The organism is Actinoplanes sp. NPDC004185, from assembly GCF_053603475.1.
Genome location: NZ_JBSGFR010000047.1, coordinates 1 through 55,368, shown reverse-complemented (window position 1 = coordinate 55,368; position 55,368 = coordinate 1). Strand labels below are relative to the sequence as shown.

The 55,368-nt window shown below is 69.1% G+C and carries 52 protein-coding genes, 1 tRNA gene and 3 pseudogenes (1 of these 56 only partly in view); 29 read left to right on the top strand and 27 right to left on the bottom strand.

All coding sequences use genetic code 11. From position 1 onward, the window contains the following. A protein-coding gene (locus tag ACWEOZ_RS35550) for an FTR1 family iron permease (protein WP_451915055.1) crosses the window boundary here: on the top strand, nucleotides 1-598 show its 3' portion. It extends 134 nt beyond the left edge of the window; 598 of the gene's 732 nt are visible here — the last part of the coding sequence; its start codon lies off the left edge, out of view; it ends in the stop codon at nucleotides 596-598. Here ACWEOZ_RS35550 and ACWEOZ_RS35545 read toward each other — a convergent pair. Beyond that, a complete protein-coding gene (locus ACWEOZ_RS35545) occupies nucleotides 515-1,189 on the bottom strand; it encodes a phosphatase PAP2 family protein (protein WP_451915041.1) in 675 nt (224 codons plus the stop codon). The genes ACWEOZ_RS35550 and ACWEOZ_RS35545 overlap by 84 nt on opposite strands. 70 nt (nucleotides 1,190-1,259) lie before the next feature. Here ACWEOZ_RS35545 and ACWEOZ_RS35540 point away from each other — a divergent pair, with 70 nt between their 5' ends. Both ACWEOZ_RS35540 and ACWEOZ_RS35535 read left to right on the top strand, forming a co-directional pair. Then, on the top strand, nucleotides 1,260-1,619 hold the full coding sequence (locus tag ACWEOZ_RS35540) for a BlaI/MecI/CopY family transcriptional regulator (RefSeq protein ID WP_451915040.1): 360 nt from the start codon (nucleotides 1,260-1,262) through the stop codon (nucleotides 1,617-1,619). Then, nucleotides 1,616-2,497 (top strand): M48 family metalloprotease, encoded by an 882-nt coding sequence (locus ACWEOZ_RS35535; protein ID WP_451915039.1) that lies wholly within the window; start codon nucleotides 1,616-1,618, stop codon nucleotides 2,495-2,497. Before ACWEOZ_RS35540 ends, ACWEOZ_RS35535 begins: the two co-directional genes overlap by 4 nt. Before the next feature lie 8 nt (nucleotides 2,498-2,505). Here ACWEOZ_RS35535 and ACWEOZ_RS35530 read toward each other — a convergent pair whose 3' ends face one another. The 3 genes from ACWEOZ_RS35530 to ACWEOZ_RS35520 form a co-directional block, all read right to left on the bottom strand. Continuing rightward, complete coding sequence (locus tag ACWEOZ_RS35530) at nucleotides 2,506-3,345, bottom strand: alkaline phosphatase family protein (protein ID WP_451915038.1); 840 nt, start codon at nucleotides 3,343-3,345, stop codon at nucleotides 2,506-2,508. A 116-nt stretch (nucleotides 3,346-3,461) separates the two neighbouring features. Further along, nucleotides 3,462-4,091, bottom strand: coding sequence for a DedA family protein (locus ACWEOZ_RS35525; protein ID WP_451915037.1), 630 nt, complete (start codon nucleotides 4,089-4,091; stop codon nucleotides 3,462-3,464). Nucleotides 4,092-4,542: 451 nt separating this feature from the next. Next, a complete protein-coding gene (locus tag ACWEOZ_RS35520; RefSeq protein ID WP_451915036.1) occupies nucleotides 4,543-5,940 on the bottom strand; it encodes a sensor histidine kinase in 1,398 nt (465 codons plus the stop codon). Between the two features lie 112 nt (nucleotides 5,941-6,052). Here ACWEOZ_RS35520 and ACWEOZ_RS35515 point away from each other — a divergent pair, with 112 nt between their 5' ends. From ACWEOZ_RS35515 to ACWEOZ_RS35505, 3 genes are all read left to right on the top strand, one after another. Continuing rightward, the gene (locus ACWEOZ_RS35515; protein ID WP_451915035.1) at nucleotides 6,053-6,727 is read left to right on the top strand and encodes an HAD-IB family phosphatase; all 675 of its coding nucleotides are present in this window, start codon (nucleotides 6,053-6,055) and stop codon (nucleotides 6,725-6,727) included. Between the two features lie 74 nt (nucleotides 6,728-6,801). Next, nucleotides 6,802-7,488 (top strand): response regulator transcription factor, encoded by a 687-nt coding sequence (locus tag ACWEOZ_RS35510; RefSeq protein WP_451915034.1) that lies wholly within the window; start codon nucleotides 6,802-6,804, stop codon nucleotides 7,486-7,488. 526 nt (nucleotides 7,489-8,014) lie between these two features. After that, nucleotides 8,015-8,269, top strand: coding sequence for a hypothetical protein (locus ACWEOZ_RS35505; RefSeq protein WP_451915033.1), 255 nt, complete (start codon nucleotides 8,015-8,017; stop codon nucleotides 8,267-8,269). A 69-nt stretch (nucleotides 8,270-8,338) separates the two neighbouring features. Here ACWEOZ_RS35505 and ACWEOZ_RS35500 read toward each other — a convergent pair whose 3' ends face one another. From ACWEOZ_RS35500 to ACWEOZ_RS35480, 5 genes are all read right to left on the bottom strand, one after another. Next, complete coding sequence (locus tag ACWEOZ_RS35500) at nucleotides 8,339-9,295, bottom strand: undecaprenyl-diphosphate phosphatase (protein WP_451915032.1); 957 nt, start codon at nucleotides 9,293-9,295, stop codon at nucleotides 8,339-8,341. A 127-nt stretch (nucleotides 9,296-9,422) separates the two neighbouring features. Beyond that, nucleotides 9,423-9,545, bottom strand: coding sequence for a hypothetical protein (locus ACWEOZ_RS35495; protein ID WP_451915031.1), 123 nt, complete (start codon nucleotides 9,543-9,545; stop codon nucleotides 9,423-9,425). A gap of 563 nt (nucleotides 9,546-10,108) precedes the next feature. Further along, nucleotides 10,109-11,722: a methyl-accepting chemotaxis protein gene (locus ACWEOZ_RS35490; protein WP_451915030.1), complete on the bottom strand. Its 1,614-nt coding sequence runs from the start codon at nucleotides 11,720-11,722 to the stop codon at nucleotides 10,109-10,111. Between the two features lie 335 nt (nucleotides 11,723-12,057). Beyond that, a complete protein-coding gene (locus ACWEOZ_RS35485) occupies nucleotides 12,058-12,258 on the bottom strand; it encodes a helix-hairpin-helix domain-containing protein (RefSeq protein ID WP_451915029.1) in 201 nt (66 codons plus the stop codon). After that, nucleotides 12,215-13,777, bottom strand: a complete 1,563-nt coding sequence (locus tag ACWEOZ_RS35480) for an IS6 family transposase (RefSeq protein WP_451915028.1) — start codon at nucleotides 13,775-13,777, stop codon at nucleotides 12,215-12,217. Before ACWEOZ_RS35480 ends, ACWEOZ_RS35485 begins: the two co-directional genes overlap by 44 nt. A 296-nt stretch (nucleotides 13,778-14,073) precedes the next feature. Between ACWEOZ_RS35480 and ACWEOZ_RS35475 the strand changes: the two genes are divergently transcribed. Both ACWEOZ_RS35475 and ACWEOZ_RS35470 read left to right on the top strand, forming a co-directional pair. After that, nucleotides 14,074-15,255, top strand: a complete 1,182-nt coding sequence (locus ACWEOZ_RS35475; RefSeq protein WP_451915027.1) for a Cmx/CmrA family chloramphenicol efflux MFS transporter — start codon at nucleotides 14,074-14,076, stop codon at nucleotides 15,253-15,255. Nucleotides 15,256-15,792: 537 nt separating this feature from the next. Then, on the top strand, nucleotides 15,793-16,125 hold the full coding sequence (locus ACWEOZ_RS35470) for a hypothetical protein (RefSeq protein ID WP_451915026.1): 333 nt from the start codon (nucleotides 15,793-15,795) through the stop codon (nucleotides 16,123-16,125). 528 nt (nucleotides 16,126-16,653) lie between these two features. Here ACWEOZ_RS35470 and ACWEOZ_RS35465 read toward each other — a convergent pair. The 4 genes from ACWEOZ_RS35465 to ACWEOZ_RS35450 all read right to left on the bottom strand — a co-directional run bounded on the left by ACWEOZ_RS35465 (nucleotide 16,654) and on the right by ACWEOZ_RS35450 (nucleotide 19,717). Continuing rightward, complete coding sequence (locus ACWEOZ_RS35465; RefSeq protein WP_451915025.1) at nucleotides 16,654-17,862, bottom strand: MFS transporter; 1,209 nt, start codon at nucleotides 17,860-17,862, stop codon at nucleotides 16,654-16,656. A 169-nt stretch (nucleotides 17,863-18,031) separates the two neighbouring features. Next, nucleotides 18,032-18,316, bottom strand: a complete 285-nt coding sequence (locus tag ACWEOZ_RS35460; RefSeq protein WP_451915024.1) for a hypothetical protein — start codon at nucleotides 18,314-18,316, stop codon at nucleotides 18,032-18,034. A 440-nt stretch (nucleotides 18,317-18,756) separates the two neighbouring features. Next, nucleotides 18,757-18,915: a hypothetical protein gene (locus tag ACWEOZ_RS35455; protein WP_451915023.1), complete on the bottom strand. Its 159-nt coding sequence runs from the start codon at nucleotides 18,913-18,915 to the stop codon at nucleotides 18,757-18,759. A 349-nt stretch (nucleotides 18,916-19,264) separates the two neighbouring features. Next, on the bottom strand, nucleotides 19,265-19,717 hold the full coding sequence (locus ACWEOZ_RS35450; protein ID WP_451915022.1) for a nuclear transport factor 2 family protein: 453 nt from the start codon (nucleotides 19,715-19,717) through the stop codon (nucleotides 19,265-19,267). 89 nt (nucleotides 19,718-19,806) lie between these two features. Between ACWEOZ_RS35450 and ACWEOZ_RS35445 the strand changes: the two are divergent. The 3 genes and pseudogenes from ACWEOZ_RS35445 to ACWEOZ_RS35435 all read left to right on the top strand — a co-directional run. Beyond that, nucleotides 19,807-19,956, top strand: a pseudogene (locus ACWEOZ_RS35445) (TetR/AcrR family transcriptional regulator C-terminal domain-containing protein); the annotation flags it as partial. An 86-nt stretch (nucleotides 19,957-20,042) separates the two neighbouring features. Continuing rightward, the gene (locus ACWEOZ_RS35440) at nucleotides 20,043-20,303 is read left to right on the top strand and encodes a hypothetical protein (RefSeq protein WP_451915021.1); all 261 of its coding nucleotides are present in this window, start codon (nucleotides 20,043-20,045) and stop codon (nucleotides 20,301-20,303) included. 359 nt (nucleotides 20,304-20,662) lie between these two features. Further along, entirely contained in the window at nucleotides 20,663-20,974 is a 312-nt protein-coding gene (locus ACWEOZ_RS35435) for a hypothetical protein (RefSeq protein ID WP_451915020.1), read from the top strand. An 803-nt stretch (nucleotides 20,975-21,777) separates the two neighbouring features. Here ACWEOZ_RS35435 and ACWEOZ_RS35430 read toward each other — a convergent pair. Together ACWEOZ_RS35430 and ACWEOZ_RS35425 are read right to left on the bottom strand one after the other, a co-directional pair. Continuing rightward, the gene (locus ACWEOZ_RS35430; RefSeq protein ID WP_451915019.1) at nucleotides 21,778-23,235 is read right to left on the bottom strand and encodes a serine hydrolase domain-containing protein; all 1,458 of its coding nucleotides are present in this window, start codon (nucleotides 23,233-23,235) and stop codon (nucleotides 21,778-21,780) included. A 50-nt stretch (nucleotides 23,236-23,285) separates the two neighbouring features. Then, nucleotides 23,286-24,791 (bottom strand): MFS transporter, encoded by a 1,506-nt coding sequence (locus ACWEOZ_RS35425; RefSeq protein WP_451915054.1) that lies wholly within the window; start codon nucleotides 24,789-24,791, stop codon nucleotides 23,286-23,288. A gap of 211 nt (nucleotides 24,792-25,002) precedes the next feature. On the opposite strand from ACWEOZ_RS35425, the gene ACWEOZ_RS35420 reads away from it, so the two are divergent. Then, nucleotides 25,003-25,584: a TetR/AcrR family transcriptional regulator gene (locus ACWEOZ_RS35420; RefSeq protein WP_451915018.1), complete on the top strand. Its 582-nt coding sequence runs from the start codon at nucleotides 25,003-25,005 to the stop codon at nucleotides 25,582-25,584. Nucleotides 25,585-25,852: 268 nt separating this feature from the next. Here the strand turns inward: ACWEOZ_RS35420 and ACWEOZ_RS35415 are convergent, their stop codons facing one another. After that, nucleotides 25,853-27,412, bottom strand: a complete 1,560-nt coding sequence (locus ACWEOZ_RS35415; protein WP_451915017.1) for a carboxylesterase/lipase family protein — start codon at nucleotides 27,410-27,412, stop codon at nucleotides 25,853-25,855. A 95-nt stretch (nucleotides 27,413-27,507) separates the two neighbouring features. On the opposite strand from ACWEOZ_RS35415, the gene ACWEOZ_RS35410 reads away from it, so the two are divergent. The 5 genes and pseudogenes from ACWEOZ_RS35410 (at nucleotide 27,508) to ACWEOZ_RS35390 (ending at nucleotide 30,239) form a co-directional block, all read left to right on the top strand. Next, entirely contained in the window at nucleotides 27,508-28,080 is a 573-nt protein-coding gene (locus tag ACWEOZ_RS35410) for a TetR/AcrR family transcriptional regulator (protein WP_451915016.1), read from the top strand. Between the two features lie 49 nt (nucleotides 28,081-28,129). After that, nucleotides 28,130-28,990: an alpha/beta fold hydrolase gene (locus ACWEOZ_RS35405; RefSeq protein WP_451915015.1), complete on the top strand. Its 861-nt coding sequence runs from the start codon at nucleotides 28,130-28,132 to the stop codon at nucleotides 28,988-28,990. After that, a pseudogene (locus ACWEOZ_RS35400) lies at nucleotides 28,987-29,259 on the top strand (AfsR/SARP family transcriptional regulator); the annotation flags it as partial. The gene ACWEOZ_RS35405 and the pseudogene ACWEOZ_RS35400, both read left to right, overlap by 4 nt. Next, the gene (locus ACWEOZ_RS35395) at nucleotides 29,219-29,533 is read left to right on the top strand and encodes a BTAD domain-containing putative transcriptional regulator (RefSeq protein WP_451915053.1); all 315 of its coding nucleotides are present in this window, start codon (nucleotides 29,219-29,221) and stop codon (nucleotides 29,531-29,533) included. The pseudogene ACWEOZ_RS35400 and the gene ACWEOZ_RS35395, both read left to right, overlap by 41 nt. After that, entirely contained in the window at nucleotides 29,460-30,239 is a 780-nt protein-coding gene (locus ACWEOZ_RS35390) for an AfsR/SARP family transcriptional regulator (RefSeq protein WP_451915014.1), read from the top strand. The genes ACWEOZ_RS35395 and ACWEOZ_RS35390 overlap by 74 nt, the downstream gene beginning before the upstream one ends. 805 nt (nucleotides 30,240-31,044) lie before the next feature. Here ACWEOZ_RS35390 and ACWEOZ_RS35385 read toward each other — a convergent pair. Further along, the gene (locus ACWEOZ_RS35385; protein ID WP_451915052.1) at nucleotides 31,045-31,980 is read right to left on the bottom strand and encodes an FAD-dependent monooxygenase; all 936 of its coding nucleotides are present in this window, start codon (nucleotides 31,978-31,980) and stop codon (nucleotides 31,045-31,047) included. A gap of 99 nt (nucleotides 31,981-32,079) precedes the next feature. Then, a pseudogene (locus ACWEOZ_RS35380) lies at nucleotides 32,080-32,184 on the bottom strand (NAD(P)-binding protein); the annotation flags it as partial. Between the two features lie 120 nt (nucleotides 32,185-32,304). Between ACWEOZ_RS35380 and ACWEOZ_RS35375 the strand changes: the two are divergent. Then, nucleotides 32,305-32,919 carry a TetR/AcrR family transcriptional regulator gene (locus ACWEOZ_RS35375; RefSeq protein ID WP_451915013.1) on the top strand — a complete coding sequence of 205 codons (615 nt, stop codon included), beginning with the start codon at nucleotides 32,305-32,307 and terminating at the stop codon, nucleotides 32,917-32,919. Nucleotides 32,920-33,803: 884 nt separating this feature from the next. Next, nucleotides 33,804-35,330: a recombinase family protein gene (locus ACWEOZ_RS35370; RefSeq protein ID WP_451915012.1), complete on the top strand. Its 1,527-nt coding sequence runs from the start codon at nucleotides 33,804-33,806 to the stop codon at nucleotides 35,328-35,330. An 18-nt stretch (nucleotides 35,331-35,348) separates the two neighbouring features. Here the strand turns inward: ACWEOZ_RS35370 and ACWEOZ_RS35365 are convergent. Beyond that, nucleotides 35,349-35,433 (bottom strand) — tRNA-Leu (locus tag ACWEOZ_RS35365). A 47-nt stretch (nucleotides 35,434-35,480) separates the two neighbouring features. On the opposite strand from ACWEOZ_RS35365, the gene ACWEOZ_RS35360 reads away from it, so the two are divergent. The 5 genes from ACWEOZ_RS35360 (at nucleotide 35,481) to ACWEOZ_RS35340 (ending at nucleotide 44,819) form a co-directional block, all read left to right on the top strand. Further along, a complete protein-coding gene (locus ACWEOZ_RS35360; protein WP_451915011.1) occupies nucleotides 35,481-37,007 on the top strand; it encodes a tetratricopeptide repeat protein in 1,527 nt (508 codons plus the stop codon). A gap of 196 nt (nucleotides 37,008-37,203) precedes the next feature. After that, nucleotides 37,204-39,774: a fibronectin type III domain-containing protein gene (locus tag ACWEOZ_RS35355; protein ID WP_451915051.1), complete on the top strand. Its 2,571-nt coding sequence runs from the start codon at nucleotides 37,204-37,206 to the stop codon at nucleotides 39,772-39,774. Between the two features lie 9 nt (nucleotides 39,775-39,783). Beyond that, nucleotides 39,784-40,770, top strand: coding sequence for an AAA family ATPase (locus tag ACWEOZ_RS35350; protein ID WP_451915010.1), 987 nt, complete (start codon nucleotides 39,784-39,786; stop codon nucleotides 40,768-40,770). Nucleotides 40,771-40,846: 76 nt separating this feature from the next. Continuing rightward, nucleotides 40,847-41,992, top strand: a complete 1,146-nt coding sequence (locus tag ACWEOZ_RS35345; protein WP_451915050.1) for a DUF58 domain-containing protein — start codon at nucleotides 40,847-40,849, stop codon at nucleotides 41,990-41,992. Between the two features lie 163 nt (nucleotides 41,993-42,155). Then, complete coding sequence (locus ACWEOZ_RS35340) at nucleotides 42,156-44,819, top strand: DUF3488 and transglutaminase-like domain-containing protein (RefSeq protein WP_451915009.1); 2,664 nt, start codon at nucleotides 42,156-42,158, stop codon at nucleotides 44,817-44,819. Between the two features lie 124 nt (nucleotides 44,820-44,943). Here ACWEOZ_RS35340 and ACWEOZ_RS35335 read toward each other — a convergent pair whose 3' ends face one another. After that, nucleotides 44,944-45,759 carry an SDR family oxidoreductase gene (locus ACWEOZ_RS35335; protein WP_451915008.1) on the bottom strand — a complete coding sequence of 272 codons (816 nt, stop codon included), beginning with the start codon at nucleotides 45,757-45,759 and terminating at the stop codon, nucleotides 44,944-44,946. A 156-nt stretch (nucleotides 45,760-45,915) separates the two neighbouring features. Here ACWEOZ_RS35335 and ACWEOZ_RS35330 point away from each other — a divergent pair, with 156 nt between their 5' ends. From ACWEOZ_RS35330 to ACWEOZ_RS35320, 3 genes are all read left to right on the top strand, one after another. Continuing rightward, nucleotides 45,916-46,494 carry a TetR/AcrR family transcriptional regulator gene (locus ACWEOZ_RS35330; RefSeq protein ID WP_451915007.1) on the top strand — a complete coding sequence of 193 codons (579 nt, stop codon included), beginning with the start codon at nucleotides 45,916-45,918 and terminating at the stop codon, nucleotides 46,492-46,494. Nucleotides 46,495-46,587: 93 nt separating this feature from the next. Continuing rightward, nucleotides 46,588-46,977 carry a YkvA family protein gene (locus tag ACWEOZ_RS35325; protein WP_451915049.1) on the top strand — a complete coding sequence of 130 codons (390 nt, stop codon included), beginning with the start codon at nucleotides 46,588-46,590 and terminating at the stop codon, nucleotides 46,975-46,977. Between the two features lie 75 nt (nucleotides 46,978-47,052). After that, on the top strand, nucleotides 47,053-48,366 hold the full coding sequence (locus ACWEOZ_RS35320) for an MFS transporter (protein ID WP_451915006.1): 1,314 nt from the start codon (nucleotides 47,053-47,055) through the stop codon (nucleotides 48,364-48,366). A 110-nt stretch (nucleotides 48,367-48,476) separates the two neighbouring features. On the opposite strand, the gene ACWEOZ_RS35315 is transcribed toward ACWEOZ_RS35320, so the two are convergent. Together ACWEOZ_RS35315 and ACWEOZ_RS35310 are read right to left on the bottom strand one after the other, a co-directional pair. Then, complete coding sequence (locus ACWEOZ_RS35315) at nucleotides 48,477-49,319, bottom strand: hypothetical protein (protein ID WP_451915005.1); 843 nt, start codon at nucleotides 49,317-49,319, stop codon at nucleotides 48,477-48,479. Further along, the gene (locus ACWEOZ_RS35310; RefSeq protein ID WP_451915004.1) at nucleotides 49,273-49,479 is read right to left on the bottom strand and encodes a hypothetical protein; all 207 of its coding nucleotides are present in this window, start codon (nucleotides 49,477-49,479) and stop codon (nucleotides 49,273-49,275) included. The genes ACWEOZ_RS35315 and ACWEOZ_RS35310 overlap by 47 nt, the downstream gene beginning before the upstream one ends. Before the next feature lie 326 nt (nucleotides 49,480-49,805). Here ACWEOZ_RS35310 and ACWEOZ_RS35305 point away from each other — a divergent pair, with 326 nt between their 5' ends. After that, nucleotides 49,806-50,288, top strand: a complete 483-nt coding sequence (locus ACWEOZ_RS35305) for a hypothetical protein (RefSeq protein ID WP_451915003.1) — start codon at nucleotides 49,806-49,808, stop codon at nucleotides 50,286-50,288. Nucleotides 50,289-50,595: 307 nt separating this feature from the next. On the opposite strand, the gene ACWEOZ_RS35300 is transcribed toward ACWEOZ_RS35305, so the two are convergent. The 4 genes from ACWEOZ_RS35300 to ACWEOZ_RS35285 are packed head-to-tail and all read right to left on the bottom strand — an operon-like array spanning nucleotide 50,596 to nucleotide 53,305. Next, nucleotides 50,596-50,874 carry a hypothetical protein gene (locus ACWEOZ_RS35300; protein ID WP_451915002.1) on the bottom strand — a complete coding sequence of 93 codons (279 nt, stop codon included), beginning with the start codon at nucleotides 50,872-50,874 and terminating at the stop codon, nucleotides 50,596-50,598. A 39-nt stretch (nucleotides 50,875-50,913) separates the two neighbouring features. After that, on the bottom strand, nucleotides 50,914-52,101 hold the full coding sequence (locus tag ACWEOZ_RS35295; protein WP_451915001.1) for an ABC transporter permease: 1,188 nt from the start codon (nucleotides 52,099-52,101) through the stop codon (nucleotides 50,914-50,916). Continuing rightward, nucleotides 52,098-52,754, bottom strand: a complete 657-nt coding sequence (locus tag ACWEOZ_RS35290; protein ID WP_451915000.1) for an ABC transporter ATP-binding protein — start codon at nucleotides 52,752-52,754, stop codon at nucleotides 52,098-52,100. Before ACWEOZ_RS35290 ends, ACWEOZ_RS35295 begins: the two co-directional genes overlap by 4 nt. Next, nucleotides 52,751-53,305 carry a hypothetical protein gene (locus tag ACWEOZ_RS35285; RefSeq protein ID WP_451915057.1) on the bottom strand — a complete coding sequence of 185 codons (555 nt, stop codon included), beginning with the start codon at nucleotides 53,303-53,305 and terminating at the stop codon, nucleotides 52,751-52,753. Before ACWEOZ_RS35285 ends, ACWEOZ_RS35290 begins: the two co-directional genes overlap by 4 nt. Here ACWEOZ_RS35285 and ACWEOZ_RS35280 point away from each other — a divergent pair. Then, nucleotides 53,231-54,052, top strand: coding sequence for a sensor histidine kinase (locus ACWEOZ_RS35280; protein ID WP_451915048.1), 822 nt, complete (start codon nucleotides 53,231-53,233; stop codon nucleotides 54,050-54,052). The genes ACWEOZ_RS35285 and ACWEOZ_RS35280 overlap by 75 nt on opposite strands. Nucleotides 54,053-54,100: 48 nt before the next feature. Here ACWEOZ_RS35280 and ACWEOZ_RS35275 read toward each other — a convergent pair whose 3' ends face one another. Beyond that, on the bottom strand, nucleotides 54,101-55,087 hold the full coding sequence (locus ACWEOZ_RS35275; RefSeq protein ID WP_451914999.1) for a malate dehydrogenase: 987 nt from the start codon (nucleotides 55,085-55,087) through the stop codon (nucleotides 54,101-54,103). Between the last annotated feature and the right edge of the window lie 281 nt (nucleotides 55,088-55,368).

The window sequence follows — 55,368 nt, the reverse complement described above, 5'->3', positions numbered from 1 at the left end:
CCTGGCGTTCGTCGCGGTGATCCGCGAGGGCGTCGAGATGGTCCTGCTGGTTTTCGCCTCCGCGCAGGCCGTCGCGCAGACCGCCGCGCCACTGGCCGGGGTGATCTCCGGGGCGGCCTCGGCGATCCTGCTCGGCTGGCTCATGTACGCCGCAGTCGCCAGGGTGAATCTGGGCCGGTTGTTGACCTGGACCGCGGTGCTGCTGATCCTGGTCGCCGCCGGCATCGCCAAGTACGCCGTGCACGGCCTCCAGACCGCCGGTGCTCTGCCCGGCGGCACCGACCTGGCCTACGACGTGTCCAACACGGTCGAGCCGACCTCCTGGTACGGCACGCTGCTGGCCGCCACGGTCAATCTCACGCCGAGCGCCACCGTGCTCGAGACCGTCACCTGGGTGGCGTACGCGGCAGGGATGTTGATTATGTTCTTCCTGCCGGGCCGACGCTCGCCGGTCACGTCGGCGCTCCGGCGTGAGCGACCGCCCGGAGCCCGCCTGACCGGGGTCGAACCGAGCTCAGTCCGCGGTGACCGGTTTGTCGGGAGCCGGCAACACTCCGAACCCGGCGGCGATCACAGGGACAACTACCGCCACGAGTAGCCAGGCACCCAGCACGTCGGTGGGCCAGTGCACCGTCAGTGCCACCCGGCTGATGCCGACAGCGACCGCCCAAGCGCCCAGGATGCCGGACAGCATCAGCCGGTCGCGGCGCCGGCGCAGCAGAGGCCAGCCGACGATCACGGCGATCAGAGCGGCGGCGGCCGCGGCCGTGCTGTGGCCCGACGGGAAGGACCAGCCCGACGCCGCCGTGAGCCACGCGACCGGCCGTGGACGGGCCACCGCGTTCACGATCATCAGCCGGACCCCGGCCGTCACCAGGGTGGCCACGGCGACGAAACCCGCCTGCCGCCAGCGGCGCCACCGCAGCAGCGCCAGGCACGCCACCGCGGCGACCGGGCCGAGGTACGCCGTGCTGCCCGTCCGGGTGATCGCGGACATGACCCATCGCCAGAGCGGGTGCGCCAGCGCGAACCGATGAGCCGGTCCGCTGATCGCCGCGTCGACCTGCTCCATCGCGCTCACATGGCCCAGCACCGCCACAGTCAGCAGAACGAAGACCAGGGCGGCCAGGGCGGCGACCGCGACCGCGGTTCGGGCGGTGCGGTGCAGTTCGGGCGGGTGAAGAGTCACCCGCCGACGGTATCCCCTACATCCTGTAGGTCTGCTGAACGGATATCCTGGCCCCGGAGGTCTGGACACGATGAATGCACCAGCGGGCCGGCGGGCCCGAGGCTCCTTGGAGTCCGAGGTCATGGGTCTGCTCTGGGGCCACAGCGAACCGATGACGGCGACCGACGTGCACAGCGCGATCGGCGGTGATCTCGCCTACAACACGGTGCAGACCATTCTGATCCGCCTGCACGAGAAGCACCTCGTGCACCGGCGCAAGGCCGGACGCGGGCACTTGTACTGGCCGGTCGAGGACGCCGCCACTACGGCCGCGAAGCGGATGCAGGCCGCGCTCGCTGATCCGGTGGACCGGCAGGCCGTGCTGCAGCAGTTCGCCGCTTCGCTGGACGAGGACGACGCCGCCACGCTGCGCAGGCTGCTGCTGCCGTGAATTTCGCGATCTACCTGCCCCTGCTGCTGGCGTTGCCGCTGACGCTGACTGCCGGGCGGCTCGCGGCCCGCGGCACGCCGGGCCTGATCGCCCGAGGCCTCACCGGATCCGCATTTGTCGCGGCGGCGTCGTCGACCTGGTCACTGGTCCTGCTGGCGCTGACCCTGCTCGACGATCTGCCCCCGCTGGCCGCACTGGACGACCATCCGAGCCTGGAGTTGCCCGAGCCGGTGCCGGGACCGGTCGCGCTGATCGCCGCCCTGTCGCTGGCCTGGGGCGCCTTCCGGCTGGCCCGCGACATCCACCTGCGCACCAGCACCCATCGCCGGCTGAGGGCGGCCGGCACCCCGCAGGACGGCCTGGTGGTGGCCGACTGGTCGGCGCCGCTCGCGGTGGCGGTGCCCGGCCGCCCGGGTCACCTGCTGGTGACCAGCGGCATCCTCCGGCTGCTCGACACCGACGAACGACGAGTGCTGTTCGCCCACGAGCACGCCCATCTGGCCCATCGCCACCACCGCCTCGTCGCCGTGACCGCGGCCGCGGCCGCGCTGAATCCGCTGCTCATTCCGGTCCGCACCGCGGTGGCATACCTGGTCGAGCGCTGGGCCGACGAGGACGCCGCGGCGGTCGTCGGTGACCGCGGGCTGACCGCGAAGGCGGTGGCCCGGGCCGCCCTGGCGACCGTCGACCCAGGCCCGGCGGCCGCCCTGGGCATGCACGGCGGCACCGTCGTGAACCGGGTGCGGGCGCTGATCGCGCCGTCGCCTGCGCCACGGCGCGGGCGACTGCTCGGGCCGACCTTGCTCGCCGTCGGATGCCTGGCCGCCACCGTGGTGGCGACTGTCGAGTTCGTCGCGCTGGCCCGCGCCTGGCTCTGACCCGACGCTCAGCGGGTCATCCACACACCGTGCACCGGAGCCGCGCTCGCGGACCGGCCGGTCGGCCGCAGTCCGTACATGTCCTGAAGGGTGCGCAGCAGACCATAGTGATCGGCGCGGACCGCATACCGGCCGGGCTGGACACCGGCACCGGCCATGATCGTGGCGATGTGGTTACCGCCGGTCTGGTTGTCCTCGTCGAAGGTGAGGATGAACAGGCTGTTGTGGGTCTTCGCCCAGGCGACGTATCCGGCGAACTGTCTGCGCAGCCAGGCGTCGGCGTCGGCCTTGGGACAGTCGTGCATGTCGTGACAGAGGTTCGGGATGACGAACGCCAGCGTCGGCAACTTGCGGTAGTCGTGCGGAAAGGCCGTGTACGGCTGGTGCGCACTCGCCGGGACGTTGCTGAAGTTCACCCACGGTACGTGCCGGCGCACGTATCGGCCATGCGAGCAACCACGCCAGCCGGCGCTCGGCAGGCCCTCGGAAAAGCCGGTGAAGGTGAAGCCGGCGTCGATCAACTGCCGGCCCAGGTTCGGGCGCGCGCCGATGTTGTGCGGGCACTTGTTGTCCCGCACGCCCTGCGTCGAGCCGGAGAACAACGCCAGATAATTGGGCTGACTGGGATGCGTCTCGGCATAGAAGCGGGTGAGGTTGGCGCCGCCCGCGGCCAGTGCGTTGACCCATGGGACCTTCGCGTCACCGATCACCGCGTCGTACCGCTTGTTCTCCAGCACCACGACCACGACGTGGTCCGGCTTGGCCGCGGCGCTCAGGGCCGCCACCGGACGGGTCTGCAACTCGCGTTCGGCCGCAACCATGCCGCCGAGCAGCATGGTTGCGGCCACGGCCGCGCCTGTTCGTCTGAGCCGGACCATGGCGCTCCTCGGATCTCGTCCTGAACTTCCTAACTCCTACATTTTGTAGGTTTTAGGCCGATCCGGAGACAGACACGCCGGAGCAGTCAATGCTGGTCGACCCCGGCAGTGCGGGAGCGGCGGCGCGCCCGCAACAGCTCGACGGCCACCGGGACGACCGACACCACGACGATGCCGATCAGGATGAACTCGATGTTCGAGCGGACGAAGGCCACCTGGCCCAGGAAGTAGCCCAGGATGGTGACACCGCAAGCCCACAGCGTGCCGCCGAGCACGTTGTAGATCAGAAAAGTCCGGTAGTGCATGCGGCTGGCGCCGGCCACGATCGGCGTAAAGGTACGCACGATCGGCACGAACCGGGCAAGGACGATCGACCGGGCGCCGTAGCGGTCGAAGAAGGCACGGGCGCGGGTCAGGTTCTCCTGCTTGAACAGTTTCGAGTCGGGCCGGCGGAAAAGCGCCGGGCCGAACCGGCGGCCGAACAGGTAGCCGAACTGGTCGCCGAGCACCGCGGCGACCGACACCAGCAGGCAGATCAGCCAAAGCGGCTGGTGCAGGTAAGTGCCGTCAGCGACCAGCAGGCCAGTGGTGAACAGCAGCGAGTCGCCGGGCAGGAAGAAACCGATCAACAGCCCGGACTCGGCGAAGACGATCGCCAGGATGCCGATCAGCCCGAACGTGGAGATCAGATGCTGCGGGTCGAGAAACGACGGCATGAAGGCACGCCTCTCAGATCGACGGACGCTCCGGCTTGCCCGCCTCGGCGGCAGTTAAACCTACAACAAGTAGGACGTGCGTTTGCCGTGACACTAGACCGGCGATCCTGAGAAATCGGTGAGAGCCGCCGCTCGCCCATCGGCCGGGGCGATCCGTCAGGTCTGACCCCGCAGCCGCCGATCTTCGGCCGGAACCAGGCGGGTCAGGCAACCGAGAACGGGGACAGGCAGGCAGGTCGGCTCAGCAGCGGCTGTGGCGGGCGCGCTGAGCGTGGTCCAGCTGCTCGCCGGCGGGTGCGCCGCCTTCTCGGCCCGGTCGCAACCGCCGGCACGGCAACCCGGGCACCGCCGGTGGCCACGACCCCGGCCGTGAAAAGTACCGGCACGGCCTGCAGGAACAGATTGTCGGCGGTTCACCGGGTGTGGTCGAGGCGACCGGCCTTTCCTGTCCTCAGCGACCGCCGGTCATGGCGTCGCGCAGCGGCAGCTTGATCCGCATGACGGCGCCCGCATCGAGATCGTCCACGGTGAGCTCACCACCGTGGGCGGTGACGATGTCGCGGGCGATGGGCAGGCCGAGCCCGGTGCCGCCGCCGGCCCGCGACCGACTGTCGTCCAGGCGCACGAAACGGTCGAAGATCCGCTCCCGGTCGCCGGCGGGGATAGGCGGACCGTCGTTGCCCACGCTCACCTCGGCAAAGCCACCCGCCGCCCGCACTGTCACCGTGACCGTGCCGGTGGCGTGCCGGGCCGCGTTGTCGAGCAGGTTGCGCAGCACCCGCTGCAGCGCGTCGGCGTCGCCCACGACCCGCACCGGCTCGATGGCTGCCTCGACGGTCAACCTCGGGTGCTCCAGGGCGATCCGCTCACGATCGGCGTAGGCCAGGTCATCCAGATCCACGTCCTCGCGGCGTACCCGCAGCCCGGCATCGTCGACCCGGGCCAGCAGAAGCAGGTCCTCGACCAGGCGGGCCATCCGGGCGCTTTCGCGCCGGATCCGGGCCACCGACCGGGCGGGCGCCTCGTCCAGGCCGGCGCCCTCCAGCAGATCGGCGTTGGCCTGCACCGTCGCCAAGGGGCTGCGCAACTCGTGGCTGGCGTCGGCGACGAACCGGCGCTGCGCCGCGGAGGCGGACTCGATCCGGTCCAGCATCGTGTTCATCGTCGTGGCCAGCGCGGCGACCTCGTCGTCCGTAGCCGGCACCGGCAGGCGCGTATGCAGGTTGCGCGAGGTGATCGACGCCGCCTGGGCGCGCATGTCCTCGACCGGGTGCAGGCTACGCCCGACGAAATAGAACGTCGCGGCCCCGACCATGGCCGCGAGCAGCGGCAGACCGACCAGCAGTGCCGCGATGACCGCCTCGGTGCCGTCGTCAACCGTGTCGAGGGACTCGCCGACCAGCACCGTCTGCACGCCCGCCGGGGTCTGCACCCCCACGGCGACGATCCGGAACAATTCATCGTGGGCGAACGCCAGCCGGCGCCGTTCGTGCAGGCGCTGCTCCGCGCGCGGTCGCAGGGTGGAGATCGGGGCCTGCCCGGCAAGCGCGTCGGACGCGGCCGCGACCCCGCCGGCGGCGTCGATGACCTGGACCACCGTACGTTCGCGGGCCGACGGCCGTAACAGCGTGCTCAGGTCGTCACCGCCCCGCAGGGCCCCGACCACCTGCGTGGCCCGGTCAGTGGCGGCCGCGGTGATGTTGTTCAGCAGGACCGTGCGCGCGATGATCAGCAGAACGCCGCCGGACAGCAGCGATGCGACAACCACTACCACCGCGGCGGCCAGGGCCGAACGCAGCCGCACGCCCAGCCGACGCTTGAAGCGCCGCACCACTGCCAGTTCCCGCATGCCGTCACCGTAACGACTGCGGTACTGAAGAGCCGCTGAAAGCGCGGCGTTCAGCCATTCTTCAGCACGGGGCGCGCAGGCTCGCCGGCAGTCCCAGAGGAGGCCGATTGTCGTGAGCACCTATCCACTGACCACCGTCGAGCAGGCGCGCGTGCTGCGGCCCGCCGTCCCCGACCGTCCCGGGCAACGCCGGCACCAGGCAGTAGTCGACTGGAACCTCGACGGTACCCTCACCCACCGCGACACCCTGCTACCGTTCCTGCGCCAGGTCTGCGGGCCGCTACGGGCGACCCGGGCGGTCGCCGCCGCAGCCAGCCGCCGGCTCACCGGCACCGGACACGACGGCGCGAAGGCGCTGCTCCAACAGCTGCCAGGCGGACTCGCGACGGCCGAGGTGGACGCGGGCGCCCAACGATACGCTCACGACCTGCTCACTGAACGCCTGCGCGCGGACTGTCTGCACCGGTGGCAGTGGCACCGGCACCACGGGCACCGGCTGGTGATCGCCTCGTGGTCGCCGGACCCCTACGTGCGGCACCTCGGCAGACTGCTCGGTGCCGACACAGTGACCGGCACGCAGATGGTCTCCGTCAACGGCAGGCTCACCGGCCAAGTCAGCAGAGGCGACTACGCGGCGCCGAAAGGGCCCGGCGAGTGGCGGTCCATCTTGCCGAGCGGCCGGCCAGCCCGCTCTGGGCGTACGGAGATCTGCCCGCTGACCGTGACTTGCTCGACCTTGCCGACATCGCCATCCGGGTACGCCCGCGGCGGCATCTCTACCCGATGATCGACTCTTTGAGCAGCGAGTTCAGCGTATCTTCCGGCGCAACGGTTCAGGCTGACGGGGAACAGGGGGTCGCCATGCGGGTGCTCGTCGTCGAGGACGAGGTGGAGTTGGCCGAAACGATCCGGGACGGGCTGACGGCGGAAGGCTTCACCGTCGATCTGGCCCACAACGGCGTCGACGGGCTGTGGAACGCGACCGAGGCACCGCACGGCGCCTACGACGTGCTGATGCTCGACATCATGCTGCCCGGGCGCAACGGCTATGAGATCTGCCGCGAGCTGCGCACCCGCGGCATCTGGACCCCGGTGCTCATGCTCACCGCCAAGGACGGCGAATACGACCAGGCCGACGCGTTCGACCTCGGCGCCGACGACTACCTGATCAAACCGTTCTCGTTCGTCGTGCTCATCGCCCGGCTGCGCGCCCTGGTACGCCGGGGCGCGCCCGAGCGGCCGGCGGTGCTGCGCGCTGGTGACTTGACGCTCGACCCGTCGGCGCGCCGGGTGGCCCGCGGGGACACTCCGATCGCGGTCACCCCGCGCGAGTTCGCCATGCTCGAGTTCCTGCTGCGTCACCCAGGGCAGGCGATGACCAAGACGGCGATCCTGGAGAACGTCTGGGACGCGCACTTCACCGGCGACCCGAACATCGTCGAGGTATACATCGGCTATCTGCGCAAGAAGATCGACCACCCGTTCGGCCGCGCCGCCATAGAGACCGTCCGCGGCGCCGGCTACCGCCTCGTCCCCGGCGGCGGCTGATCAGCCCGGTTCAGCGTTCTCTTACCAAGATCTTGGCAGTCTCCGCGGATGAACCCAGACACCATCCTCGTGGTGTCGGCGAGCATCGGCGCCGGCCACGACGGCGCGGCCCGCGAGCTAGGCCGCCGCCGCACGGCGAACGGCTTCGCCATCGCCCACCATGACTTCCTCGATCTGCTCAGGCCAGAACCGGGGTTCGGCGTTACGCGGCACGTATGCCCGGCAGTTGCGCTACGCACCGGGCAGCTGGGGCCGGTTCCTGCACGCTGCGGCGACTACGCCGGCCGTACGAGGGTGCCTTGGCCGGCACAGGAGCAGCCTCGACTGCGGGCGGAGCCGGCTCGTCGGCGGTGATGTCGCGCGGCGTCGGGTCTGTCATGGCTGTTTCCGTCCGTGGGTCGGGTTTCCGTATCGGTGCCGGTGTTCCCGGGCAATGACCACGATCGGTCGTACCGACAGAGGCGCTCATAGGTGTTCATGGGTGTTCATGAATTCTGGTGTCGGACACCCGCGGCGAGGCGCACAGGTGGACATCGCCGCCCGCGCGGTCCGGGACGCCGCGCCGCAGAGCCGGGGCCGACAGGCAATCGTGATCGGCGCCGACGAGGTGGAACAGCTGCGGCCCGTCGACCACCTGGTCCGCATTGATCAGGCCGATCCTGACCCTGATCAACGCGTCGCTGCAGCGGCCCGACGCCAGGAGCGCGATCCCGATGACGAACAGGACGACGGAGAAACAAGGGCGACGCGGTCTTCAGCCAGCTTCAGGGCGCGGCGATGACGGTTGTCTTCGCCTTCGCCTTCGCGCTCGCCGGCTGCGCGTCGGACCGGGGCACATCTTGCCGGCCGGTCAGTTGACCGTCGTCCAGACCAGGGCGCCCAGGCCGGCCAAGACGCAGTAGATCGCAAACGGGTTCAGGGTGCGGGTCTGAAAATATCTGGTCAGAAATCGCAAGGATCCGTACGCGGCGAGGCCCGCGACCAGGCTGCCGGCCAGCACCGGGCCGAGAATGCCGTGTCCGGCCGGCCCGGCGAGCTCCGGCATTTTGAGTACGCCGGCCGCAAGAATGACCGGGGTGGCCAGCAGGAACGCGAACCGGGCCGCGTCCTCGTGGGACAGCCCCCGCAGCAGCCCGGCGCCGATGGTGGCGCCGGAGCGGCTGACGCCGGGCAGCAGCGCCAGGACCTGCGCGCTGCCGATCAGCAACGCCTGACCCCAGCTCTGCGCGGCCAGCCGGCTGTCGGCGACGACATCACCATGGCCGGCCGAGAGCCCGCCCTGGCGCGCGGTGGAACTGGCGTAAATACCATCGGATCCGGTCGGCACCGGCACCGCGATCCGAGAGTTGCTCCGGATCTGCTCGACACCGGCCAGGATCAGCCCGTTCAGAATCAGGAACAGGGCCGCCGGCACCGGCTTGCCGAGCGTGGTGCGCACAATGTGCTCGAGAACCAGGCCGGCCAGCCCGACCGGGACGGTGGCGACCGCCAGTAGCCAGCCCAGCCGCTGGTCCGGCGTACTGATCCGACGGTCGCGGATCGACGTGGCCAGCCCTCGGACGATCCGCACCCAGTCGGCGCGGAAGAACCACATCAGCGCGACGGCCGTCGCGACATGCACGGCCACCACAAAAGCAAGGTACGGGGACTGGTCGGCGCTCAAGCTCAGATCACGCGCCCACCGGCCGCCGATGATCGCCGGCAGCAGGACGCTGTGGCCCAGGCTGGATACCGGGAACAGCTCGGTGACGCCCTGCAGCAGACCGATAGTGATCGCCTCGGGGTAGGTCAAGGTGGGGTCGGTCATGAAAGCTCTTCCGGTCGGTGGGCGTGGGCACAGCCTGCGGATCCTGCTACGCGGCCGCTGAAGAACCGCTGAAAGAATCCGCCGCTGGCAGCGCGGACACAGGAAGCACCTCCTGCGCCGACGCCTCTCACCGATCCGATTCGTCCTCGATCGCGACAGCCGTCAGAGTCAGCGGCAGCCATAAGGCCCAGGCCTTCACCTGGAGCACGGCCAAGCCGGCGGCACCGGCTACCGCGATGGCGAGAAGCATTTCGTCAATATCGCGAGATGCACCTGAGGAAACGCTGAAACCGCAGGCCGAAGTGCATCGGAGACCGGCGCCTCAGCAAGTCTTCAGCAGCCGCCCGGTGGGATGCGGCCTCCATGCCGCGAGGGCAGGCCGTGCCTTCACCACCGACGACGCCGCGCTGCCCGGCAGCGGCGTGGCTTGCCCGCCCGGGACCGAGCGTCGGAACCGAGCCGGTGATGCTCACCATCGCCCGGGTCGGCGCTTGATGTCCGGTGCCGAGCCGGCACGAGAGCGCCACTGCGGACGCCGCAACGCGCAGATCTGCCTGCTCGCCTTGCTCCTGTGCACCGGAAGCTCGACCGGCGCGGCTGGGTGCCGTGGATCGGCAACGACCTCGCGGTGTTCCCGCTCAGCCTTCGCCACCTGGGTGGGCACCGTCGATTCGGCCCTGGTGCCGCTCGGCCCCGGTGTTCTGGCTGCACCGATCCCATACCAGTTGGAAGACCTCGGGCGATGGCGCGAAGAGCGCAGAGTGAATGTCGGCGGCGCAACTCTTCCACGTTCGAGTCGCTCAGGGACTGCCGTCAGTAGCGGAAGCCTTGGACCACGGCACGCAGGTCCTCTGACAGCCGGGTGACGGCGGCGATCCGGCCCTGCGACTGAGCGACGTCTGCTTCGGTGTCGCGGGCGGCGTTGGCCACGGTGGTGATCGTTCCCGCGATGCGGGCGCTGGCGTCGGCGGCCTCGGCGACGTTTCGTCCGATCTCGCCCGTGGTCGCGGTCTGCTGCTCGACCGCAGCGGCGATCGCGCTCTGGTGATCGTTCATCTCGTTGATGACCTCGCCGATGCGGCCGATGGCCGTGGCCGCCTCCCGGCTGGTCGACTGGATGGCGCTGATCCTGCGCCCGATGTCCTCGGTCGCAATCGCGGTCTGCTGCGCCAGGTCCTTGACCTCACCGGCCACGACGGCGAAGCCCTTGCCAGCCTCGCCGGCGCGGGCGGCCTCGATCGTGGCGTTGAGCGCCAGCAGATTGGTCTGCGCAGCGATCGAGCTGATCACCTTGAGGACCTGCTCGATATCGGACGAGCTGCGACCCAGTTCCTCGACGGTCGCCGACGTGCCGGTGACGACATTGACGGCGTCGCCGGCCACAAGCGCGGCTTGTTCGGCGCGCCGCGCTATCTCGGTGATCGCCGCGTTCATCTGCGTGGCGCCGGCGGTGACCGTCGAGATGCTCTGCGATGCGCTCCCGGCGTCGCCTGCCACGATGCTGGCCTGCGCCGCGGAGTCACTGACCCGGTGGGCGATCTGCGCGCTGCCGGTCGCTAGCTGGTCAGCTGCCTCGCCGAGGGTACGCGCAGATTCTACGATGGTCTGCACCGTCCGGCTCAGGGCCGAGTTCGCGGCGACGAGCGCTGCGGCCATCTGCCCCACCTCGTCGCGGCTGTGCACCTGCGGATCTCCCGTGAGGTTGCCGGCGGCGAGCTCGGTGAGCACCGCTCGCACCCTGCGCACCGGTCCGACTACTGCTTTGACCACAAGCAGGCCGACGAGTACGGCCGCAGCGATGATGGCGATCGAGATGATCGCCATCACGGTGCGCTGATGCCCCTGCGCGTCGGCGACGGCGGCCTTGGTCTGCTCGGCCGCGGCGGTTTCCGACTCCGCGAGGGTGTCGAGGGCGTCACCGAAGGTCTGGTTCGCGGTGTCGAGTCCAGCGCCCTCAGCCAGCAGAGCCGCGCCGCCCTTTGCGTCCCCGGAGCGCACGAGCGGAATCAGCTGCTTGTCCCGGACGTCTCGCCATTGGGCGAGTCCGGCGTGGGCCCGCGCGATCAGGTCGGCGCGCGTCCGGTCCAGATTGCCGTGGTCGGCCACGTAGGCGGCGATGGCGGCGTCCGCGGCCGCGTCCGTGTCGTGCATCCCGGCGATGACGTCGTCCTGGTCCCTGCCGGGCGGCAGGATGATGACGTCGCGTACCTCCACCCGGGAGTCGCCCTGCATGTCGCGCAAGGTCACCAGGTCGCTCAGCGGCCGGGCCACCTCGTTGTACATGCTGCGGGTGCGGTCTCCCTCGGCCGACAGTGCCGAGAGGCCGGACACAGCGACCACGCCGATGCCGATCGCCGCCAGGACCACCGGTGTGAGCACCTTGACCCGCAGCGGACGGTCAGCCATCCATGTTCGCCATCGCGCCATGGTCGTCCCCTCACTCGTGTCTTTCGAGCCCAGGATCAGACAAGCAGTGCGGAGTCATATCGCCTTCGGCGATACTCCTGCGATCGAAACCTACGCCTGGTAGGTTTCCCGTCACGGGCAGGAGGCCGGAACCGGTGACCCGCGCCCGGCGTAGGCTGAACCGCTTTAGACCGCCGGGACCGGCCCGTCCGCCCCGGTAGCAACTCACGGACAACACCTTCCTCACCAATCAGGTCCAGGCAGCGGATGGTCAGCTCGGCGGGTACGTCGAGAGTCTTTTCCGCGTCCGCGACCAGTTGCGGGGTCGGCACGAAGCAGTGGCCGTTGTCGGTGGCCTACGACCACGTGTGCTGCAACCGGGCCATCACCCGCTGCGGACTGTCATGCGGGATCCCCGCGGCCTGCGCGATCGTCTCCGCGGTCTTGAACCCGATCCCCCACACCCCGGCGGCAAGCCGGTACGGCTTGTTCTTGATCACATAGATCGAGGCGTCACCGTACTTCTGGTAGAACCGCACCGCGATCGAGGTAGACACCCTGTCGCCTTGCGGGAACACCATTACTTACTTGATGGCCCTTCTGCGCCACCCACGTTGCGGCGATCTTCGCCGTGCGTTTCGGGCCCAATCCCGGCACTTCCACCAGCCGGGTTGGTTCGTCCTCGATGATCTGCAGGGTGTCGAGGCCGAAGTGCTCGACGATCCGCTCGGCGAACACCGGCCCGATGCCCTTGGTCAACCTCGAGCCGAGGTAGCGGCGGATGCCCTGGAGCGTGGCGGGGAGCCGACGCGATCGGGCAGACCTGACCCCCGGCCGTGGTCCAGACGTGTGTGATCCACCTGCTGCGCAACTCGTTCCGCTACGCCGGCCGCCAGCACTACGACGCGATCGCCAAAGCGTTGCGGCCGGTCTACCGCACCGACCGAGGCCGCCACCCGGGCCCAGTTCAACGAGTTCACCCAGGCCTCCTGCTCGGAAAGCATCCACGTTCAGAGAGATCCGGTCCGGCCGCGAGGTCTGGAACCGAGCGCGCACCGACGAAGTCCTTGTGGACGTCGAAGACGTCGCGCTCGGCCACGAGAACCGCCACCGCTGGAACCGCCCCAGCGAGTTGCCAACGGTCAACACGAGGGTGACGAGGTGAATGATCGCGGTGGGGTCACCGTGTCCGGGCGGCGGCGCAGTTGACTGGTCCGACAGCGGTCGTGCTCCACCGCGTTCCCATACGGCGACGGCATCCCCGTCGGGTTGCGCCACCCAGCCCAAGGCCTCGGGTCGTGCAGGCGTGCCGGTGAACGTCAGGGTGAGCGCGGCGGTGCCGGCCCCGAACCGTACCGGCTTGCTCTGCTCCGCCTCATTCTCCCAGCCCTCGGCGTCGTAGAGGATGAACATCGCCGGGTCGACGGTGATCGGACGGGTGGCGGTGACCTCGAGGACGGCCGTGGCGGAGTGAGCCGACCAGGTGGTCGAGGCGAGCGTCACGGTGGCGACCGGCGTGGACCTGCGGGTGACGGGGCCGTGATCGGCTTCCATCGGGTTGTTCGCGTACTGCTCGACGTGGTGCCACGCCGAGGGGACCAGTTCGGCGAGCACGCCGGGATAGACCGGCGCGGCGTCGGTGACCACCTCGGTTGGTGTCAACTTCAGCGTGCACAGCGCCCGGGTGAAGAATCGGCGGGCGGCCAGGGCGTCTCGGCGGACGGTGAGCAGCACGTCGACGACCTGGCCGTGCTGGTCGACGGCTCGGTAGACGTAGCGCCACACGCCGTTGACCTTGACGTAGGTCTCCTCCACGAACCAGCGATCGCCAGGCGAGTGGCGGGTGAATCGGGCGGCGTCGGCGAGCAGTGGGGCGAACCGGTGCACCCAGCGGTAGACGGTGACATGGTCGACCTGAATGCCGCGTTCGGTGAGCAGTTCCTCGACGTCGCGGTAGGAGAGGCCGTAGCGCAGGTACCAGCGGACCGCCACCATGATCACCTCGGCCGGGAAGCGGAAGCAGGCGAACGCCGACCGGGGAGGAGACCAGGAATGAGACCGAGCCGCGGACTTCATCGGTCAACCCTGCCTGATCTTCCGATCAGCCGACGCAACAGAGCCGTTGTGGCTGGCCGACGCGCGTGCCAGGCTTAACCCGGTAGCTAAAGGTCGATGGCTTGAGTAAGTTGGTGCCATGTCGAGCCCGGAGGCATCCAAGGTGGGGGCTCTCGGTCACACCGTCAGCCCCCTGAACTGCTGAGTTCCTAGTCCATCTCGTAGCAGCTTGCTCGGTGGACATTCGACGCGCACTCTCGGGGCGCTGGCCGCGGTGACGAGACGTCTCCTCGTTCTCTCTCACCTCGGAGTTCTTGATGCCTGTGCCGCTCTACCTGCTTGCCGTGGCGATCTTCGCCATGGGCACCTCGGAATTCATGCTCGCCGGCCTCGTACCGGACATCGCCACGAGCCTCGACGTGTCAGTCGGGGCCGCCGGGCTACTGACCTCGGCATTCGCTGTCGGGATGGTCGTCGGTGCGCCGCTGATGGCGGCGATTGCGCGCCGCTGGCCCGCCCGAGCCAGCCTGCTCGGCTTCGTGTTGGTTTTCGCCGTGACCCACGTCGTGGGCGCCCTTACATTTAGTTTCGCGGTTTTGCTTGTCACCCGGGTGGCCGCTGCCCTGGCCAACGCGGGCTTCCTTGCTGTGGCACTGAGCACGGCGGTCATGCTCGTCGCGAGTGATGAGAAGGGGCGCGCGCTTGGGGTGCTGTTCTCGGGTACGACAGCAGCCACCGTCGTCGGAGTTCCTGGCGGTGCCGTGCTCGGCACGTTGCTTGACTGGCGGGCAACCTTCTGGGCGATCGCGCTACTCTGCGTTCCCGCTGCCTACGGAGTCATGAAGAGCATCCCGGCCCGTGCCGGAACGACCCTTCAGGGCCGTGCGGCTCGCTCGTCTCTTCGGAGCGAGATGGCCCCGCTGGCGATGCCCAGGCTGGTCCTGGTCATGCTGCTCGGCGCCCTGGTCAACGCTGCTACCTTTGCCACTTTCACCTTCCTGGCGCCGATCGTGACTGGCACCGCCGGCCTGGACGAGCTGTGGGTCTCGGTCGTGCTGGTGCTCTTTGGTGTCGGTTCCTTTGCCGGCGTCACCCTCGCGGGACGGCTCTCTGATCAGCGTCCCGGCATCGTGGTCGCAGTTAGTGGCCCGTTGCTATTGCTCGGTTGGATGGCGTTGGCGACTCTGGCTGCCCAGCCGGTGGCGCTTCTGCTCCTCATTCTCGTGCAGGGCATGCTGTCCTTCGCGTTGGGCAGCACCCTCATCGCCAGGGTGCTTCATGAGGCGGCGGGCGCTCCCACCATGGGAGGGTCGTATGCGACCGCGGCTGTCAACATCGGTGCTGCCGGCGGCCCCGTCGCTGCAGCAGCGGCCCTCGGTGCCAATTCTGGTGACCTCGGCCCGGTGTGGGTAAGCGGTCTGCTGATCGCGATCGCTCTGCTTATCTCGCTGCCATTCCTGCGGGTAATCGCACCCCGCGCCTCCACGGCGATCCGATGACCACGCGAGCGCTCATTGAGTATCGCGGGACGGCAGCTGCTCATCGAGCGCGGCGGGTTTGCCCAATTGCTCACGTCGTCGCGGAGATGTGGGTCCCGCGGGCCTGAGCCAGCACGTGGGTCAGTCGCGCACGTCGCCACGGTGAGGGCGGACTCCAGCACCGGATCCTGGGCCGGTTCACTGACGGCGGCGCCCGGAGCATCCACGGCCACGGCAGCGACCAGAGTTCGCGAAGATCCGCACGCAGGTCTACGAGCTCGTCCAATCGGCGAAGCGAGGTGACCGGCCGCCGATCGGTTGACCGACCGGCGCGGCATACGATGTCAGGAGCTGCAGCAATAGCGCTGAGAAGCATGCGCGGCATGTCAATACCAGGCACCGGCCCGATCGTGAACGACGTGTACGCGGGCGCCGGACGGCCATCCTGCGCGAGGAGTACGCCCCGCCCCACCGGTTGATTGAGACCGAGCTGACCGAGCGGTGCGAGCCGATTCGTGCTCCGCAACGCGTTCACCCGGCTGCAGACCGAGGGCCTGGTTGAGCCCCAGCCGAATCGGGGGCGCCCGGGTCCGGGAGATCTCGGTCGCCGAGGCCATCGAGATCCGCCGGGCTGTCGAGGGCCTGGTCGCCGCCTGGATCACTGACACCGAGATCGCCCATCTGCACGAGCTGGGCAAGTCGGTGAACGCGGCCGTGCGGGCAGCCGACATGCTGCGTTACTCGAAGCTCGAATGCCCCCGCTGCACGGCGAGGTTCGGTCGATCGCCCGGCACGACTCGGCGAGCCGGATCATCGAGCAGCTCAACGGCCAGATGGTGCGTCACCAGTTTCCTCTCTCGCTGGTCCCCGGCCGGCCGCCTCCTTGCCTGAGCATCTAGCGATCATTGATGCGGTCTGCAGGCGCGATCCTGGGGTGGCCGAGCTGGCGATGCGCACCCACTGACCAGTGTGCTCGACGCGCTCAACACGTTCGCTACGGCATCAGCTACACGCGGGTTACTCCACCCCTAGGCACGACGCCGCTTGTTGGGCGAAGTGAAGTCGTCAAGGGCGCCGCCGCCGGTGGGCCGGGTCGAGATAGCGAAAAACTTGTCGGGGCAAAGGAACACGGTGGCCCGGCCTGTCTCCACCAGCGGCGAGAGTGACCTTCGGGTCCACCGAACCCAACCCTGCCTCCACCGTCGAACGAGCCGACGCTTGACGGTCGCGACGGCCAGAACAGCACGCCTGCGCGCCGCTAGCGTGCCGGACGGCCAGCTCCGACAGCAGCCGGTGGCGAGGCGCAGGTCGTACACCGGCAGGTCCGGGTGCCCAGTTCGCAGATGCCTCCGATGTGGAAGCGGGGCAGTGCGCGGCGGACGTGGGTGTCGAGCCGCACCTTCCCTCGGTCAGTGCCACTCACGACGTGGCAGTCCGTTGGGGGTTCGCCGACCACCCCGCGCCGAGCGCGACGAGCAGAGCCACGCCAGAGCCCCATATCATGACCGTCGACGGCGACGTCGCGTCGACCACGACGCCGCCGAGCAGGGCGCCGAGTGCGATGGTGGCTTGGAACGACGCCGTGAACAGTACGGAAGCCGCTTCAGTCGCGCCTGCCGCCCCGGCCGCGAACCAGGTTTGTGAGCAGACCGGCACGGCCCCGTAGGCCAGACCCCAGACGATGAGAAGCAGCATCGCCGCGGCCGCTGCAGTACCGAACACAGGCAGCAGTGCTGTGGCCGCGGCCAGGACGACGGCACTCACGATCAGGGTGACCTGTAGGCGGTGCCGCACGGTCGTGCCGGCGATGAAGTTACCCATGACCCCGGCAATGCCGTAGACCAGCAGGAATGGCGTAACCGAGTCGACGCCGGTGGCCTGTTTCAGGAATGGGGTGACATACGTGTAGGTGCCGAAGTGCGCGGTCACGACGAGCACCGTCAGAACGAGTGCGGTGCGGCCAGTGCGATGACGTGCCACCTGCGTCAACGCGGCGAGGCTGACCGGTTGGGCGGGGGGCAGCGCGGGAAGCACCGCGACGAGTGCTCCCAGGATGAGCACGGTGAGGGCGCCGAGCACGACGAATGCGGTACGCCAGCCACCGACCTGGGCGATCAACGTGCCGGCAGGAACACCGAAGACCGATCCCAGCGGTACGGCCGAGAAGATCACCGCGGTTGCCACGCCGACCCGTTCGGGTCGCACCAACCGTGCTGCGAGGCCAGCGCCGATCGACCAGAAGCCTCCGATGACGATACCGACGAGTCCTCGCGACGCCACCAGCACGGGGTAGGACGTCGCGGTGGCCGCCACAAAGTTGGCCGCGGCCAACAGCAGCATGAGGGCGCACAGCACCATCCGCCGATCGAGTCGGCCGACGGCGACGGTGACAGTCGGCGCCGACACTGCCGCCAGCAGCCCCGGCAGGGTCATCGTCAGGCCGGCGATACCGTTGGAGACGCCGAACGTCGATCCGATCGAGGTCAGTAGACCGATCGGCAGGATCTCTGCGGTGACGATGACGAAGATGCCCAGCGCCACGCAGACGACGGCGAACCACCCGCGCAGCGGAGACCTGCTGACCGCGCCATGCGCCGGGCTGTTTAAAGGTGAGGTAAGGGTCGACATGTGTCGAGCCAACAGTCATCATCGCCCGATTTCTGGCGGCTTTCAGCCTTCAATGTCGGACTGAGACGAGCGCCACGGCGGAGTAGGTCTCACTTGAGTTGACTCGTGCGGCGTGGCCGCGGGTTAGCCGAGTTCTTCTTTGTGTTTGTGCTGGCCCAGGATTGTCCGGTCACAATGTGGCCGCCGTGGCGTCTGGCGGGGCGCTGGTGGCGTCGTCCGGGTAGACGTCCGGGTCCGGGTTAAGGGTTTTCCGCGCGGCGGCAGGGCTGCCGGCCTTGCCGTGCAGGTGCCGAACTCTCGCCGGACGCGGGTCGGGGTGAGCCGCTGTGGCGAGGCCGGGCGTTCCCAGGGCGGCGCAGGCCAGCAATCGCAGTCCGGTCGAGGCGCCGCTGTACGTGATGGCGCTGCTCGATGACGGGGTGCCGAGCCGGGTGGAGCTGGCGCTCGAAGTCACTTACGAAACTACGATTGCCATATAGCGGCATCCGGTCGCCAGCAGCCACCTAGTGTCGGCGCCAGCAGATCAGAGCACAGGCGAGGCTGACCAAGCCGTCGTGGATGCCGAGGTGTCGTTCCCAGCGCACGGCCAGTCGGCGGATCTGGTGCAGCAGGGCGAAGGTCTGCTCGACGACGTTGCGCAGCTTGCCCGGGCTTTTGACACCGCTGGTCTTGGGCTTCGGGATGATCGGTTCGGTGCCACGTTCGCGGCAGGCCCGGCGGAACGCTGCGCTGCTGTAGGCCTGTCGGCCAGAAGCGTGGTGAAGCAGCGTCTGGGCCGGCCCCAGTGGCCAGCAATCGGTGGATAGCCGTCGAGTAGGTCGACGGCGCGGCTGATGTCGGGCACGTTCCCGCCGCTGGTCGGCACATAGATGGGGGTGCCGTTACCGACGCAGATCAGGTGAGGCTTGCCGCGGTTGACCGGCGACGGGCCCGTCCCGGCACCCCCTTTTTTTTCGCGTCGATGTGACTACCGTCCATCACCGCACGTGACCAGTCGATCCGGTTCGGCGCGTTCAACTTGGCCGGCAGGATCAGATGCAGCTGGTCGAACACGTCTGCGTCTGTCCACCGCTTGAGCCGACGCCAGCAAGTCATGCCGGACCCGAAGCCGAGCTCCTGTGGCAGTCTTTCCAGCCGATGCCGGCGTGCAGCACGAACAAAGATGCCTGCAGGCACTGTCATCGCCGCACTGATCGTCCGCCGCCACCAGCCCAACATATCTGGTCATGGTCATACTGGCGCCGCAGGTGACAACACCAAGCCCGCCTCAGTCACTACAAACGCCGAGGCTACACATTCTGCTAACTACCGTTGCAGTACTGGACGCTGGCGTGATTACTCTGCGGCATGACAGCGATCCCCTGATACGGCACACGACGCGTTGAGCTGCACCACGCGGGTTCTACCGACGCTCCACCGTCGAGCGAACTGGGTCGAACTCGGCAAAGACCATACGCATTCCTTTCGCAGTATCCATGTACTCGCGAACCCGGTGAATGAGACCGTTGCGCAGTTCGAATATGAAGCAATAGTCATTTGTGTAGTGGCTACCATTGGAAAGTGTGGCGCTCATTGTTTCTTCGACGATGACGGTGTTACCGTCGGCGTAGAAGCCCCTAAAATCGATCGAGACCGCGCCGGTGAACAGCCGCGGAAAATCCCGCGTGAGGAAGCCGACGATCATATCTCGACCGACCATGCGATGCGGCACGTCGAGCGCCAACGCGGTCGCGTTGCCGGCCGGGGCAAGCCACTCCGCAGTCTCGTGAAAAACCGGCGAAATCTGCAGAGGGTCCCTGGTGGCGAATGCCTTCCACGCCCTCTGTACCAGTTCTCGGCTTTGCTGAGAAGTCATGCTGGACAGCGTAGGGTCATCTGACTTGTCACGCTGGCGGAATTCAGACATCATCCTCCCTCTATTGATACGTCGGCTCCAAGGACGGCCTGCTCGACCTGACGCTCGACGAAGTCATCGGCGAGTTCGACATCCTCGATCCGCAACCCGAACGCTGGCAAGATCAGCTTCGCGCGGTGGCCCGGTCGATGCGCCGCACGATCTTGCGCCACCGCGACATCGGTCGCCTGTCCGTCGGCCGCACACCCATGGCCTTCACGCCGTCCGCATCACCAAAGCCGTCCTGGCGATCCTGTGGTCGGGCAGCGTACCGGATCCTCTCGCAGTGCAGAGCTACTTGCTCCTGCTCGCCGTCGTCAACGGCTTCACCATGGACGAGTCAGGCCCAACCGTCGCACCAGAGGGCACACCTGAACCTGACGACATCCCCACAGCGGTCCGCGACTACTTCGCCTCACTCCCCGCCTCGGACTTCCCCAACCTCACCCAGGTAGCCGATCACTTCGCGTTCGCGGACCAAGACGCCCGAATCGAACTCCTCACCGGCTTGTTCGTCGACGGCATTACCTCATCAGTCAGGCGATGACCTTAAGGGTGATCGAATGCACCGTGGTGTGCGGCGAGAAGTCATGGGGAAGGTACCCCCAGGAAATCCCCAACCGAATTAACTAGGACGGCGTTGAGCGCCCTCCGGACGTCGGAGCGGGCGGGTTCGCCGATCGGTCGCCGGTCGAGGCGTGCCTGCTGCCAGGCGCGCAGAGTTGGTCCGATCACCATGCCGCGCAGGACGTCATCGCTGAGACGGCGTTGACATGAGCCGCTCCCCAGCGACGGCCACCTGGCGTCCTGGGCCAAGTTCTGCCCAGAGACCCACGAGTCGGCCGGAAAGCGCAAAAGAACGACGCCGCGCCAGAGCCAACGAACGCGCGGCTGGCCGGCCGGGCGGTGGCGAACCTGTTCGCGCCCGAGCAAATGGAGCAGGAGTTGTACCGGATGAGCATCCAAGGCCTCGGAGTGGAGTTCGGTACGACTTCGGTGGTCCGGGAAATCGTCGAGGATTATGTCGAGGTCTCCATGAACTGGCTACGCCACCTGGTGGCAGCGGACAACACCGCATTCATGCCTTGGAGTGGCGAGGTCGTTCAGGTCCAGTCGAGAGGCAGTACCTTCGACGGCTCGTGGCCCGGCGCGACAGTCACCCGTATCGTACGGGTCGACAGCGGGCGGGCCGATCTGGGCGTCTTTGTACGGCCATAGGTATGACGCAACATCAGCTTCGGCGAGGTGTGCCCTCGGACGCAGCCAGCACGTCACCTCCATCGTCATCACGATCATGTCGTCTGCAGCCCACGGAATCGGCACCCGGCCGACGCGATGCGCAGCGCTTCTATGTCAATCCGGCCATGGCGCATACAACGCGCCATGACCCCGGCGATGTACGGCTCCCGGACGGCGAGGACCTTGGGGCGGATCGGCGACCGGGTGGCCTCCGTGGTCAGAACGGCGATGGATGCGGAGATAACGCGGTCGACTGATGCCATCTGTGGCGCCGTTCTACCGGCTGGTGGCGGCAATGGACGCCGGTCGGCACACCTTCAGCGAGACGACGCCGCCGCACCCAGGCGAACGGACCAGCCCGCCCGTTCATCACCCAGTCGCGTACGGCCGGGTGAGTTGGTGCGAATTGACACGTCGCCGCTGGATGTGATGGCGCTGCTCGATGACGGGGTGCCGAGCCGGGTGGAGCCGGCGCTACAAGTCACTTACGAAACTACGATTGCGGCGAAGTGGGCATCCGGTTTTCGCAGTGGCGTAGCAGCACCAGCGGCGCCAGCAGCGAGCAAGCTCGCCAGAGACATGTCGGTCTGTGGAAGGGATCAGGCAGATCGCGGCCGTCGGCCCTTCCAGATCGGGCAGCATCTCGCGGACGACGCACTTCTCGGCGATCAGGTCGTTCAGGAAACGGGCGGCCAGACTTGCCAGCGCCTCGAGCTGATGGAGCGGGACGCCGGACGCTGTAGGCGCCCCACTCCATCAGAGGACTTGCATCGGTCGTTCAGTCAGGCAATTTTGGGGGTGGCGCGCATACCCACGTAGCAGACCTGAGTGCCGTTGGCGAGGGTGGAGAAAACGACCGGCATATAGTCCTCGCTGAACGATGGGCCTGCGCCGGAGGCGGCGAAGGCCGTCTCCGTAACCGGCTTCAGGCCCATCTCCAAGGGCGGGGACATGTCTTTCATGTCGTCGACGAACTCGTACCGCAGGTGGAGCGAGCCGTCATGGTTGCGGGAAACGGTGATGACGACGCCCTCGCGCTTGTACGTGCCGAGCAGCGGCGTGAGGTCGATCGCGGGTGGTGTCGTGGCCGGGGCGAACGGTGCGGGCATGGTGACGCCGGCGAGTTCGGCGAGCAGGTCGCGGAACAGGTTGGCGTACAGCAGACGGGCTGCGCCGCCGTTTGTCATCAGAACCAGGGCGAGGTTCGCGTGCGGGACGACGCGCAGGTAGGCGTACTGGCCGATGGCGGCGCCGTCGTGGCCGTAGCCGGTGATGCCGTTCCAGTCGTAGAGAGTCCAGCCCAGGCCCCACCCGTCGGCGCTGACCGTCCACTTGTCGGGTACGTCCACCTGGCGGTGCTGCATGGCGCCGACTGCGTCGGTGGAAAGGATGCGGGCGCCATCGGGGGCGAGGCCGCCGTCGAGGTGCATCCAGGCGAAACGGGCCATGTCGCCGGCGGAGACGATGACCCTGCCCGCCGGGCCGACGGAGCGAGGCATCGCGTCCCAGAACGGGGCCGGGTCGGGATAGGTACCGGGTTCGCCCAGGTGGCTCATAGCAACGCGGAAGCGCAACGCCTCTTCTGGCAGCGTTACTGAGCGTTCCAGGCCGAGTGGCTGGAACAGGAGGTTCTTGAGGGCCTGGTCCCAGGTCAGGCCGGTGAGCTTCTCGATGACGCGGCCCAGCACGACGTAGCCGAGGCCGCCGTACGACATGGCCGTGCCGGGTGGGCAGTCCAGTGCCACCCGCCGGGCGGCTTCGACATACCGGGCGAGGCAGTCGTCACCCCGGCCGCCGTCGAAGTTGAAGTCGTTGGTCACGCCGCCGGTGTGGGACAGCAGCTGCCGGATGGTGATCGTCTTGGTGGCCTCGGGGTCAGGGGTGGCGAACTCCGGCAGCACGTCCACGACGGGCGCGTTCAGGTCCAGCTTTCCCTCGTCGGCCAGCCGCATGATCAGCGTGGCGGTGTAGACCTTGGCGATCGAACCGGATAGGAACACCGAGTCGGGGGTCACCGCCACGCCGGTGCCGCGGTGCAGCACTCCGCTGGCCAGCTCGTAGACTTGCCCGTCAATCACCACGGCCAGGCTCGCACCGGGGACATGGTGGGCGGCGCGCAGCTCATCGAGCCGCTGCTGCCAGCGGTCGACGTCGAAACGCCGGCCGGCCGAGTCCCGGACGCTCTTGGTCCCCTGGGCCGTGCAGTCGCCGTGGGCGTTCCAGCTCATAGTCTCGGACATCGTGCTTCCTTTCGATCGATCAGGTGCTCGGAGAATTGGAGGTAGAGGCGTCAGAAGGGGCGAGCGGCCGTCGTGAGCTCCGGCGCCGCGTCGCGCCGGGGTGCCGGGCGCGGCGCGCTGGCTCGCTCGCGCAGGACGATTAAGGCAATGGCGGCCGCGGCCAGAACCCCCGCGGCGCTGATCATGAAGGCGGACGACATCGCCGTGGTGAAGGCATGGCGGGAAGCCTCCGCGAGAGCGCCGTCGCCGGTGCGCTCGGCCACTGTCAGTGCGTCACCTATGGAGCGGGCGGCCTGGGCGGGAGCCGAGTCGGACATGGTGCCGGTGAAGGCGCCGGACACGATGCTGCCCAGGAGGGCCACGCCGAGTGCGGCGCCGGCCTGCTGGAGAGTGTCGTTCAGGGCGGAGCCGACACCAGCGTGCTCGACAGGGATGGTGCTCATGAGTGCGGAGACGGCCGCAGGCACGGCCAGCCCGCCACCGGCGCCGAGCAGGAACAGGCCGACGGCCGGCTGGACGAAGCCGGCGCCTGGCGATAGGGCGGCCAGCACGCCGAATCCTGCGGCCATGGTGGTCAGGCCGCAGGCGATCAGCGTCCGGTGGCCGATCCCGGCGGCGACGGTTGCTCCAAGGGTGTTGAAGGCGAGGGAAGCGACCGCCATCGGGATGAAGGCCAAGCCGGCCTGCGTGGGCGTGAAGCCCAGGATGTACTGCAGGTACTGGGTGAGGATGAGCAGCAGCCCACCATTGCCGATCTGCACGAGGGTCAGCGACAGACTGCCTCCGCTGAAGACTCGGTTGCGGAAGAGGCGGAGCGGCACCATCGGGTGCGGTGTGTGCAGCTCCCACGCCACGAAGCCGGCCAACGCCAGGACCGCCGTCGTCAGCGCTAGCCAGGAGACACCGTGCGTCAGGTCGATGACCGTCCAGAGCAGCGCGGTCATGCCGACTACCGACAGAACCGCGCCGACCGGGTCGAGCCTGTTCGCGGGCCCCTTGGACTCGGGCATCAGGGCGAACGCTGCGACGATGGCCAGCGCGACGACGGGAACGTTGATCAGGAAGACAGCGCCCCAGTGGAAGTGGGCGATCAGCGCGCCGCCCAGCACCGGCCCGCCGACCAGGCCGAGCATGGCGACCGCGCTCCAGCACGCCATGGCCCGACGCCGTTCGACGGCATCGAAGACAGTGATCAGGATCGACAGCGTGCTGGGCATGACCAGCGCGCCGCCGACGCCCATCACCGTGCGGGCGGCGATCAGCTGGATCGGATCGGCGGCAACGGCGGCCGCGAGGGAGGCCGCCCCGAACAGCGTCAGGCCGATGACCATGACACGGCGGCGGCCGTACCGGTCCGACAGGCTGCCCGCGGTCAGCAGCAGACCGGCGAAGACCAGGATGTAGGAGTCCAGGATCCATTGCATGTCCTGGGGACTCGCGCCCAGATCCTCCGCCAGCGACGGCAGCGCGACGGCCAATGCCATGTTGTCGATGACCAGCGCCAACGTGCTGAGACACAGCACGATCAGAATCAGCCAGCGGTATGAGCGTCTCATCGTCATCGAAGCTCCTCGTAAACAACTTCTCTTGATCGGAGTGGAACGAAATGACGGGCCGTATTCGACCCTTCAGGCGCTCAGGGCGACATGCCCATCAGTAGGGCCGCCGACCGGCACGGCACGTGCCGTGCCGCAGTAAGTTGTGCTCATTTTGACCATGCTGGTCAGCTCTTGTCAACGGCACGTGTCGTGCCGATAGGGTGGCGGCATGAGTGACGACCGCCTTGCCAAGGCCGCCGAGCGGACCCAGGCGATCTTGCACACCACGCTGGAACTGGCACAGGAAGTGGGCTACGCCAAACTCAGCATCGAGGGTGTCGCGGCCCGCGCCGGCGTCGGCAAGCACACGATCTACCGTCGCTGGCAGTCCAAGGGCGCCCTGTTCCTTGACGCGGTGCTCGCTGCCAACGAGCCCGGCCTCGACTACCCCGACACCGGCGACATCGTGGCCGACCTGAGCCGGCAGATCTACGCGGCCGTCGACCTTCTGGGCCAGCCACCGCTGGGTGATCACTACCGGGCCCTGGTAGGCGAGGCCCAGCACAGTCCCTTGGTCGCCGCCGCCCTCAACGAACGCTTCATCCGCCCCCAGGCGGACAAGACCGTCGCTCGACTGAGGCGAGCCCAGCAACAGGGGCAGATCTCACCCGAGTTCGACCTGGACGTCGCCATGGACGTCCTGTCCGGCCCGCTCTACTTCAGACTCCTCATCACGCAAGAGCCGCTGACACACGAGTACGTCGACCGCGTACTCAAAGCCCTTTTCGCTGGGATAAGACCAGGACCGTAGGATCCGGCGCCGCCTTGTGAAGCGGCCCGAACCCCATTTGTTCACGGCTCAACCAAAGCGAAGAAGCGGCTCCGTCGTTCGGTCCTACCCGAACGGGCGCTCTCGCTGCCCCTCGGAACCCCGTGTCACCGGCGGACCCGCTCGACCTGATCTTCATAGGTACGCACGTTGTGCGACTGGGACCATTGTGGTCCGCGGTTTGAGTAGCACGCCAAGGGCGGGGTCACTGGTTGTCCTGAGCTGATCACCCCGCGCTTGGTGGCTGCTGTTAGCGGAGATTCTTCCAGAAACCGTAGTTGTGGTCGGTGGTGAAGTCGGCGCGCTGCCAGGCGTGCGAGGACAGTGTCTGTACGTATTCGTGGTCGCTGCGGAATGCGGGCCAGGCGGTTCGGCCGGATGCGGCGAAGCCGGTCCAGGTGTTGAGCATGCGGTTGCGGAAGGTGGTCTGCTCCGGCGCGATGTCCTCGAAGAGGGCGATGTCGTCGAAGAGATAAGGCAGTTCGGTCATGTGCCCGGCGCGGTGTTCGAAGCTGGGCGCGGGGTAGCCGTTGAACCATGGAGTGTTGCGCTCACTGAACTCGTACAACCGCGTCGGGGTCCACTTCGACAGCAGCCGTGCGGTGTCCACAGTGGGCGTTGACCAAAGCGCGTCGGTGCGGACGGTGGCCAGGGCCTCGCCCGCCGAGCCGAAGTCACTCAGCGGGTACCGCGCGAGTACAGCGTCGGCGTTGGTGTCGAACTGTGTGCGGATGGCGGGCTCATACGCCTCGGGCTTCATCGGCTCGCCTCCGGGGACGACCTCCTGCCCCAGAACCATGCCGCGCTCCTCGTCGTGATTGACGCCAATGAGGACGGGAACCCGGTTGAACCGTCCGGTGCGCAGGGCGGCGGCTGGCGACAGCGGCATCAGCTTCGTACCGGATACCGGGCGGGGCTCGTTGAACGGGCCGTAGGCCGCAAGGAGTTCAGCCACGGTCTTGCCTCGCAGGCAGGCGGCGGTGTCGCGTTCACAGTGGACCGCGTTGATGACGCGCCGGGAGTCGGCCTCGGCTTCGGCGCGTGTGCGCGAGCCGTCGGTGGCGCACGGGGCGCTTTGAATGATGGCCCGGTGGAACAGGCCGGCCGACGCGGGCGAGGCGAGGTGGCCGCAGGCGCTGTAGCCGCCACCTGACTGGCCCATGATGGTCACGTTGCGGGGATCACCGCCGAAGGCGGCGGCGTTGGCGCGGACCCAGCGCAGGGCGGCCTGTTGGTCTTGCAGACTGAGGCCGTCGGCGCCGGGCTGGGACGGGTCGGTGAAGTGGCCCATGATGCCCAGGCGGTAGTTCATCGAGACCACGACCGCGCCGTTGGCGGCCAGGCTCTTGGGGCCGTACATGTCGCCAGCGCCGTACATGAGGCTGCCGCCGTGGATCCACACGAGCACCGGCCGTTTGCCGGTGGTCTTCGTAGCGGGCGTGGTGAGGTTCAGGTACAGGCAGTCCTCGTGCTCGCTGGGGATGCCGACGGGCAGCCCTTCCGGCTGGGCGCAGGGTTTGCCGGGGGTGGACGCGTCGCGCACCCCGGTCCATGTCGCGGTCGGCTGTGGCGCCTTCCAGCGCAATTCGCCGACCGGAGCGGCGGCATAGGGAATGCCTTGAAAGCTGCGTAGCTGGCCGTCGGCGGTGCCGCGGACCTTGCCGTTGGAGGTTTGAACCACCGTCCGGTCGGCGGTGCCGTCGGTCGACGCGGCTTCGGCGAGCACGGGGATGGCCAGGGCCAGGGCGAGCCCGAGGCCCAGTGCCGCGGCGATGGCGGGCCTTCGGGAAACGATCTTGGCTTTCATCATGCGACGACGATAGAAATTTTTGGGCGATCGCGCAAGTCGTTCGCCTAAGTCGTTCGCTCTAGACGATCGTGCAAGTCGGTGTTACGCTCTGTCACATGGGAAACCGTGAAGCCCTGCTCGCCGGCGCCAAGACGTGTCTGCGGCAGAAGGGATACGACCGCAGCAGCGTCCGGGACATCGCCGCAGCGGCTGGCGTGAGCATGGCCGCCATCGGCTACCACTACGGCACCCGCGAAGCACTGCTCAACCAGGCCCTGTTCGAGATTCTCGATGAATGGGGCGACTCGATGGGTCGGGCGCTGCGCCCCGACGCCGACGGCTCCTCCAGGAGCTATTTCATGCAGATGTGGCAGAGCCTGATTGACGACTTCACGGCACAACCCGACCTGTGGCTGGCCTCGGTGGAGCTGTTCATGCAGGCCCAGCGTCAGCCCGGGCTGCGTGCGGCCCTCGCGGACGGCACCACGCAGGGTCGCCGTGGTATGGCGGCGATCCTCAAAAGCGTGCCCGAGGATCAGGTGCAGGAAGACTCGGTACGCACGCTGGGTAGCGTCCAACTCGCCCTCATGTCAGGCGTGATGATCCAGCACCTCAGCGACCCCGCGACCGCACCCACCGCCGAGGAGATCCTGCAAGGACTGCGCGCCCTGTCCGCGCTTGTCCACTGACACCAACAACGCTGCTCTCGCTCATGATCATCTTGTATGGAGGCACAGCATGACCGCTCAAGCACTGGAACAAAACGTGTCAGTGGCCTCCGTGACCGCCGCAGACGGCACATCCATCAGCTACCGCACCACAGGTACAGGGCCGGGCCTGATCATCGTGCCTGGAGCCCTGGCGCTGGCCGCGGACTTCGACCCGTTGGCCGCCGCCCTCGCCGCCCGGTTCACCGTGCACACCATCGAGCGACGCGGACGAGGCTCCAGCGGGCCGCAGGGCGACAACTACAGCGCCGAGTTGGAATGCGGGGACATCGAAGCGGTGCGTGTGGCAACCGGGGCCCGCTTCGTCTTCGGGCACAGCTTCGGCGGTTTCCTCACGCTTGAAGCCGCCCTCACGTACATGGCTTTCGAGCGTATCGCCGTCTACGAGCCCGGCGTCTGCATCAATGGCTCGATCCCAATGGGGTGGACTGAGCAGTGCCGACGACAGCTCGACGCCGGCAAGCCCTCCGAAGCGTTCCTGACCTTCATTCGGGGCATCAACCCGCAGACCAGCGGCAAGGCACCCCGCTGGCTGCTGCGCGCCGTCATCCCCCTGGCCATCAAAAAACGCGAGCGGCAGCAGAAGTACGCCCTGCTGCCCGGCACCATCCGCGAACACGCCGAAACCGCCCGCCGGAATAACGACTTCCCCAAGTACGCCCACATCACCACCGCGGTGCTACTGATGGCCGGCAAGGAAGCAGACACCACCGGCGCGGGCCGAGCGCCGGGCCACCTCAAGGACATCCTGCCCAACTCCGAACTGATCCACTTCCCCAGACTCGACCACTTCGGCCCGGAGAAAGACCCCGCCGCCATCGCCGCCACCATCACGGCGTTCTACCTCGACCGCTCAGTGCGCCGCCCATGAATTTCCGGCTGCTGGGCCCCGTGGAGATACACACCACCACCGGCCGAATCCTCCGTTTGCGGCGCCGCCAGGAGCGTCTTGCGCTGGCGGTGCTGCTGCTGGAGCCAGGACGGATGGTCACCGTCGAGCGGTTCAGCGAGCTGTTGTGGGAGCAAACACCACCGCCGGGAAACCGCACCACAGTCCAGGCCCTGATGTCCCGCATCCGCGGGACGATGGCGTCGGCCGGTGACAGCGCCGAGCCCGTGCAGCTTGTGGCGCGTGGGGGTGGGTACCTGCTGCACGTCGAGCCGGATTCGGTCGACCTGCACCGCTTCAGCCCGGCTGGTGGACGAGGCGCGCGCAATCGAGGACCCGCAGCTGCGGTACGCGCGGCTGGCGACGGCGCTCGACCTGTGGCGCGGTCCCGCACTCGCCGACGCCCCGACCGGCGCCGTCCGGGAGCGATTGTGCGGGCGGCCTGGAAGAGTTGCGGTTCGCGGCGCTGTCGGACCGGATCGACGCGGAACTCGCCGCGGGCCGGCACTCCACCTTGGCCGCTGAGCTGTACCAGCTGACCGAGGAGCACCCGCTACGGGAACGGTTGCGCGGGCAGCTCATGATGGCGCTGGACCGAGACGGCCGCCGCGCCGATGCTCTCGAGGTGTACCGACGAACCCGTCAGGTGCTGATCGCCGAGCTCGATCCGGGTCGTCGCGATCAGCTGCACGTTCTCGGCGGAGGCCGCAGTCACCAGCACACGGGCGTCCGTCCTCGGCAGCCGCCGCCGGATGAGACCGGTCACGGCTGTGCCGACGATGTAGCAGACGGCCGTGGGGCTGCCCGTCGCGATGCGGACCAAACGGTGCTGCGACGCCCCGTCCCGACACCCAGCGAGCAGTGGGAGCGCGGCGAAGCCGGCGAGCACCGTGCGGCGGGACAAGGTGTGCAGGCCCACCATCTGCACAAGTCCTCCTCAAATCTCGGCCGCTGGTGTACCGGCCGATGGGAGATCCCGGCGCTGCCGGCGAGGCCGACTCAGACCCCGATCCCGTTTCCGGTGCCCGATGGAGTGACCAACGGACGAAAGTCTCGCACGGCGTGGCGGTCAAGAGTGGCGGCGGCCCGTTCACCGTGTGGGCGGCGGCATTCGAGGGCACCTCGGATCGGAAGCAGGGCTTGCTTCGAGCCGAAGTTTCCCATGTGCATCCGCGCCGGCTTCGGTGAAGGTTTTCCATGCAACGCTTTCGAATATTCGGTGAGCGCCTAATATCGGCGGGCGGGGAAGCTGGTGAAGGCGACCGACGCCGGCCCCGACGCCGCGGTCGCTCCCATCTGTCCAAGGCAGGTCCCCTGCTGGTACTACGCGACTTGCTCGGTCTCCTCCGTGCTCCGCTGACCACGCCGCCAGAACCACGACCTTCCTCGGCGAGTGAAATTCCACCCGCAAAGCCGAAAACAATCGGCTGCAGCGTGAGCACGACTGGACCACTCGTGTCCTCGCCGATCGACGCCGCCACGGAGTCGACCAATGCGTATCAGCGCCCAGCAGCGCCAACAGAACGAATTCGCATCTGAGCCGCCATGAACCGGCTTCTTCGCAGCGAGATCCCGCCCGGTGGCAAAAATCTCATCACGACTCCCGCCCACGAAGCAGGTGTCGATCGAACCGCCTTCTACGGCGCCCGCCTCTACACTCGCCTGCACCAGGAGTTCGAGACCATGCTCATCAGAATGTGCGGGGCTGGTAACCCTGTCGACCCATCGCGAGACCCAGATCAGCCGCCTGAAAGACGAGCTCACCAGGCTCATGCAGCTGATGAACGCGATGTCGGCGCCCTTGACTGTTTGTCACACCGTTCGCCTGCTCATGGGCGCGCAGGCGCACGGATAGCCGCTGACCGAACACCTTCAACTTCCGGGGGCTTAGCCGCCCGGTCCGGGCGGCGATCTAAACAGGTGCGTGGATCTCCAGCGAGCAGGTCTCGCGCGCCGCGTTCGGAGGCGCAGCGCGTTTCGAGTCTGAGGGCCTCGCTGGCCCTGCTGCCGCGCGGACCAGGCTGACCTGTGGTTGATCAGTTCGCCGCGAACATCTGGGCCGCTAGGCGCCGCGAGTTCTCGATGGCCGCGAAACCACGCGGCAGCATGACGGCCTGGTAAGCCGCGACCGCTTCCAGCAACGATTTCCCGCCTCCTACGGCGGAGAGAATTTCGTCGGCCAGTGTGGCGGCGTCGGCCAGCGCGGTGTTCGCTCCGGCCCCCGCGGTGGGTGGCATGGTGTGGACTGCGTCGCCGAGCAGGGTGACTGGGCCCGGCGCCCACGCAGGTATCGGTTCGCTGATCCGGAACGTGATCGGGATGAATGATTCGGTGTCGGCGCGGGCGTAGATTTTGCGGATGACCGGATGCCAGTCGGCGACGGTGTTCGTCGAGAGTTTCCACAGCTCTTCCGACGACATGCGGAACAGCGTGTCGTCGGTGACGCCGAGATGATCCGGGGTCGCGACCAGGGTGACCATGAGGTAGTCCTGCGTCTCGGCCACGGGGGTGCGGAACCGGACGGTGCCGAACCCGGCGCCGCAGGTACTGCCGCCCGAGACCCAGCACAGACCACGCTCGAATTCCTCGGGAGACAAGGAATCGGTGAGGGGCATCCGGCCGTACAAACACCGCAGACCGAAGTCCTGCAGCACCGATTCGGGGAGCAACCGGCGCCGGATGACGGACCCGACGCCGTCTGCGCCGATCAGCAGATCCCCTTCGTCGCTGCCGCCTTCGGCGAAGTCGACCCGTACCCGTCCCGAGCTGGTCTCCTGGTAGTCGGACACCGTGTGCCCGAAGCGGACGACGTCGTCAAGGCCGGTGAGCAGGCCCTGGCGGAAGGTGTTGCGGTCGACGGCGGTGATCTGGTCGGCGGGAATGTCGGGGAATTGCTGCGTGAACACCTGCCGCAGTCCGGGGGTGAAGGTCGTCACCAGATCGCCGTTGCGGCCGCTGGTGCGGCGCAGCACAGCCAAGACCTCCGGCGGGACGCAGTCGGCCAGCGCGGCGTTGCCGGCCGGGTCGAGGTGGATCCGGTAGCCCTGGTTCCGGGTACGGGGTGTCGGGTCCTGTTCGTAGACGACGACATCGAGCCCGGCGTGGTGCAGTGCCTGCGCGAGCGCCAGGCCGCCGACACCGCCACCGGCGATGAGGATCTTTGTGCTTTCGGGCATCTCACTCCCCTTGTTGACTTGGTGCTCTCATCGTGCATCCAGGAAGTGACGCTGTCAAGCATCCGTTTGATTAGCTCATATATACGATTGATATAACAAGCCGAAGGTATGATCGCGTGCATGTCGGCGTCGAAGCCCCGCAGGTCCCCCCAGCCGCAGGAGCGGCAGCGTGATCCTGAACGCACCCGCGCGCTGATCCTGGACGCCGCGGTGACCGAGTTCGGCGCGCATGGCTATGCGGGTGCCCGGATCGGCGCGATCGCCGCCCGCGCCGGGGTGAACGTGCAGCTGATCTCGTACTACTTCGACAGCAAGGAGGGCCTGTACCAAGCCATTTCGCGGCAGTGGCAGCAACGGCAGGGCGAGCTGGCGCCCGCCGGCACGCCGTTGCCGGAGCAGCTGCGCCGTTATGCGCTGGAGGCATTGCGCAACCCGGACGGCGTCCGCCTACTGGCTTGGAACGGGCTCGAATACACCGGATCCGACGGGCACCCGTCGACCGGCATGTTCGCCGAAACCATCGAGGAGCTGCGGAAACGGCAAGAGGCCGGTGAGCTGCCCGCTGATCTCGATCCGGCCTGCCTGGTCGTCATGCTGATGGCCATGACCATGGCGCCCACCACGCTGCCGCACATCGTCGAGGGCACCTGCGGCGTTGACCCGCGCTCGGCCGAATTCCTCAACCGGTTCGCCGGTCAGGTGGCCATCCTGGCCCGGCACCTCGGGCTCGGCTAAAAGGGCAGGACCGGCCCCGATCCACGACCGAATGGCTACTGCGGCCGTGGCTGGCGGAAAGCCGATGCGCCCTGATCAAACCCCGGATCTGCCACCTCAGGACGCAGGACCGCCGGGTCGGTCACAATCCATCTTCGCTGCCTCACGTGCGGCTGGTCGTCGGTTCCCGCGGGGTGCTGCGCCACGGCCATTTGTGGGGCAGGCCGGGAGCTGGCGCGCCCGGATCGAGGCACTGCTGCTTGCCGGCTGTGCGCCGCCCGCAAGAATTCCAGGCTGCGTACGACCACGCCACCCGTCTCGGGGAGGTCGCTCACGTCGGAGGCTACGCGCCGTTGACGGGCCAGGGGTACAGCCGGCTGGCCGCCGCGCGCCTCGGTCCGGCGAACGACGCTTGCAGACCGCAGATCACCTGACCGCCCGACGACCATGGTGGCCAACGGTAGGCGGGCGTGGCCGGTCACGTCGGCAAATGCCTCTGGCCGCCATCGTCGACACGACCGCAACGACCAAATTGAAGGCGCCAGCGCAACAACCGATTCCATGCGCAGCCGGTCCGCGCTGACCGCCAACGACCCGGACGCCTTGGCGCAGGCATGCAGCATGGCACTACCCGTAATGCATCCTAGGATCCTGCTTTGCTAGCCATGACCCCGAAAAATAGCGAGACGGCACCGGATCAGATAGGAAGGCTGATCAGATCAACTGAACCCAGAGTCGGTCAGCGGGAGCGTTGCGGAACTCCCTTTCGAGTGACATCACCAACCCACGGTTCAGCACCACGCCCGCTGCGGGTACCTCAGCATCGACTCCTTACTGCCTCGATGTGAGGTGAGCACGATGCCGACTGCTCCTTTGGCCCCGCTCTCGAGGCCCAAGATCCATCCTTGGCGGCGTGGCTTCGGCGGCCACCGGCGCAGCTGCGGACCCGCGGCCAGCAGCAGGCTCGGCACGCCGAGCCAGGGCTGCGATTCGCGTTCTACGGGCGTACCTCGACCGGCCGGTTCCAGGACCCGGCGTCGTCGCGGGAGTGGCAGCGGGCAGACGCCATCCGGGTGATCTCCGGCCGTGGCCGGATCGTGGTCGAGTTCTTCGATATCGGCTACTCCCGCGCCCTGGCCTGGCACCATCGCCCCCAGGCCGCCGCGCTGCTGGACGCCGCCGCCGACGCCGATCGCGGATTTGATGCGGTCGTGATCGGCGAGTTCGAACGGGGGTTCACCGCCGGGCAGGCCCGCAGCATCATCGCGCAGCTGCATGCGTACGGCATCAGCGTGTGGCTGGCCGAGATCAACGGCCCGGTCGACCTGACCGACGCCACCCATCAGGCCCTGCTCCTGCTCCTCGGCCACCATGCCGAACGTGAGATTCTGCGCGCCCGACGGCGCACGACCGCGGCGATGTGCGCCCAGGTCCGCACCCAGGGCCGGCACCTCGGCGGCCGGCCGCCGTACGGCTACCGAATGGCTGACGCCGGACCGCATCCCAACCCGCAGCACTCACGATGGGGCCGACGGCTGCTACGCCTGGAACCGGATCCCGAGACCGCACCGCACGTGGAATGGATCTTCCAACAGCGCCTCGCCGGGCTCAGCACCGCCGGTATTGCCCGCAGCCTCAACGCGCTCGGCATCCCGCCACCGTCGGCACATGACCCTGCGCGCAACCCGCACCGCTCCGGCACCGCCTGGACGCTGCGGACAGTCGCAGCGATCCTGGCCAACCCCCGCTACACCGGCCGGCAGGTATGGAACCGGCAACACACCGATCACCACGAACTGCGGCCAGGCGACAAAAGCAGCCGCCCGCCCGGAGTGAAACCCTCCCGCGGCTGGAACCACCGCGAGCAGTGGGAAGTCTCGCCGCCGGGGGCGCATTCGGCGCTGGTCAGTGAGGCGGCCTTCGTCGCGGCGCAACAGATCACCGCCCTCGCGGTCCCGGACGACGCCAACCCGCACCGCTACCAATTGACCGGTCTGGTGATCTGCGGGCTGTGCGGACGCCGGGCCGAAGGGCACTGGGCACACGGACGGGCCCGCTACCGGTGCCGGCACGGCTACACCAGCGCCAGCGCCAGCGACGCTCAGCCAAACCGGATGAAGACGCTCTACGTGCGCGAAGACCAGGCCCTTGCCGAAGCCGGTGGGCAACTGGCGCGCCACCTCGGCACCACCTGGGACGCAATCCCCATCTCCGGTGTGGCCGGCCAGCTGCGCAGCCGAGGCATAGCGATCGTCTGCACACCGGTAAGCATCAACCTGGACACCGGCCCCGTCGAGATTGCTGGGCAGGACAACCTCGACGCTTTGGACGTTACCGACACGGGGCAACTGTCACTACTCGGGATCAGCATCCCGCAGGCCAGACAGGCAATCAAAAACCCCCAGCCCGATCATCCGCCGAAACGTGAATGATCGAGGTGGGGGTTAACGTGTCCGAGGGGGGACTTGAACCCCCACGTCCGATAAAGGACACTAGCACCTCAAGCTAGCGCGTCTGCCATTCCGCCACCCGGACAAGGTGAGCACAGCGTAACCGGTTCGACCTGCGGTTCGCATCCGCAAGTGGCCGCCCGGCGGGCTGCACAGGAGAGAAATATACACGCCCCTCCGGCACCCCCAAACGCCACCCCCGGACCGGACATATCGGAACAGTGGGCTCGCCCGTACTGGCGTCGCCGGACGGCAAAGGGCAGCATGGCCTGCGTGTCTCAGCCGTCCCCGCTCTTCGCCGCCCGGCAGCGCGCGCTGGCCCTCGCCGATTCCGGTGACCTTGGCCAGGCGCGTGCTGTGCTTGAGCATGCCGTTGATCTGGGGCGGGCCAATCTCGGCGAGGACGACCCTGACGTCCTGCTGACCGCTCAACAGCTCGCCACTGTGCATCAGCGTGCCGATGATCCGTCCGGGGCGCGGCGGGTGCTGGAGGAGGCGTACGCGGCCGGGCAGTGGCGGCTCGGGGACACCGACCCGGTCATGCTCGGCATTTCCTTCGATCTCGGCGTGGTCGCCGAGGAGATGGAGAACCGGCACGAGGCCCGGCGGGCGTTCGGCCGGGTGGCCGCGCACGGCCCGGCCGTGCTCGGCGCGGACCACTGGGCCGTCGTCCGCGCGCGCTCCTACCTGGGGGAAGACCCCCCGACGGTACGCATGGAGCTGCCCGCCGAGCAGCTGCAGCGCTTCCAGGTCCCGCCGCAGCGGCAGGCACCCCGGGACCAACAGGCACTGGTACGCCCCCAGCAGAGCCCCGTGCCACAGCAGCAGGTGGCGGAGTCTCAACCCCGCTACTTCCCCGAGCCCGACGCGGGGCAGCCCCGAGCGGATCAGGCCTACGAGGAGCCGGCACCGTCGAGTTACGGCCATCCCACGGCATCACGATCGGCCCCTCCGGCCTACGGCCAGCCCACCGCGTCACAATCAGCGCTGCCCGCCTACGGCCAGCCCGTGCCGACTCCGGTTCCGCCCAGCCGCGCTCACGACGTACCCCCGGCTTTTGCGCAGCCTGGACCACCGACTGCCGCGACCGACGCGCCCGGCCATGGTTTTCCGCCCGAGCCCGGCTACTTCCAGCCGACTCGCTACGACCAGCAGCCCATGCCGCAGATCATCTCCGCGCCACCGATCACCTCGGCCGCCCCGGCGGCGAGCACCGGCGATTCGTCGTACTCCCGGAAGGCTCCGGCCCTTTTCGCGGCGATTGCCGCGGTTTTCGGGGTGATCATCGCCGTGGTCGCGCTGGTTGTGGTTCTGGCCAACCGGGGTGACGATCCGGCCTCTGATGTGCCAACTCTCGCCGGCCCCGCGCCTAGCGATGTGCGCATGCGTGACTACGGATCGTCGGTCAAGTTGTTCTGGGCTGATCCGGCCAACGGCCGCGCGTCTTTTGTCGTCACCGGGGGCAAGCCCGGCGAACAGCTTCGGCCGATGGGTCAGGTCGGGCCCACCACGACCACGTTCGATCTCAATGGACTCAACGCTGACCTGGACTATTGCTTCGCCGTCGTGGCTGTCTACACCACCAGCCAGTTCTCGACCTCGCCGCAGGTCTGCACCAGCCGCGTTCCCGGCTCGGCCAAGCCTTCCCCGGGCAAATGATGATCACTCTCGGCGATCATCACTATCCACAACCGTGACTCGCCGGGTGTCCACACCACCCGCCGTCCCCCTATGATGGCCTGCGTCCTGAACGGGCGCCGCCGGCAAACGGGGAGGTAGGCAGGCTGTGGCCAGTGCAGATGTCGTGATCGGCCAGCGCAAGCGCCGGTGGCGCAGTCGTGGTGGGCTCGTCACTATGGGCACTGTCCTGAGCCTTGTCGCGGGCCTGGGACTCACCGTCCTCGGCCTCGGCGCCGCCGATCAGGCTGTCGCCAGCTACGACGCCGCTTCCTGGGTGTGGAGCAAGACCAAGAGCGAGGCCGCCCGGATCAACGGCGTCACCGCCCGGGTCGACACCCGCGTCAACGTTCCCAAGGCCGGCGGTCACCAGATTCAGATCTCGCAGAACGACCGCTTCGTGCTTCTGCGCGACATGCAGACCGGCGTCGTCAGCTCGATGGATCTCACCTCGCTGCAGATCTTCGTCGGGCCCGCCATGACCGCCGGCATCGGCGTCAGCGTCGCCCTGCACGAGGACGCCGCGTTCGTCATCGACGCCGTCCAGGGCGAGGTGCGCCAGCTCGACCCGCGCTCGCTCACCCCCATCGGCGAGTCGCTGCGCTACCCGCCCGGCATCACCGGCGGCGTCTTCGACGGCGAGGGCCGGCTGTGGATCGCCGTGCCCAGCGAGGGCACCGTGTCCGCCATCACCGCCGCTCCCCTGCCCGACGGAGGTGCCACCGGCGGCGCGGGCGGCCAGGTCGGCCCGGTGCAGATCCGCACCGAGAAAGTGGCCACGCCCAGCCACGACCTGACCCTGTCCACCTTGGAAACCGGCGTCGCGGTCCTCGACCGCACCACCAACGTCCTCACGACCTTCCGCGGCGACGCCCGCACCCAGCAGACCCTTCCGCTCAGCGGACCGGGCACGCTGCCCGAGCACACCGACGGCCTGGTCGTGCCGGTCACCGTCCCCGACGCCCGCCACGTGTACGCGGTGCCCTCGACCGGTGGCGTCGCCGACTTCGTGGTGCCCGGTGACGGCGGCGAGCTGCAGCCGGCCGTCGCCTGGGAGGGCTTCTTCTACGTCGCCGACGAGTCCACCGGCACCGTGCACGTGTTCGACACCGCCGGCCGTGAGCAGAAGAGCATCCCCTTCAAGAAGGCCGGCGGCCCCCTCGAGCTCGAGGTCCGCGAGAACTACCTGTTCATCAACGCCCCCGGCTCCTCCACCGCCCGCGTCGTCGACAACGCCCACCAGGTCCGCGTCGTCGACAAGTACGCCGACGACGTCCTCGGTGGCGATCCGCCGCCCACCCCGCCGGACCCGCCGCCGCCCCCGCAGAAGCCGAAGAAGCCCCCGGTCAGCAAGCCGGGAGCGCCGCGCAACGTGCGCGCCGCGGCCGGCAACGCCGAGGCCCGCGTGTCCTGGCAGGCCGCGCCGGCCAACGGCGCCGAGATCACCAAGTACGTCGTCGAGGGTGCCGACAAGACCTTCCAGGTCGGCGCCAACCAGCGCTCCCTCAACGTCACCGGCCTGACCAACGGCGAGACCTACCGGTTCGCCGTGCACGCGGTCAACAAGAAGGGCGACGGACCGGCCCGCACCAGCAACGCGGTGCGTCCGACCTCCGAGGTCCCCGACGCGCCCACGGCCGCCACGGCCGAGGCCAAACCCGACGGCACGGTCGCCGTCAGCTGGCCGGCCGCCAACGGCCAGGGCCTGGAGATCGAGCGGTACGCGGTGACCGCCGTCAGCGACGGCACCTCCGCGCCGCTCGGCGAGGTCAAGGGCGAGACGTCCATGACCATCAAGGACGGCGAGCTGGAGTACGGCAAGCAGTACGCGTTCACGGTCGTCGCCATCAATGAGCGTGGCGCGGGCTCCAAGGCTTCGCCGATCAGCAACAGTGTCGTGCCGTTCGCCAAGCCGAACCGGCCGGAGAACATCGACGCGGCCACCGTCAGCGACAAGGCCGGCACCATCCAGGTCACCTGGACCGCACCCGCCGAGAACGGCCGCCCGATCACCAAGTACGTGGTCGCCGCCGACGGGAAGACCACCGAGGTCACCGACGGCACCGGCGTGACGCTCAACGGCTTCGGCACCGGCGAGAACGTCTCGGTCGAGGTCCGCGCGGTCAACGAGGCCGGCGAGAGCGAAGCGGCGACCGCCACCGCGAAGACCCTGCCCAAGCCCGTCGTGACGATCACCGGCTCGTCTGCGACGTTCAACACGGCGACTGTCACGTTCAGCGTGAACGCCGGCGGGGCGCAGGCGACCTGCACGGTCAGGTCGTCCAACGGCGGCGGGTCCGCGTCCGGCAGCTGCTCGAGCCTCAAGGTCACCGGCTTGAAGCCGAGCACGAGCTACACGTTCACGGTGACCGCCAAGACCGCTGCCGGCAGCAGCGACGCCCGCACCCGCGACCAGGCGACCGACGCGCTGTTCGGCACCGCCACCTGCAACAACGGCGAGAACGGCGATACTGCGGACTACTGCGACGAGGACCGCGACGGCCGCAACGGCAACGAGATCTTCGCCAGCACGTCGCAGCAGAGCAAGCAGGTCGGCTGGGCCAAGCCCGGCACCCGGCTGGAGGCGTACTGCAAGGCGAAGGGCACCACCATCGACTCCTACATCTACAACAGCCACAAGAAGTCGAACTGGTGGGTCCAGGTCAAGTACGAAGGTAAGAACTACATCCCGTTCGCCTGGCTCAACCTCGACGGTGACGACGACATCAACGACCTGCCCACCTGCTGAGGAAGCCCTGTGAGCAACGAACCCCTGCCGCCCCAGCACATCCAGGGCTTCGCCGCCGTCGCGGCGCAGCTCGCCGACCGCATCGGCACGGTCGTGCTGGGCAAGCCCGAGGTCGTCCGGCTCGCACTCACGGCGTTCTTCGCCCAGGGGCACGTGCTGCTCGAGGATGTGCCCGGCGTCGGCAAGACCACGCTGGCCCGGGCCATCGCCGCGGCCGTGCGCGGTCAGTGGCGGCGCATCCAGTTCACGCCCGACCTGCTGCCATCCGACGTCTCCGGCGTGACGATCTTCAACCAGGCCAGTCGCGGGTTCGAGTTCCACCCCGGCCCGGTGTTCGCCAACATCGTCATCGCCGACGAGATCAACCGCGCCTCGCCCAAGACCCAGTCGGCATTGCTGGAGGTCATGGAGGAGCGCCGGGTCACCGTCGACGGCGTGCCGCATCCGGTGCCGCAGCCGTTCCTGGTGGTGGCCACGCAGAACCCGGTCGAGATGGACGGCACCTACCGGCTTCCCGAGGCTCAGCTCGACCGGTTCCTGGTCAAGCTGTCGGTCGGGTATCCCGCCGAGGACGTCGAGGTCGAGGTGCTGCGCGGGGCCGCGATGCGCTCCCCTGACGCGCTGGAGCCGGTCACCGACACGGCCACCGTCGGCGAGATGGTGCGGATGGCGTTGCGGGTGCACATCGCTGACCCGCTGTATACGTACGCGGTGCGTCTGGCCGCCGCGACCCGCGACCATCCGCAGGTCCGGGTCGGGGTGAGTCCGCGTGGGGTGATCGCGCTGACCCGGGCGGCGTCGGCTTATGCGCTGATCAACGGGCGGGGGTATGTGCTGCCGGAGGATTTCAAGGCGCTGATCGGGCCGGTGTTCGCGCATCGGGTGTTGTTGTCGCCGGATGCTCAGTTGCGCGGGGTCACGGCGGCTGAGGTGCTGGAGGACGCGGTGCGGTCGGTGCCGGTGCCGCTGCCGGACAATCAGCGCGTCGGTGCATGAGCGCCTGCACTGAGCGCAGGGCGGGTCGGCGCGACGGTAGCGGCTGCCGGTGCGCGTCGGTAGCGGCGGCGTCGGCATGAGGCGGCTCGGTGGTGTTACCGCGCGCGGGGCCGGCGTTCTTGTTGCCGCGCTGGCTCTGCTTGGTGCCGGGTTCCGGTTCGGGTATCCGGATCTGGCGCTGCTGGGCACCGCCGCTGCTGTCGCGGTGCTGTGTGGGGTCGTGTTCGCCGTGTGGCGGCCGGGGCTTGGTGTCGATCGGGTGGCCAGCCCCGACCGGGTGGCTCGCGGGGAGCCGGCCACCATGACCTTGACCGTGCACAACACCAGCAAGCTGCGGGCCGCGAACCTCGTTGCCGCCGACCGGTGTGGTTCGGCGAGTGTGCCCGTTCCCCTGCTGCGGTTGCGGCCCGGGCGGGACACCACCGTGCAGTATCCCGTTCCTACTCAGCGGCGGGGCGTGGTGCCGGTCGGGCCTCTGCGGGTGACCCGGACCGACCCGCTCGGGCTCATGACGTTGTCGCGGACCTATGGCGGCGTCACCAGTGTGTGGGTGCATCCGCGGATTCATCTGCTGCGGGCCGTTCCGGCCGGGATGGCGCGCAGCCTGGACGGGCGGATCGACAAGGTGCCACAGGGCAGCATCACGTTCGATTCGTTGCGGGAGTACGTCATCGGGGACGAGCTGCGGCGGGTGCACTGGCGCAGTTCGGCCAAGGTCGGTGAGCTCATGGTGCGCGAGCAGCTCGACACCAGTGAGCCGACGATCATTGTGCTGCTCGACGATCGGGCCGGGGCGCATCCCGACGTTCGTGACGGGACTGCCGACTCGTTCGAGTCCTGCTGTGAGGCCGCGGCTTCGATTGTGGCGGCCGCGGTGCGCGAGGATCTGCCGGTTGCGTTGCACCTGGTGTCGGGGATCGCCGAGGGGCCGTTCCTGGATGTGCTCACCGAGGCCGAGCTGCGAGCCGGTGATCTGAGCCAGACGTTGCGCAGTCTGCGGCAGAACCGGCTCGGGGACACGCTGGTCTATCTGACGGGACCGGGTGGGCGGGTCGATTTGGGTGCGGTGACCGCGTTGCGCGGGGCGTATCCCGTCGTTATCGCCGGGTTGTTCGGTGATCGCGACGCTGCGCCGGTGTCGGCCGGTGGTGGGCTCATCGTCATCGAGGCCGAGGACGGCGTCCAGTTCGCCGGCGCCTGGGACGGGGTGCGGGGATGGTGACGCCGGTGGAAGGGGCCGCGGCGCGGGACGCGATGACGTGGCAACGAGCCGCGACCTCCGCGGACGGGAGTGCGCGGATGGTGACAACGGGGGAACGACGGGCCGTGGACGCCTCGGACGGGGTGCTCCGATGGTGAGGTGGGTGCGGGCTGCGGTCGTACCCGTGGCTCTCGTGATTTTGATCGGGCTTTCCGGGGTGGTGCTCGGGCGGATCTATGCCGACGCGTTGCTGGTGCAGCTCGTCGCAGGGGCGGCGCTCGGGTCCGTCGGGCTCAGTGTGGCGGCGCGGCGGCTGCCGTCGTGGACGATCGCGCCGATGTCGGTGGTGCTGCTCGCCGGATACACGCTCGCGGCGTTGCGGGTGGCCGCGAACCGGGCCGAGATGACCGAACCGCTCGGTAAGATCGTCATCGATGCGCTGATCAACGGGATTCCGCGGCTACTCACCGCCATGATTCCGGTGGAGTCGACGCCGGACACCGTGGTCGTGCCGGTGGTCGCGGCGTGGCTGGCCGGGCTGGCCGGGGCCGAGGTGGCGGTGCGGTCCGGGCGGGTGCTGCTCGGGTGTGTGCCGGCGGCTGCGCTCTACGGGGGCGCGCTCTATGTTGTCGGCCCGAATGCGGGGACGGCCGGGTGGCCGACGGTGCTGTTCGCCGGACTCGTCGCGGTCGCGCTGGCGGTCAGTGCCCGGCCGGCGAGCGGGCCGGCGCTGTCCGGCGTACCGGCGAAGACCCGCGCGGCCGTGCGCGGCCGTGCGCTGGCCGGGGCGGCCGCCGGGCTGGTGGTCCTCATCGGGCTGATCGTCGTGGTCGGTCCGTGGGTCGGCGGCCGGGTCTCCGCGACCCCGGTCGACCCTCGGCGGTACGTCGAACCGCCGCAGGTGGACAGCCTGGACGAGAGTCCGTTGAACCGGATCTCCGGCTGGGCGCTGACCCCGGAACAGAAGCTGCTCGAGGTCGCCCCGGGCCCTGCGGACAAGGGGCGGACGCGGTTGCGGCTGGCGGTGCTGCCCGACTACGACGGGGTGACGTGGCGGGTCGGCGCCACCTACCGCAACGCCGGGCGGGTGCTGCCGGCTGCGGCCGCGCTGCCCGACGTGCCGTCGCGGCAGGTCACGCAGGACATCACGGTGGATGAGCTCACCGGGCGACTCCTGCCGGTGGTCCCGACGCCGACCGGCGTGGACGGGGTACGCGTCGCGTACGACCCGGCCAGTGGCACCTTGATCAGCCCGGAGGGACTGCGGCCGGGGCTGCGGTACACGGTGACGTCGCAGGTGCAGGAACCCGATTTCAACCTGCTCCCCGCGGCGGGCTCCCCCACCGGTGATGTGGTGGCGCGTTTCCTGACCGTCGGCTCGGGAGTTCCTGACACGATCTCGCGGCTGGCTGAGCAGCTGTCGGACGGCAACGCCGGATCGTTCGACCGGGCGGCGGCCATCGAGGAGTTCCTGGCCGAGCACTACCGCAAGGTCGCGGACTCGCCGAGCGGGCATGCGTACCCGAATCTGCAGTTCTTCCTGTTCGGGCCGCGGAACCAGGGCGGGCAACGCGGTACCTCCGAGCAGTTCGCGGCGTCGTTCGCGCTGTTGGCGCGGCTGACCGGGCTGCCGGCGCGGGTGGTGGTCGGCTTCGACGTGCCCGAGGGCGGGGGCACGGTCACCGGTGGTGATGCTGTCGCGTGGCCGGAAGTGTTGTTCGACGAGCTGGGGTGGGTGGCGTTCGATCCGTCGCCCAAGAGTGATCAGCCGCGGCCGGTCGAGGAGGACTTCACGCCCAAGCCGTCACCGCCGCCGACTTCTGAGCCGCCCCCGGCGTCGGAGGCGCCGAGTGCTTCGGCGCCGCCGGTGGTGGCTCAGGCGCCGGTGGCTGGGCGCGGTGGGACGTCCGGGGTGCTGGTTGCCACCGGGGCTTCGGGGTCGGTGTTGCTGGTGTTGATCGCGGCTGGGGCGACTGTCGTGGTGATGCGGCGGGGGTTGCGGCAGCGGCGGCTCGGGGTGGGGGCTCCGGATCAGCGGATCACGGGGGCTTGGTTGGAGTTCACGGATGCTTTGCGGTTGGCGGGGAGGCCGGTTCCGGCGCATCTTGCGGCTACTGAGGCGGCGGCTTTTGCGGCTTTGCCGCCGGTGCCGCGGCAGAGGAAGGGTCGGCGGTTCGGCCGGTCGCGCGCCGGAATCGATCCGGCCGGCTCGGATTCGCGAACGTCAGGCGTGGGGCGGAGTGGATCGGACGCAGGGCTGGGCGGGTTGGGTCTGAGCGGGTCGGCTCGGCGGGACGCCGTTGCCGGTCGGGGCGGCAGCGAAGCGGGGCCGGCCGGCGTGGCCGATGGGGCCGGACCGGCCCACGACGCTCGGCGGCCCCACGACGCCGGGCGGCCCCACGACGCCGGGCGGCCCCACGACGGCGTGCAGGCCTACGACGGCGGGCCGGTCTACGACGCTGGACCGGTCTACGACGCTGGACCGGTCTACGACGCTGGGCGAGGAAGCGACGCCGGGGCGGGGGCCACGCTGGAGGCAGCGGGTGGCGCTGTCGCGGTGGAGGCCTCGTCTGTCGGGTGGCGGCCGGAGGATGCGCCGGATCGTGGCGGGTCCAGTGCTGTGCGGGCGGCCGCGCCGCCCGCGGGCTATGAGATGCCGCCGTTGGACGAGCTTGTGGCCGCCGTCAATACGGTTGGTTTCGCGCCCGGGGCGGCTGACGGGCAGCAGGCTGAGCGGGCGGGACAGCAGGCGGTGGCGTATGCCGAGGCGCTGCGGGCCAAACGGTCCTGGTGGCGGCGGCTCTGGTGGAGCCTGCACCCGGGTCCTCTGCGCTGGCACCGCGAATAACGCGCCGCCGCGGGATGTCGTCGACCACCGTCCCGGATCGGGACACCCCGCGGTCAGGCGGTGGCGCGCACCGGGTGAACGGTGCGCGCGAGGCGTAACAGCGGAGCCTGCGTGAGCGGTGGCGTCAGCCCTGCGCGGCGTGGGACACGTGCTCCCAGTCGGACCAGGTCTGCAGGCGTTGCGCGTAGAGGTGCTTGACGAGCTCGACGGGCTGGCTGCCGAACAGCACACGCAGCGGCGGGTTGTCCGCATCGACGATCTGCAGCAGGGCCGGGCCTGCGGCGGCCGGATCGCCCGGCTGGGCCTGGCCCGCGCGGGCGGCCATGGCGTCGCGCAGCGGCTGGTAGGCCGGGTTCGGGTCGGCGTGCACGGCCGACGAGCCGGACCAGTCGGTGGCGAATCCGCCCGGCTCGACCAGCGTCACCTTGATCCCGAAGGCGGCGACCTCCTGGGCCAGGGACTCGGTGAAGCCTTCGAGCGCCCACTTGGAGGCGTGGTAGCCGCCGAGGGTCGGGAGCGCGGCGACACCACCGATGGTGGAGATCTGGACGATGTGGCCGCTGCCCTGCTCACGCAGGATCGGCAGCACCGCCTGGGTGACGAAGAACGCGCCGTACAGGTTGGTCTCCAGCTGGTCGCGGAGCTGCTGCTCGCTGATCTCCTCGATCGCGCCGAACAGCCCGTAGCCGGCGTTGTTGACCACCACGTCCAGGCGGCCGAACTTCTCGTGGGCGGTGGTGACAGCGGCGGTGACGGCGGACTTGTCGGTGACGTCCAGGGCGAGGGGCAGGACGTTGTCGCCGTACTTGGCGACCAGGTCGTCGAGGGTGCCGGTGGTGCGGGCGGTGGCGGCGACCTTGTCGCCGCGTTCGAGGGCGGACTCGGCGAACCGGCGGCCGAAACCGCGGGATGTGCCGGTGATGAACCAGACCTTGCTCATGGGGTTCCCTTTCCTGACGTGGGCGCACCACGGCTGAAGTCGCTGGTCAGAACCGGTCTGACTGGCTGCGCCGTCACCACGGTACACCAAACTTGGACTGCGTCTAATCATGGACGGCGTCTATCGCCGTTATGATCGTCGGGAAGGGGTGACACGATGAGCTTGCGGGAACAGAAGAAGCTGGCCGTCTGGCGAGCTGTCCGGGGCGCCGCGCTGCGACTGTTCGACCAGCGCGGCTACGAAGCCGTCAGCGTCGAGCAGATCGCCGCCGCTGCGAACGTCTCCCGCGCGACGTTCTTCAACTACTTCGCCAGCAAGGAAGCCGTCGTCTTCGACCAGGACCCGGAGGAGCGCGACCACTGGCGCACGCTCATGCACGCACGCCCCGCCGACGAGCCGCTGTGGGACTCCCTGACCGCGATCATGATCGGCTTCAACGAGCGGCTCGCCGACCGCATGCCCCTGCAACGCCGGCTCAAAGCGCAGTCCCCCGCGCTCGCCCAGTCGACCCAGGACCTCGGCGAGCAGTTCCGCACCGACCTGCGCGACTGGGTCGCCACCCGGACCGACGGCACGGACCCCCTCACGGCCACGCTGCAGCTCAACCTCGCCTTCGCCGCGGTCTCCACGGCCTACCAGACCTGGCCGGCCGACGAGTCGTTCGACCAGTACCTGCAACGACTCCGGCGCTGCCTCGACCAGGCCGGCGCCGGCCCCGCCGCCACAGCGAACTGACCCGCTGCCGATCGTCACCTCCGTGGCGGGACCCGGATTCAGGGGCGACCGGGACGCCGTAGGGTTCGGTGGGTGACGAACTGGCGGGACTGGATGGTCGGGCTCGGTGTCGCCGTGGCCTGTCTCGTGGCCAGCTGGGCGTTGCTGCTGGTGCTGGCCCGGCGGTTGCCGCCGGGGATTCTGCGGGATCTGGCCGCGTTCATCCCGGACTGTGTCACCACTGTGCGGCGGTTGCGGAAGGATCCCCGGGTGCCGCGGCGGGCTCGGATCGCCATCGTCATCGCCGGGATCTGGGTGGCCAGTCCGATCGATCTGATTCCCGAGTTCATCCCGGTGATCGGGCCGCTGGACGACATCGTCGTGGTGGCGCTGGCCCTGCGGTACGCGGGGCGGCAGGTGCCCCGGGAGGTGCTGATGGCCGCCTGGCCCGGCGAACCGCGGCTACTGGAACGGCTGCTCGGCCCACGCCGCGACGGAGGCTGACCGGCGGGGGTCAGTCCGCCCTCAGGTGGACGAGGCACCGACGGGTAATTCGCGTCACCTGGTGCGGCACCGGCGATGCGGCCGGCGGTGGGGTCGGGGAGGCTGCCGCTGGGAGGTCTGACTGTCATGTGTGCCGCCTGCGGAACACCCTCGCACGCGCCGGCGGCTGCCGCCGTACCCCGGAAGTTTGCCGCTCTCCGGAACAAGGACTGTCGTCCTTATCTTTTCGGGGCGGCGCTCGCGATGATGGCCGACAACATCGAGCACGTCATCACGTACTGGGTGCTCTGGGAGAAGTTCCACTCCCCGGCCCTGGCCGGCTTCCAGGTCATCAGCCATTGGCTGCCTTTTCTGTTCTTCTCCGTGTACTTCGGCGGGCTGGCCGACCGGTTCGACTGCCGGCGGGTCATCCAGGCGGCGCAGACGCTGTTCGCTCTCGTGTCGGTGGCCTGGGGCGTGCTGTTCCTGACCGATTCCCTCCAGGTGTGGTCGGCGTGTGTGCTGCTGGTGCTGCACGGGCTGGCCGGGTCGTTGTGGGGGCCGGCCGAGCAGCTGATGCTGCACGACTTCGTGGGCGACGACGAGTTGCCTTCCGCCGTCCGCCTGAATGCCACGTTCCGCAGCCTGGGCGTGCTGTTCGGGCCGGTCGTCGGGTCCGCGTTGCTGCTCGGGCTCGGGCCGGCGGCCGGGATCTTCGTCAATGTGGCGTTCTATCTGCCGCTGACGTTGTTCCTGTTCCGGACCAGGTTCACCGGGCACACCCGCGACGACCGGGCGCCGCGCCGGCGGATGGGGATCGTCGACTCGGTGCGGGCGCTCCGGGAGGTCAGCGCCAACCGGACGTTGGTCAGCATGATCATTCTGGGTGGGCTGGGGTCGTTCTTCGTCGGTGCCTCGATGCAATCGTCGATGCCGATCTTCGCGCAGGATCTGGGGGCGGGCAGCGCCGGGACGGCGTACGGGATCCTGCTCTTCGCCAACGGCGCCGGTGGGGTGATCGGCGGCATCCTGCTGGAGGCCACCGGGCGGCTGCGGCCGACCGTGGCCGCAGCCGTCGTCAGTACGGGCGTCTACGGGCTGAGCACGCTGCTGTTCGCCGTCTCGACCAGCTATCCCCTGTCGGTGTTGTTGCTGGTCGTGGGCGGGGTCGCCAACCTGGCCTCGATGTCGATCGGGCAGACCCTCGTGCAGCTGCTCGCCCCGCCGGCCGACCGCGGCCGGGTCATCGGGGTCTACGGGATGTCGGCCAACGGGCTGCGGTTCGGCAGCGGCGTCACGGTCGGACTGTTCGGCGCGGTCGTCGGCATCCACTGGTCGCTGGGGCTCAGCGCCGCCGCCCTCTGTGTGGGGACGGTGCTGGCGGGCATCTCGGCGCGCCGAGACCCATGACGCGGGGCGGCTCGGGCAGTGGGCAGCCGGCCGACCCCACTCAGGCAGCGACCGGCCAGCGACCAGCCGGCCGAGCCCAAGACCGGGCCTGCTCCCGCGACCCGGCCTGATCAGGCGGCGAGCAGCCGGCCGATCTCCCCCGCGCGGTCGCCCAGGGCGGTGCGCAGCGCGGCCGCGGTCTCCTCGCTGGAGCGCTCCGGGTCGGCCAGGGCGCCGACCACCGCGTCCGCGATGGCCTGGTAGTCCATCCCGGCCAGCACCAGCTGCGCCACCTGCTGCGGGTCTTCCTCGGCGACCTGGCGCAGCAGGCCCAGCATCTCCGAGAACAGCACCTCGTGCGTGGTGCGCCCGGTGCGGCCCACGGTCTGCTGCCACGGCGCCACGCGCAGAGCGGTGCGCTGGGGGTTGTCGCGGGCGTTCGGGCTCATCCGGGCGTTCCACCACGCGTCCATGCGGGCGTTGAAGTCGGACTGGGTGATCGTGGCCATGTCGTCGTCCTCGGCTTCCAGTAGGCCCCAGGGCCGGGTGTCGCGTTCCTGGGCGGTCGTGTAGCGCGCGGAGAAGTGCGCATGCTGGGTGTGGGCGTTGGCCCCGGTGTAGGTGCGGGTGGTCCACCCCCACGAGCGGGACCAGATCCGGCGGTTGTAGATCACGTTCTGGAGGCGGTTGTCGCGACCCTCGCGGTGCCGCATGACGATGACCTCCACCGCCTTCTGCATGGTCCAGCCGGCTTTGCGCAGATCCTTGTCCACATCGATGGCGTGGACCTCGTTGATGGAATCGGCGTCCTCGTACGGGGTGCTGCCCGTCTCGTCCGGGTTGTGGTCCGACGAGCTCTGCGAGTGCGCGGTGTCGCCGATGGACCCGTCGCTCGACTTGTCCCGGCCGGGCGACATCGCGTTGAACTCACTCCGGAGACTGACCAGGCACGGCACCAGGATCCAGCTCGCCATCGGAGGCCTCCTCCCACGGGTCGGGGACGGGCTCGCCCGCGTACTGCTCGGCGGGGCCCGGATCGTGCAGGTCGGCGTACTTGTCGCCGGCTTCGAGGTCCTCGGGAGACAACTGCGGCTCCGGCGGGGCCTGACTCACCGGGACGGACGGCTCGGTCATCGCGTCTCGTTCCTGTGTCGGGGGATCGGTCCGAGGGTGGACCGGATGGGCTCGGATGCGAGCCGCGTGAGTACCCCGGCCGGCGATGACCATCCCCGTTCAATCCGGAATTACCGGGATGTGCGATTGCCCGGACGTGACCGCACGGCCGGTAGCCGGCCCGGTTCCGCAGGTCACCGGGCTGTTGCTCATTGAAGGGCACCCGCTACGCGCAGTCCATCACCGAACCGGGGGACGAACGGGCGCACCCTTCGGAAAGACCACTCGTTGAGGGGTGCAATACCGACAAAAAGTACTAGGCGACATTGATCAAGTGGGGGCCCGACATGACCGTGGCGGTGTGGCTGTCGGTGCTGACGCCTCTGGTGCTGTTGATCGGGATCTGGGTCAATCAACGGCAGACCCGCCGGCAGGAACGGGCCGAGCAGGTGGAACGGTTCGCCCGCCTCACCGCACCACCGGGGATGACCGAGGACGAGCGAGAGACGTACGCCAAACTGGTGGTCGACGTTCACAGCCGGCTCCGGCGCTGGACCTCCATCGGCGCGTTTCTGACCCCGGCCGGCGAACACTTCCGGGCAGCGACGGCCATCGTGCAGAAGGCCCTCGAGAGCCTGCACGAGATGCGCTCGACCGGTGGTGGCGGCGAACCGGTCTCCCACGAGCATCTGCGGAAGCTGACCGAGGCGTACTTCGGTGACCGGATGGCGAGCCAGGACTGGGCGCAACTGCCGGAGGACGCCCTGCTGCGAGACGTCCGACGAGGATCGCTGGGGCGTCGGCGGCGGAGGGTCCGGCGCAGGCGCTGAGCGGCCGGCGACAGAACCACTTCGTCCACCGCTCGTTCTTCACTCCGGCAGTACGTCACATATCGCCTGGGGGTGGAGCCATGCCGCGTCCGGGTCCGCGCGAGGACGCACCGAGCACCACGGCAGCCATCCTCAGCCAACCGTTGTGGAAGCTGCGCCTGCGCAACGTGCGTATCCTGCTGCGGGCGCTCAGCCGACGCTGGCGGCTCCTGCTGATTGTTCTCGGCATCGCCGTTCTGTTGTCCATGTTCGCCGAACCGATCTATCAGAAAGTGCGTGACTGGTGGCACGGCGGCGGAGGCACTTTTCAGCACCAGGAGATGTCGGCAAGCACCACGCCACCGGCTGAGCCGCAGCCGGAGCCAGCCATGACTGACACCAGTCCACCGACGACATCGACGGCACCACGCCCGGCCAGGACAGCCCGCCCGCCGAGGCAGCCCTCCCGGCCGGCCACCGGTGCGACAACCTCACCACCGGCAACGCACAGGCCGAGCCGCACCCCGGTCTCCCCGGCGCCGGCCGCCACAGTGAGCCCGACGCCTACCCCGACGCGTGCTCCCATGTGCGCGAACGAGATCTCCATCCTGGGCCCGCTCCCCTGCCTCGGAGGCGGTTGACCGGCTCAGTGCGACAGCGCCTGACTCGGCGGCAGCCGCGCCGCCCGGGCTGCCGGATACCACCCGGCCACCATCCCGACCAGCATCGTTGCCGCGACCCCACCGGCGAGGGCCCACCCCGGCACGACCGGCGACCACGACCGGTACCCGGCATAGCCCGCCGTGACCGCGGCACCGATCACCACCCCCGCGACCCCACCGAGCGTGGCCAGCAGCAGCGACTCGCACAGGAACTGCAGCCGGATCTGGCCCCGGGTCGCCCCCAGCGCCCGGCGCAGGCCGATCTCCGCCCGTCGCTCCAGCACCGAGATGACCATGGTGTTCGCCACCCCCACCCCGCCGACGATCAGGGCCACCGCGCCCAGGCCCAGCAGCAGGCCGTTGAGGGCGTTGCCGGCTGCCCGGGCCGCCGCGAGCGCGTCGGAGGGCCGTGACACCTTCACCTCGTTCGGGGCCTCGGGGTTGGCCGTCGCCGCCAGTACCCGGCGGACCTGTTCCACCGACTCCTCCGCCGAGCGGGTGTAGACGGTGGTCGGTGAGCCGTCGAAGGCGAGCAGCCGCTGGGCGGCCGACCAGCCGACCAGGGCGCCCGAGTCGAGTTCGGGGGCCAGCGGCACCGCGGCCAGGACACCGACCACGCTGAACCATTGCCCGCCCAGCCACACCCGCGGGCCGGGCGCTTCGATGCCGAGGCGCCGGGCCGCCGCCGCGCCGAGCACGACGGCCGGGCCGTCGACGGCGTCGCTGAGCCAGCGACCCGCGGACAGCCGGGCGCCGACCGTGCCGAGCAGGTCCGGCCGGGCCGCGAGGACGGCGATGCTGCCGCTCTCCCCCACCGGGATGTACTCGTTGCGGTAGACCTTCGCCGCCAGCCGGCCGGTGGCGGTGGCCGACTCGACGGGGGCGATGCGCCGGACCATCGCCGGAGACTCGGCCGGCAGCTTCGCGTCCTCGCCGGTCATCGTCTGCCCCGGGGCGACCGTCAGCAGGTTCGTGCCGAGCTGGTCCAGGGTGCGGTTCAGGTCGGCGCGGCTGGACGCCGAGATGCCGACCACGGCCAGCATCGCGGCGATGCCGATGGCGATCCCGAGCGCGGACAGCACGATCCGCAGCGGGCGGGTCCGCAGGCCGGCCGCCCCGACCCGCAGCACGTCGCCGGGGGCCAGCCGGGCGGGACGCAGACGGCCGGTCATGACTCCGCCAGCCGGCCGTCGCGCATGTGCAGGCATCTCGGCAGTCCCCCGGCGATCTCCCGGTCGTGGGTGATCAGCACGACCGTGGTGCCGGTGGCGTGCAGCGACCGCAGCAGCTCCAGCACGCTCGCGCTGGCCACGGAGTCGAGGTTGCCGGTCGGCTCGTCGGCCAGCAGCACCGCCGGGTCACCGACGACCGCCCGGGCGATCGCCACGCGCTGGCGTTCGCCGCCGGAGAGTTCGTGCGGGCGGTGGTGGGCCCGGTGCTCCAGGCCGACGCGTTGCAGGACGCTCACGGCTCGGCGGCGGCGCTCGCGGCGGCGTACCCCGGTGTAGAGCAGGCCGTCGGCGACGTTGTCGAGGGCCGAGACACCCGGCGCCAGGTGGAACTGCTGGAAGACGAAGCCGATCGTGCGGGCGCGCAACGCCGACAGGGCCCGGTCGGGCAGGCTCGCCACGTCGTGGCCGTCGATGCTCACGGTGCCGGTGGACGGGCGGTCGAGGGCGCCGAGCAGGTGCAGCATCGTCGACTTGCCGGAGCCGGACGGGCCGACGATGCCGACCAGTTCGCCGGCGTCCACGTGCATCGACACCGCGTTCAGGGCCGCGACGCCGCCGGGGTAGGTCTTGCCGACCTCACTCATCCGGATCATGCCGGCATCCCCACGGTCATGCCGTCGGCGAGCCCGGCCCCGCTGACCTCGGCGCGGCCGTCGGCGAACATGCCGACCCGGACCGGCAGGTAGCGGGTCGCGCCGCCCTCGACGATCTGCAGGCCGTACCCGCCCTCGGCCAGCGCGACCAGCGCCGCGACCGGCACGCTCAGCACGTCCTTGCGCTGCTCGCCGGTGTAGGTGACCTCGACCGGGGCTTCGCGCAGCCCGCCGCCGGCCTTCGGGTCGCGCAGCTTGATCGTGACCGGGACCGTCGGATCCTCGCCCTTGTCGGCGGTCGCCTTCGCGCCCACGTGGGTCACCGTGCCGGGCGTCCTGCCGCCGTTGGGCAGGGTGACCGACGCCTTGGCGCCGGGCCGGGCCCAGTCGGCGTCGTCGGCCTCGGCGTCGACGGTGACGACCGAGGCCGCGCGCTGGCCGGGGTGGCGGTCATCGGCATCTGGCTGGGCTGGCTGATGGCCGGGCGGACCCTGCGCCCACTGCAGCAGATCACCGCGACCGCCCGCCGGGTCGCCGACCGCAACTTGCACGAACGCATCGGCCTGAGCGGCCCCAGGGACGAGCTGCGGCAACTGGCCGACACCTTCGACGACATGCTGGCCCGCCTGGACGCGGCCTTCGGCTCACAGCGCCGCTTCGTGGCCAACGCCTCGCACGAACTGCGCACCCCGCTGACCATCAACCGGACACTGATCGAGGTCGCCCTGAGCCGCCCCGACGCGCCCGCCGAGACCCGCCGGCTCGGCGAGACCCTGCTCACCGTCAACGCCCGCCACGAACGGCTCATCGAGGGCCTGCTGGTGCTGGCGGGCTCGGAACAGCACCTGACGACCCGCGAACCGGTCGACCTGGCCGCGGTCACCGACCGGCTGGTGAGCGCGGCCAAGCCCGAGGCGGCAGCCGCCGGCATCACCCTGCACGCGTCGCTGGAACCGGCACCGGTGCACGGTGATCCGATCCTGCTGGAACGCCTGGTGCAGAACCTGCTGCGCAACGCGATGACCTACAACGTGCCCACGGGCGAGGTGCGCATCACCTGCGCCGGTCAGCGGCTCACCGTCACCAATCCGGGGCCGGTCATCGCCGCGTACGAGATCCCGGGCCTGTTCGAACCGTTCCGCCGGCTGACCGACCGGATCGGCTCGACCGAGGGCAGCGGCCTGGGCTTGTCCATCGTCCGGTCGATCGTGACCGCCCACGGCGGCACGATCACTGCCGACCCGCGGCCCGGCGGCGGTCTCGCCGTCGTCGTCGAGCTGCAAGCCGCCGGGTTGTGACGGTGTTCGCGTGTGCAGGCCGCGGTGCTGTTCCGGCGCGATTGTTCGTCAGATCAGGCCGAGGCGCTGCACCGCTTCCCGCTCTTCCCGCAGTTCCTGCACGGACGCGTCGATGCGGCCACGCGAGAAGTCGTTGATGTCCAAGCCTTGGACGATCGCGTAGCGGCCGTCGCGGGCGACGACCGGGAAGGAACAGACCAGGCCCTCGGGTACGCCGTACGACCCGTCCGACGGCACCGCGGCGGACGTCCAGTCGCCGTCCGCCGTGCCGGTGACCCAGTCGTACACGTGATCAATGGCCGCGGAGGCCGCGGAAGCCGCCGAGGAAGCGCCCCGGACCTCGATGATCTCGGCGCCGCGCTTGGCGACCCGGGGGATGAACTCGCCGGACAGCCAGCTCTCCTCGACCAGCTCGGGCACCGCACGGCCGGCGGCCTCGGCGTGGAAGACGTCCGGGTACTGGGTGGCCGAGTGGTTGCCCCAGATGGCCAGCTTGCGCAGCTGCGACACCGGCACTCGCAGCTTGCGGGCCAGTTGCGCCTTCGCCCGGTTATGGTCCAGGCGGGTCATCGCGGTGAAACGCTCGGCCGGCACATCAGGCGCGTGGCTGCGCGCGATCAGGGCATTGGTGTTGGCCGGGTTACCGACGACCAGCACGCGTACGTCATCGGCGGCGCCGGAGTTGATCGCGGCACCCTGCGGCGCGAAGATCCCGCCGTTGGCCTCCAGCAGGTCACCGCGCTCCATCCCCTTGGTCCGCGGCCGCGCGCCGACCAGCAGCGCCACGTTGACGCCGTCGAACGCGTGCTTCGCGTCGTCCCACACATCCACACTGGCAAGCAGGGGGAACGCGGCGTCGTCGAGCTCCATCGCCGTTCCCTCCGCCGCCCGTACGGCCGCCGGGATCTCCAGCAGACGCAGGCGGACCGGCGTGTCCGCACCCAGCAGCTGCCCCGAGGCGATCCGGAAGAGCAAGGCGTAGCCGATCTGACCGGCCGCACCGGTCACGGTGACGGTGACTGGCGAGTTCGTCATCACTTCTCCAAGGTATCGCTCCGGCCCGGACGCCGAATGCACTGCGCGTGACCCTATGATCCGCTGGATCAGAAGCTGCCGAGGGTCAGACCACGCCGGGGCGGGCTCATCCGTCGGCTGTCACACCTGTTCACCGACGCTTTCGGCTCTGGGCGGCCCTCTTCTGGCTCCTCTCTGTGTCAAGACGCTGGCGCGAGTGACGTTCTAAGCTTGTTGTCGGCGGGTTCGGGAAGTGACTTCTCCGAAGAGTCGGTGTGGGGATGCAAGCCGGTCACGCTGGA

What these genes read in the sequence shown, in the direction of transcription:
- ACWEOZ_RS35540 (WP_451915040.1), top strand. Translation starts at nt 1,260, where the DNA reads ATGAATGCACCAGCGGGCCGGCGGGCCCGAGGCTCCTTGGAGTCCGAG.
- ACWEOZ_RS35525 (WP_451915037.1), bottom strand. Translation starts at nt 4,091, where the DNA reads ATGCCGTCGTTTCTCGACCCGCAGCATCTGATCTCCACGTTCGGGCTG.
- ACWEOZ_RS35520 (WP_451915036.1), bottom strand. Translation starts at nt 5,940, where the DNA reads ATGCGGGAACTGGCAGTGGTGCGGCGCTTCAAGCGTCGGCTGGGCGTG.
- ACWEOZ_RS35510 (WP_451915034.1), top strand. Translation starts at nt 6,802, where the DNA reads ATGCGGGTGCTCGTCGTCGAGGACGAGGTGGAGTTGGCCGAAACGATC.
- ACWEOZ_RS35500 (WP_451915032.1), bottom strand. Translation starts at nt 9,295, where the DNA reads ATGACCGACCCCACCTTGACCTACCCCGAGGCGATCACTATCGGTCTG.
- ACWEOZ_RS35495 (WP_451915031.1), bottom strand. Translation starts at nt 9,545, where the DNA reads ATGCTTCTCGCCATCGCGGTAGCCGGTGCCGCCGGCTTGGCCGTGCTC.
- ACWEOZ_RS35490 (WP_451915030.1), bottom strand. Translation starts at nt 11,722, where the DNA reads ATGGCGCGATGGCGAACATGGATGGCTGACCGTCCGCTGCGGGTCAAG.
- ACWEOZ_RS35480 (WP_451915028.1), bottom strand. Translation starts at nt 13,777, where the DNA reads ATGAAGTCCGCGGCTCGGTCTCATTCCTGGTCTCCTCCCCGGTCGGCG.
- ACWEOZ_RS35475 (WP_451915027.1), top strand. Translation starts at nt 14,074, where the DNA reads ATGCCTGTGCCGCTCTACCTGCTTGCCGTGGCGATCTTCGCCATGGGC.
- ACWEOZ_RS35465 (WP_451915025.1), bottom strand. Translation starts at nt 17,862, where the DNA reads ATGTCGACCCTTACCTCACCTTTAAACAGCCCGGCGCATGGCGCGGTC.
- ACWEOZ_RS35450 (WP_451915022.1), bottom strand. Translation starts at nt 19,717, where the DNA reads ATGACTTCTCAGCAAAGCCGAGAACTGGTACAGAGGGCGTGGAAGGCA.
- ACWEOZ_RS35430 (WP_451915019.1), bottom strand. Translation starts at nt 23,235, where the DNA reads ATGTCCGAGACTATGAGCTGGAACGCCCACGGCGACTGCACGGCCCAG.
- ACWEOZ_RS35425 (WP_451915054.1), bottom strand. Translation starts at nt 24,791, where the DNA reads ATGAGACGCTCATACCGCTGGCTGATTCTGATCGTGCTGTGTCTCAGC.
- ACWEOZ_RS35420 (WP_451915018.1), top strand. Translation starts at nt 25,003, where the DNA reads ATGAGTGACGACCGCCTTGCCAAGGCCGCCGAGCGGACCCAGGCGATC.
- ACWEOZ_RS35415 (WP_451915017.1), bottom strand. Translation starts at nt 27,412, where the DNA reads ATGATGAAAGCCAAGATCGTTTCCCGAAGGCCCGCCATCGCCGCGGCA.
- ACWEOZ_RS35410 (WP_451915016.1), top strand. Translation starts at nt 27,508, where the DNA reads ATGGGAAACCGTGAAGCCCTGCTCGCCGGCGCCAAGACGTGTCTGCGG.
- ACWEOZ_RS35405 (WP_451915015.1), top strand. Translation starts at nt 28,130, where the DNA reads ATGACCGCTCAAGCACTGGAACAAAACGTGTCAGTGGCCTCCGTGACC.
- ACWEOZ_RS35375 (WP_451915013.1), top strand. Translation starts at nt 32,305, where the DNA reads ATGTCGGCGTCGAAGCCCCGCAGGTCCCCCCAGCCGCAGGAGCGGCAG.
- ACWEOZ_RS35355 (WP_451915051.1), top strand. Translation starts at nt 37,204, where the DNA reads ATGGGCACTGTCCTGAGCCTTGTCGCGGGCCTGGGACTCACCGTCCTC.
- ACWEOZ_RS35345 (WP_451915050.1), top strand. Translation starts at nt 40,847, where the DNA reads ATGAGGCGGCTCGGTGGTGTTACCGCGCGCGGGGCCGGCGTTCTTGTT.
- ACWEOZ_RS35335 (WP_451915008.1), bottom strand. Translation starts at nt 45,759, where the DNA reads ATGAGCAAGGTCTGGTTCATCACCGGCACATCCCGCGGTTTCGGCCGC.
- ACWEOZ_RS35330 (WP_451915007.1), top strand. Translation starts at nt 45,916, where the DNA reads ATGAGCTTGCGGGAACAGAAGAAGCTGGCCGTCTGGCGAGCTGTCCGG.
- ACWEOZ_RS35325 (WP_451915049.1), top strand. Translation starts at nt 46,588, where the DNA reads ATGGTCGGGCTCGGTGTCGCCGTGGCCTGTCTCGTGGCCAGCTGGGCG.
- ACWEOZ_RS35320 (WP_451915006.1), top strand. Translation starts at nt 47,053, where the DNA reads ATGCGGCCGGCGGTGGGGTCGGGGAGGCTGCCGCTGGGAGGTCTGACT.
- ACWEOZ_RS35315 (WP_451915005.1), bottom strand. Translation starts at nt 49,319, where the DNA reads ATGGCGAGCTGGATCCTGGTGCCGTGCCTGGTCAGTCTCCGGAGTGAG.
- ACWEOZ_RS35310 (WP_451915004.1), bottom strand. Translation starts at nt 49,479, where the DNA reads ATGACCGAGCCGTCCGTCCCGGTGAGTCAGGCCCCGCCGGAGCCGCAG.
- ACWEOZ_RS35305 (WP_451915003.1), top strand. Translation starts at nt 49,806, where the DNA reads ATGACCGTGGCGGTGTGGCTGTCGGTGCTGACGCCTCTGGTGCTGTTG.
- ACWEOZ_RS35300 (WP_451915002.1), bottom strand. Translation starts at nt 50,874, where the DNA reads ATGGAGATCTCGTTCGCGCACATGGGAGCACGCGTCGGGGTAGGCGTC.
- ACWEOZ_RS35295 (WP_451915001.1), bottom strand. Translation starts at nt 52,101, where the DNA reads ATGACCGGCCGTCTGCGTCCCGCCCGGCTGGCCCCCGGCGACGTGCTG.
- ACWEOZ_RS35290 (WP_451915000.1), bottom strand. Translation starts at nt 52,754, where the DNA reads ATGATCCGGATGAGTGAGGTCGGCAAGACCTACCCCGGCGGCGTCGCG.
- ACWEOZ_RS35280 (WP_451915048.1), top strand. Translation starts at nt 53,231, where the DNA reads ATGGCCGGGCGGACCCTGCGCCCACTGCAGCAGATCACCGCGACCGCC.
- ACWEOZ_RS35275 (WP_451914999.1), bottom strand. Translation starts at nt 55,087, where the DNA reads ATGACGAACTCGCCAGTCACCGTCACCGTGACCGGTGCGGCCGGTCAG.